Origin of the sequence: Zhouia amylolytica, from assembly GCF_900116365.1 — a bacterium.
Lineage (GTDB): Bacteria > Bacteroidota > Bacteroidia > Flavobacteriales > Flavobacteriaceae > Zhouia > Zhouia amylolytica.
This window is the reverse complement of sequence record NZ_FPAG01000001.1, coordinates 57672-115342: the sequence shown is the minus strand read 5'-3', so window position 1 is coordinate 115342 and position 57671 is coordinate 57672. Positions and strand designations below refer to the sequence as shown.

The 57671-nt window shown below is 36.8% G+C and carries 53 protein-coding genes and 1 tRNA gene (2 of these 54 cut by a window edge); 28 read left to right on the top strand and 26 right to left on the bottom strand.

Going from position 1 to position 57671, the window contains the following annotated elements; all coding sequences use genetic code 11:
• A protein-coding gene (locus BM361_RS00515; protein ID WP_038268875.1) for a hypothetical protein crosses the window boundary here: on the bottom strand, window positions 1-222 show its 5' portion. 189 nt of this gene lie to the left of the window's left edge; 222 of the gene's 411 nt are visible here — the first part of the coding sequence; its start codon is at window positions 220-222; the stop codon falls past the left edge of the window.
• A gap of 156 nt (window positions 223-378) precedes the next feature.
• Here BM361_RS00515 and BM361_RS00510 point away from each other — a divergent pair, with 156 nt between their 5' ends.
• Together BM361_RS00510 and BM361_RS00505 are read left to right on the top strand one after the other, a co-directional pair.
• Entirely contained in the window at window positions 379-1161 is a 783-nt protein-coding gene (locus tag BM361_RS00510; RefSeq protein ID WP_074976244.1) for a glycerophosphodiester phosphodiesterase, read from the top strand.
• A 28-nt stretch (window positions 1162-1189) separates the two neighbouring features.
• A complete protein-coding gene (locus tag BM361_RS00505) occupies window positions 1190-2395 on the top strand; it encodes a BaiN/RdsA family NAD(P)/FAD-dependent oxidoreductase (protein WP_074976242.1) in 1206 nt (401 codons plus the stop codon).
• Here the strand turns inward: BM361_RS00505 and BM361_RS00500 are convergent.
• Window positions 2392-2868 (bottom strand): TspO/MBR family protein, encoded by a 477-nt coding sequence (locus BM361_RS00500; RefSeq protein WP_038268880.1) that lies wholly within the window; start codon window positions 2866-2868, stop codon window positions 2392-2394. The genes BM361_RS00505 and BM361_RS00500 overlap by 4 nt on opposite strands.
• 131 nt (window positions 2869-2999) lie before the next feature.
• On the opposite strand from BM361_RS00500, the gene BM361_RS00495 reads away from it, so the two are divergent.
• The 6 genes from BM361_RS00495 (at window position 3000) to BM361_RS00470 (ending at window position 7814) form a co-directional block, all read left to right on the top strand.
• Window positions 3000-4094 (top strand): diphosphomevalonate decarboxylase, encoded by a 1095-nt coding sequence (locus BM361_RS00495; RefSeq protein ID WP_074976241.1) that lies wholly within the window; start codon window positions 3000-3002, stop codon window positions 4092-4094.
• 50 nt (window positions 4095-4144) lie between these two features.
• Window positions 4145-4492, top strand: coding sequence for a four helix bundle protein (locus BM361_RS00490; protein WP_074976239.1), 348 nt, complete (start codon window positions 4145-4147; stop codon window positions 4490-4492).
• A 36-nt stretch (window positions 4493-4528) separates the two neighbouring features.
• Window positions 4529-5467, top strand: coding sequence for a mevalonate kinase family protein (locus tag BM361_RS00485; protein WP_074976237.1), 939 nt, complete (start codon window positions 4529-4531; stop codon window positions 5465-5467).
• A gap of 13 nt (window positions 5468-5480) precedes the next feature.
• Window positions 5481-6386, top strand: a complete 906-nt coding sequence (locus BM361_RS00480; RefSeq protein ID WP_074976236.1) for a geranylgeranylglycerol-phosphate geranylgeranyltransferase — start codon at window positions 5481-5483, stop codon at window positions 6384-6386.
• A 92-nt stretch (window positions 6387-6478) separates the two neighbouring features.
• Window positions 6479-7345, top strand: a complete 867-nt coding sequence (locus BM361_RS00475; protein ID WP_038268886.1) for a pseudouridine synthase — start codon at window positions 6479-6481, stop codon at window positions 7343-7345.
• Between the two features lie 13 nt (window positions 7346-7358).
• The gene (locus BM361_RS00470; RefSeq protein ID WP_083425823.1) at window positions 7359-7814 is read left to right on the top strand and encodes a rhodanese-like domain-containing protein; all 456 of its coding nucleotides are present in this window, start codon (window positions 7359-7361) and stop codon (window positions 7812-7814) included.
• Between the two features lie 592 nt (window positions 7815-8406).
• Here the strand turns inward: BM361_RS00470 and BM361_RS00465 are convergent.
• A tRNA-Phe gene (locus BM361_RS00465) sits at window positions 8407-8482 on the bottom strand.
• Window positions 8483-8597: 115 nt separating this feature from the next.
• Between BM361_RS00465 and BM361_RS00460 the strand changes: the two genes are divergently transcribed.
• From BM361_RS00460 to BM361_RS00425, 8 genes are all read left to right on the top strand, one after another.
• Window positions 8598-9329, top strand: coding sequence for a type III pantothenate kinase (locus tag BM361_RS00460; RefSeq protein WP_074976234.1), 732 nt, complete (start codon window positions 8598-8600; stop codon window positions 9327-9329).
• Window positions 9326-10642 (top strand): BamG family beta-barrel-assembly machinery protein, encoded by a 1317-nt coding sequence (locus BM361_RS00455; RefSeq protein ID WP_038268889.1) that lies wholly within the window; start codon window positions 9326-9328, stop codon window positions 10640-10642. Before BM361_RS00460 ends, BM361_RS00455 begins: the two co-directional genes overlap by 4 nt.
• A gap of 19 nt (window positions 10643-10661) precedes the next feature.
• Window positions 10662-12032 carry a tetratricopeptide repeat protein gene (locus BM361_RS00450; RefSeq protein ID WP_038269168.1) on the top strand — a complete coding sequence of 457 codons (1371 nt, stop codon included), beginning with the start codon at window positions 10662-10664 and terminating at the stop codon, window positions 12030-12032.
• 1 nt (window position 12033) lies between these two features.
• Window positions 12034-12588: an LPS export ABC transporter periplasmic protein LptC gene (gene lptC / locus BM361_RS00445; protein ID WP_038268890.1), complete on the top strand. Its 555-nt coding sequence runs from the start codon at window positions 12034-12036 to the stop codon at window positions 12586-12588.
• 65 nt (window positions 12589-12653) lie between these two features.
• Entirely contained in the window at window positions 12654-14009 is a 1356-nt protein-coding gene (locus tag BM361_RS00440; protein WP_074976233.1) for a hypothetical protein, read from the top strand.
• 189 nt (window positions 14010-14198) lie between these two features.
• Window positions 14199-14393 (top strand): DUF6526 family protein, encoded by a 195-nt coding sequence (locus BM361_RS17065; protein ID WP_074976231.1) that lies wholly within the window; start codon window positions 14199-14201, stop codon window positions 14391-14393.
• Window positions 14393-15667: a hemolysin family protein gene (locus tag BM361_RS00430; protein ID WP_074976229.1), complete on the top strand. Its 1275-nt coding sequence runs from the start codon at window positions 14393-14395 to the stop codon at window positions 15665-15667. The genes BM361_RS17065 and BM361_RS00430 overlap by 1 nt, the downstream gene beginning before the upstream one ends.
• A gap of 87 nt (window positions 15668-15754) precedes the next feature.
• The gene (locus BM361_RS00425) at window positions 15755-17872 is read left to right on the top strand and encodes a peptidylprolyl isomerase (RefSeq protein WP_074976227.1); all 2118 of its coding nucleotides are present in this window, start codon (window positions 15755-15757) and stop codon (window positions 17870-17872) included.
• A gap of 72 nt (window positions 17873-17944) precedes the next feature.
• Here the strand turns inward: BM361_RS00425 and BM361_RS00420 are convergent, their stop codons facing one another.
• Window positions 17945-18844, bottom strand: a complete 900-nt coding sequence (locus tag BM361_RS00420; RefSeq protein WP_074976226.1) for a GYDIA family GHMP kinase — start codon at window positions 18842-18844, stop codon at window positions 17945-17947.
• Window positions 18844-20169, bottom strand: a complete 1326-nt coding sequence (locus BM361_RS00415; RefSeq protein ID WP_074976224.1) for a hydroxymethylglutaryl-CoA reductase, degradative — start codon at window positions 20167-20169, stop codon at window positions 18844-18846. The genes BM361_RS00420 and BM361_RS00415 overlap by 1 nt, the downstream gene beginning before the upstream one ends.
• 175 nt (window positions 20170-20344) lie before the next feature.
• Here BM361_RS00415 and BM361_RS00410 point away from each other — a divergent pair, with 175 nt between their 5' ends.
• The 3 genes from BM361_RS00410 to BM361_RS00400 are packed head-to-tail and all read left to right on the top strand — an operon-like array spanning window position 20345 to window position 26093.
• On the top strand, window positions 20345-22555 hold the full coding sequence (locus tag BM361_RS00410) for a S9 family peptidase (RefSeq protein ID WP_074976222.1): 2211 nt from the start codon (window positions 20345-20347) through the stop codon (window positions 22553-22555).
• 19 nt (window positions 22556-22574) lie between these two features.
• Entirely contained in the window at window positions 22575-23975 is a 1401-nt protein-coding gene (locus BM361_RS00405; protein WP_038268900.1) for a peptide MFS transporter, read from the top strand.
• A 15-nt stretch (window positions 23976-23990) separates the two neighbouring features.
• The gene (locus BM361_RS00400; protein ID WP_074976221.1) at window positions 23991-26093 is read left to right on the top strand and encodes a peptide MFS transporter; all 2103 of its coding nucleotides are present in this window, start codon (window positions 23991-23993) and stop codon (window positions 26091-26093) included.
• 8 nt (window positions 26094-26101) lie between these two features.
• On the opposite strand, the gene BM361_RS00395 is transcribed toward BM361_RS00400, so the two are convergent.
• Window positions 26102-28111, bottom strand: a complete 2010-nt coding sequence (locus BM361_RS00395) for a ComEC/Rec2 family competence protein (RefSeq protein ID WP_074976219.1) — start codon at window positions 28109-28111, stop codon at window positions 26102-26104.
• Window positions 28112-28188: 77 nt separating this feature from the next.
• Window positions 28189-28734: a C40 family peptidase gene (locus BM361_RS00390; RefSeq protein ID WP_074976218.1), complete on the bottom strand. Its 546-nt coding sequence runs from the start codon at window positions 28732-28734 to the stop codon at window positions 28189-28191.
• A 128-nt stretch (window positions 28735-28862) separates the two neighbouring features.
• Here BM361_RS00390 and BM361_RS00385 point away from each other — a divergent pair, with 128 nt between their 5' ends.
• Entirely contained in the window at window positions 28863-30131 is a 1269-nt protein-coding gene (locus tag BM361_RS00385) for an acetyl-CoA hydrolase/transferase family protein (RefSeq protein ID WP_074976216.1), read from the top strand.
• On the opposite strand, the gene BM361_RS00380 is transcribed toward BM361_RS00385, so the two are convergent.
• From BM361_RS00380 to BM361_RS00365, 4 genes are all read right to left on the bottom strand, one after another.
• Window positions 30123-31412, bottom strand: a complete 1290-nt coding sequence (locus BM361_RS00380; protein ID WP_074976215.1) for an APC family permease — start codon at window positions 31410-31412, stop codon at window positions 30123-30125. The genes BM361_RS00385 and BM361_RS00380 overlap by 9 nt on opposite strands.
• A 21-nt stretch (window positions 31413-31433) precedes the next feature.
• Entirely contained in the window at window positions 31434-31961 is a 528-nt protein-coding gene (locus BM361_RS00375; RefSeq protein WP_074976213.1) for a GNAT family N-acetyltransferase, read from the bottom strand.
• Window positions 31962-32153: 192 nt separating this feature from the next.
• Window positions 32154-32765, bottom strand: a complete 612-nt coding sequence (locus BM361_RS00370; protein ID WP_074976211.1) for a GNAT family N-acetyltransferase — start codon at window positions 32763-32765, stop codon at window positions 32154-32156.
• A gap of 112 nt (window positions 32766-32877) precedes the next feature.
• Window positions 32878-33255: a DoxX family protein gene (locus BM361_RS00365; protein ID WP_038269171.1), complete on the bottom strand. Its 378-nt coding sequence runs from the start codon at window positions 33253-33255 to the stop codon at window positions 32878-32880.
• Between the two features lie 163 nt (window positions 33256-33418).
• On the opposite strand from BM361_RS00365, the gene BM361_RS00360 reads away from it, so the two are divergent.
• The gene (locus tag BM361_RS00360) at window positions 33419-34420 is read left to right on the top strand and encodes a DUF6340 family protein (RefSeq protein WP_074976210.1); all 1002 of its coding nucleotides are present in this window, start codon (window positions 33419-33421) and stop codon (window positions 34418-34420) included.
• 56 nt (window positions 34421-34476) lie between these two features.
• Here BM361_RS00360 and BM361_RS00355 read toward each other — a convergent pair whose 3' ends face one another.
• Complete coding sequence (locus tag BM361_RS00355; RefSeq protein WP_074976208.1) at window positions 34477-35508, bottom strand: DUF5694 domain-containing protein; 1032 nt, start codon at window positions 35506-35508, stop codon at window positions 34477-34479.
• 131 nt (window positions 35509-35639) lie between these two features.
• Between BM361_RS00355 and BM361_RS00350 the strand changes: the two genes are divergently transcribed.
• Window positions 35640-36404, top strand: coding sequence for an oxygenase MpaB family protein (locus BM361_RS00350; RefSeq protein WP_074976206.1), 765 nt, complete (start codon window positions 35640-35642; stop codon window positions 36402-36404).
• Between the two features lie 72 nt (window positions 36405-36476).
• On the opposite strand, the gene BM361_RS00345 is transcribed toward BM361_RS00350, so the two are convergent.
• The 4 genes from BM361_RS00345 to BM361_RS00330 all read right to left on the bottom strand — a co-directional run bounded on the left by BM361_RS00345 (window position 36477) and on the right by BM361_RS00330 (window position 39345).
• On the bottom strand, window positions 36477-36902 hold the full coding sequence (locus BM361_RS00345; protein WP_051413626.1) for an RDD family protein: 426 nt from the start codon (window positions 36900-36902) through the stop codon (window positions 36477-36479).
• Between the two features lie 44 nt (window positions 36903-36946).
• Window positions 36947-38221 carry a TlpA disulfide reductase family protein gene (locus BM361_RS00340; protein ID WP_074976204.1) on the bottom strand — a complete coding sequence of 425 codons (1275 nt, stop codon included), beginning with the start codon at window positions 38219-38221 and terminating at the stop codon, window positions 36947-36949.
• A 73-nt stretch (window positions 38222-38294) separates the two neighbouring features.
• Window positions 38295-38792 (bottom strand): hypothetical protein, encoded by a 498-nt coding sequence (locus tag BM361_RS00335; RefSeq protein ID WP_038268913.1) that lies wholly within the window; start codon window positions 38790-38792, stop codon window positions 38295-38297.
• A gap of 25 nt (window positions 38793-38817) precedes the next feature.
• Window positions 38818-39345, bottom strand: coding sequence for a hypothetical protein (locus BM361_RS00330; protein ID WP_074976202.1), 528 nt, complete (start codon window positions 39343-39345; stop codon window positions 38818-38820).
• A 253-nt stretch (window positions 39346-39598) separates the two neighbouring features.
• On the opposite strand from BM361_RS00330, the gene BM361_RS00325 reads away from it, so the two are divergent.
• The 3 genes from BM361_RS00325 to BM361_RS00315 all read left to right on the top strand — a co-directional run bounded on the left by BM361_RS00325 (window position 39599) and on the right by BM361_RS00315 (window position 43550).
• Complete coding sequence (locus BM361_RS00325; RefSeq protein ID WP_074976200.1) at window positions 39599-41326, top strand: DUF885 domain-containing protein; 1728 nt, start codon at window positions 39599-39601, stop codon at window positions 41324-41326.
• A 147-nt stretch (window positions 41327-41473) separates the two neighbouring features.
• The gene (locus BM361_RS00320) at window positions 41474-42970 is read left to right on the top strand and encodes a serine hydrolase domain-containing protein (protein WP_074976198.1); all 1497 of its coding nucleotides are present in this window, start codon (window positions 41474-41476) and stop codon (window positions 42968-42970) included.
• Window positions 42971-43097: 127 nt separating this feature from the next.
• Window positions 43098-43550 carry a hypothetical protein gene (locus tag BM361_RS00315; protein WP_083425822.1) on the top strand — a complete coding sequence of 151 codons (453 nt, stop codon included), beginning with the start codon at window positions 43098-43100 and terminating at the stop codon, window positions 43548-43550.
• 122 nt (window positions 43551-43672) lie between these two features.
• Here BM361_RS00315 and lpxB read toward each other — a convergent pair whose 3' ends face one another.
• Genes lpxB through surE form a run of 3 tightly spaced genes read right to left on the bottom strand, consistent with a single transcriptional unit; the run spans window position 43673 to window position 45867 of the window.
• Window positions 43673-44788 (bottom strand): lipid-A-disaccharide synthase, encoded by a 1116-nt coding sequence (lpxB, locus tag BM361_RS00310; RefSeq protein ID WP_074976196.1) that lies wholly within the window; start codon window positions 44786-44788, stop codon window positions 43673-43675.
• Between the two features lie 19 nt (window positions 44789-44807).
• Window positions 44808-45098 (bottom strand): hypothetical protein, encoded by a 291-nt coding sequence (locus tag BM361_RS00305; protein ID WP_074976195.1) that lies wholly within the window; start codon window positions 45096-45098, stop codon window positions 44808-44810.
• Window positions 45091-45867: a 5'/3'-nucleotidase SurE gene (gene surE / locus BM361_RS00300; protein WP_038268927.1), complete on the bottom strand. Its 777-nt coding sequence runs from the start codon at window positions 45865-45867 to the stop codon at window positions 45091-45093. The genes BM361_RS00305 and surE overlap by 8 nt, the downstream gene beginning before the upstream one ends.
• Before the next feature lie 253 nt (window positions 45868-46120).
• On the opposite strand from surE, the gene BM361_RS00295 reads away from it, so the two are divergent.
• The 3 genes from BM361_RS00295 to BM361_RS00285 are packed head-to-tail and all read left to right on the top strand — an operon-like array spanning window position 46121 to window position 50216.
• The gene (locus BM361_RS00295) at window positions 46121-48271 is read left to right on the top strand and encodes a carboxy terminal-processing peptidase (RefSeq protein WP_074976672.1); all 2151 of its coding nucleotides are present in this window, start codon (window positions 46121-46123) and stop codon (window positions 48269-48271) included.
• Window positions 48272-48274: 3 nt separating this feature from the next.
• Window positions 48275-49381, top strand: a complete 1107-nt coding sequence (locus BM361_RS00290; RefSeq protein ID WP_074976193.1) for an ABC transporter permease — start codon at window positions 48275-48277, stop codon at window positions 49379-49381.
• 1 nt (window position 49382) lies between these two features.
• Window positions 49383-50216, top strand: coding sequence for a DNA/RNA non-specific endonuclease (locus tag BM361_RS00285; RefSeq protein WP_074976191.1), 834 nt, complete (start codon window positions 49383-49385; stop codon window positions 50214-50216).
• Between the two features lie 4 nt (window positions 50217-50220).
• Here the strand turns inward: BM361_RS00285 and rodA are convergent, their stop codons facing one another.
• The 7 genes from rodA to BM361_RS00250 form a co-directional block, all read right to left on the bottom strand.
• Window positions 50221-51504, bottom strand: coding sequence for a rod shape-determining protein RodA (rodA, locus tag BM361_RS00280; protein ID WP_038268935.1), 1284 nt, complete (start codon window positions 51502-51504; stop codon window positions 50221-50223).
• The gene (mrdA, locus tag BM361_RS00275) at window positions 51501-53363 is read right to left on the bottom strand and encodes a penicillin-binding protein 2 (protein ID WP_074976189.1); all 1863 of its coding nucleotides are present in this window, start codon (window positions 53361-53363) and stop codon (window positions 51501-51503) included. The genes rodA and mrdA overlap by 4 nt, the downstream gene beginning before the upstream one ends.
• Entirely contained in the window at window positions 53360-53869 is a 510-nt protein-coding gene (locus BM361_RS00270) for a rod shape-determining protein MreD (RefSeq protein WP_074976188.1), read from the bottom strand. The genes mrdA and BM361_RS00270 overlap by 4 nt, the downstream gene beginning before the upstream one ends.
• Window positions 53862-54692: a rod shape-determining protein MreC gene (mreC, locus tag BM361_RS00265; protein WP_074976186.1), complete on the bottom strand. Its 831-nt coding sequence runs from the start codon at window positions 54690-54692 to the stop codon at window positions 53862-53864. The genes BM361_RS00270 and mreC overlap by 8 nt, the downstream gene beginning before the upstream one ends.
• 9 nt (window positions 54693-54701) lie before the next feature.
• Window positions 54702-55730, bottom strand: a complete 1029-nt coding sequence (locus BM361_RS00260; protein ID WP_038268945.1) for a rod shape-determining protein — start codon at window positions 55728-55730, stop codon at window positions 54702-54704.
• A 55-nt stretch (window positions 55731-55785) separates the two neighbouring features.
• Entirely contained in the window at window positions 55786-57318 is a 1533-nt protein-coding gene (purH, locus tag BM361_RS00255) for a bifunctional phosphoribosylaminoimidazolecarboxamide formyltransferase/IMP cyclohydrolase (protein WP_038268947.1), read from the bottom strand.
• A gap of 81 nt (window positions 57319-57399) precedes the next feature.
• A protein-coding gene (locus BM361_RS00250) for a GAF domain-containing protein (RefSeq protein WP_074976185.1) crosses the window boundary here: on the bottom strand, window positions 57400-57671 show its 3' portion. 184 nt of this gene lie beyond the right edge of the window; only the last 272 of its 456 coding nucleotides appear in the window; its start codon lies beyond the right edge, outside the window; its stop codon occupies window positions 57400-57402.

The window sequence follows — 57671 nt, the reverse complement described above, 5'->3', positions numbered from 1 at the left end:
GTACTTGCCAGTAGCCCATTTACCATAAATGGTACTCATTGCAAAAGACATTATTAAATTTGAAAATACCAGGGTGCCCATGTTGGGCATAGCTTTCATAACATTGTTGGTGGCATGTGCCTCAAAGTAGCTCGAAAGGGCAATTCCCCACACGGCATAACCAAGGAAAAAGAAAACAATGGTGGCAATAATGGTGGCTAATAAATTCGATTTGGAAAACATAATTGATTTGTTTTTAAGGGGTTAATGTGATTTAAAAATACATTTTTTTTAGGATCAATTAACATTCTTATAACTTTTGAATTGATTTTAATCTTAATTTTGCAAGTTGAAAAATAATGGAGCTGATGATGACAGATGGGTTTTTGTTAAGTCAGAATGAAAAAAATAAGTATTGTTTGTTTAGCGATGGTTTCACTGTTTGTGTTAAGTTGTAAGGAGAGGAATCGTCCGATGACAATAGGGCATCGAGGCGCTGCAGGTTACGAAACTGAAAATTCTATTCCGTCTATCAAAAAAGCAATAGATCTGGGAGTGGATGCTATTGAAATTGATGTCTTTAAAATTAAAAGTGGAGAGGTAGTCGTTTTTCATGATGATAATTTGAAACGACTTGCCGGTATTGATGTTCATATTGAAGATTTAACCCTTGAAGACCTCAATAAAGTTCAGTTGAAAAACGGGAGTCAAATTCCTCAATTACATCAGGTCCTTGATATAATTGATAATAAAGTTCGATTGAATATAGAGCTTAAAGGAGCTAATACGGCTGAACCCGTTCATGCCATTATTCAAGATTACATAACATCCAAAAACTGGAGTACGGAAAGTTTTATTATTAGCAGCTTTAAATGGGATGAACTCAAAAAAATGAGAGCCCTGGATAAAAATGTCCCAATAGCTGTGTTGATCTCAGGAGACCCTCTTAACGCTTTAGATTTGGCGGATGAATTAAAAGCTGAAGCTATTAATCCACATTATAAAAAACTTACAGGTGTTAATGTTGAGGTAATTCAGGAAAGAGGCTTTAAGGTCTATCCGTGGACCGTTAATAATCCTGAAGACATTCAATTGATGAAAGATTTTAAGGTAGATGGAATCATTTCGGACTATCCCGACAGGGTGCATGCAAATGTTGAAAATCTTCAGCCCGCCCTATAATTACCTTTATTAACATATCTTTGCCTTCATGGATTACGACGTGCTAATTGTAGGAGGAGGAGCGGCCGGTTTCTTTGCAGCTATTCATATAGCTGAAACTAAACCAAAGCTAAAAATCGCAATTTTAGAAAAAGGGAAAGAGGTACTCACCAAGGTTAAAATTTCAGGAGGAGGTCGATGTAATGTGACCCATGCCGAGTTTGTTCCGAATGAACTGGCGAAGTATTATCCAAGAGGAGAAAAAGAATTGAAAGGTCCCTTTCATACTTTTTGCAGCGGAGATACTATAGCTTTTTTTGAAAAAAGAGGAGTTGCCCTCAAGATCGAAGAAGATGGACGAATGTTTCCAACCTCAGATAGTTCGCAAACGATTATAGACTGTTTTTTACACGAGGTTAATAGATTAGGCGTTTCTGTCCTTACCGGACATGCCGTAAAGCGAATTGAACGACAAGATAATTGGCTTGTAGAAACCAGTAAAGGTGAATTCTCCTGCAAAAAACTATTAATAGCTTCGGGTAGTAGTCCTAAAGTCTGGAGAATGATTAAAGATTTGGGGCATTCTCTCGTAACTCCAGTGCCTTCGCTGTTTACCTTTAACATTAATGATCAACGCATTAAAAGCCTCCCGGGACTTAGTACCATGGGGTCTGTAAAAATCTTAGGGACGCATTTGAATTCCGAAGGACCGGTATTGATTACGCATTGGGGATTAAGCGGGCCTGCTATATTGAAACTTTCAGCATGGGGTGCCAGAGACTTAAATGCTCTGGATTATAAATTTAAGATTCAAATTAACTGGCTCTATAATCAAGGCGTTGAAGAAGCTTTGGAAGAGCTGAAGCTGGTGAAAGCGAATAATGGTAAAAAGTTAGTAGTGAATATTAAACCCTTTGAAATACCAAAGCGACTATGGTTTTCCCTGCTCAATGCTTCAGGAATTACCGACCAAATGCGATGGGCTGAAGTAAGCAAGCAACAATTGACGACCCTGGCAAGCCAACTTACACAATCTGTATATGATGTTGATGGTAAAAGTACCTTTAAAGAAGAGTTTGTTACCGCCGGAGGCGTAGATTTAAAAGAGGTAGATTTTAAAACGTATCAGAGTAAGATTCAAAAGGACCTCTATTTTGCAGGAGAGGTGCTAAACATCGATGCCATTACAGGTGGATTTAATTTCCAAAATGCATGGACAGGAGCTTTTATAGCTGCAAAAGCGATTGCTGATTAATTCAATCGCCAAACTTCAAAGTTGAGCGCCGCTGCAAAGCATACCCATATGAAATATGGAATAAGTAAATAAGCCGCTTGTTTGTTGACAACCTTAAACCATTTGATCGTCAATGCAATAAGGATGAGTAAGGTGATGATGATTAGAAATGCCCATAGAGGCTGTCTGAATCCAAAAAATACAATACTCCACATCGCGTTAAAGATCAATTGAAAAGCAAAATGATACATGGCTGTTTTAACCCATTTATGGTAAAAGCCACGACTCCATACGATTCCTGCAGCTATTCCCATCAGGATATATAGAACTGTCCAAACAGGAGCAAATAGCCAATCCGGAGGTGTGAAGTTAGGTTTGTTTAAATCGGCATACCAGGTCTCTACACTTGATTGTGTAGCCAGGCTGGCAAACAAACCCGTTAACAGGCAAATAAAAACGCAAATTATAATTTTTTGAATCAGCCTTTTCTTCATAGGATTAACGTTAGTGTGTACTAAAATAGCAATTTATTTTTGATGAAAGTTAAATCGCAAAAAACAGTTAAAATATGATAATTGTTATGTAAAGGTTCTTTGAGTTATCTTTGCTTAAATTTTGAATATTAATGACTGAAAACGATTTTGTCTCGTCGCGATATATAGAAAACCAAATCGAGGGAACGGTAACCTGGAAATCTCCTAGCAACATAGCTTTAGTTAAATATTGGGGAAAGAAAGAAAATCAAATACCGGCCAACCCTTCCATTAGTTTTACACTCGATCATTGTGCTACTACCACAACAGTTGCTTATGTTAAACGAAATAAGGAACAACAGCAAGAACGATTTAGCTTTGATTTATTGTTTGAGGGAAGCCCGAAACCTGAATTCAAACCTAAAATTGTGAAGTTTTTTGAACGTGTTGAAAAATATATCCCTTTTGTGAAAGATTATCATTTTTCAATTGATACCTCTAATTCCTTTCCTCATAGTAGTGGTATTGCATCTTCAGCAAGTGGTATGAGTGCCTTGGCCTTGTGTTTGATGAGCGTGGAAAAAGCCTTGAATGAAAAGATAACCAATGACTATTTTAACCAAAAAGCTTCTTTTCTCGCCCGTTTGGGTTCGGGAAGTGCGTGTAGAAGTATAGAAGGAGAAATGGTAGTCTGGGGTCAAAATGAAGATGTTAAAGAAGCCTCTGATCTCTATGGGGTGAAGTTGCCTCAAGAAATACATCCGGTTTTTAAAAATTATCAGGATACCATATTGTTGGTAGATAAAGGGCAGAAGCAGGTAAGCAGTACCGTTGGGCATGATCTGATGCATGGACATCCGTTTGCAGAAATGCGATTTAAACAGGCAGAAACCAACTTGTCTAAATTGATTAAGATACTTCAAAATGGAGATCAGAAAGGGTTTATTGAGCTGGTAGAAAGCGAAGCCCTAACCTTGCATGCCATGATGATGACTAGTTTACCATATTTTATCCTGATGAAGCCTCATACCCTTCAGATCATAAATAAAATTTGGGAGTATAGATCTGCGACTGGGTCGAACCTTTGTTTTACCTTAGATGCAGGAGCCAATGTACATCTGCTGTATCCTGAAAATGAAAAAGATACGGTTTTGACATTTATTAAGAATGAGTTGGTTGCGTATTGTGAAAACGGACAGTATATTTGTGACCAAATTGGTTTAGGCGCTGAATTAATTAAAAATTAAAGATGAAAAGTTAAAAATGATTCAGGTCTTGTATATGGAGTCATTATCCGATGAAAGATAATATCGTAAAAAATAAGAGTTTTAATTTTGCTATAGAGATAGTTGGGCTTTATAAAGCTTTAATGGTTGAAGAGAAGGAATATGTGATGTCAAGGCAGCTGTTAAAATCAGGCACTTCAATCGGAGCCAATATCAGGGAAGCTGAATTTGCACAATCAAAACCTGACTTTATTAGTAAAATGAGTATAGCACTAAAAGAAGCAAATGAAGCTGATTATTGGATAGAGATATTATATCAAACAGATTTTATTGCTGAAGAAACTTTTCATAACTTTAAGTGTAAATCTAAAGAATTGATTAAATTGCTTGTAACTATAGTGAAAAATGCAAAGAATTAATTGTTCATTTTTCATTATTAACTTTTAATTGAGACGATGAAGGGACCTTTGTTTTATTCGAAAATACTCCTCTTTGGAGAATACGGAATCATAAAAGATTCTAAAGGATTGTCTATACCCTATAATTTTTATAATGGGGCGCTTAAATCTGCAGACAGTTTATCTGAAGAAGCACAGTTTTCCAACGCTTCGTTAAGAAAATTTGCTGATTACCTCGAAAAACTTCAGGAAAATGAAGACGCAAATGTTTCTTTTGATATTGAAAAACTTCAAAGAGATATCGATGGAGGAATGTATTTTGACAGTAGTATTCCACAAGGTTATGGAGTAGGTAGCAGCGGAGCCTTGGTGGCAGCAATTTATGACAAATATGCCTTCGATAAAATTACCGTCCTTGAGAATTTAACGCGAGAAAAACTTTTGATCCTGAAAGACATTTTCGGAAAAATGGAATCCTTTTTTCACGGCAAATCCTCAGGCTTAGATCCACTAAACAGTTATCTCAGTATACCAATTCTTATTAATTCTAAAGATGATATTGAACCTACCGGTATACCTTCACAGAATGCCGATGGTAAAGGAGCCGTGTTTTTACTGGATAGCGGAATGGTTGGAGAAACCGCTCCTATGGTTCAGATCTTCATGGAAAATATGAAGAATGAAGGATTTAGGAAAATAGTAAAAGAACAATTCGTTAAACATACGGATGCTTGTGTAGAAGATTTTTTGAAAGGAGATTTCAAATCCTTGTTTACCAACATTAAGCAGCTTTCTCATGTGGCTTTTGATCATTTCAAGCCAATGATTCCTGCCCAATTTCATAAGCTATGGAAACAGGGAATAGATACAAATGAATATTATCTTAAGCTATGTGGCTCAGGAGGAGGAGGCTATATATTAGGATTTACCGAAGATCTTGAAAAAGCAAAAAAAGCGTTGAAAGGTTATAAGTTAGAGGTGATTTACAACTTTTAAAGAATAGCTGTTTATGCTGAATCGAAAACAAAAAATGACCTTGCTCAAATTGTTGAGTTTGTTTTCGGTAGTAAGAGGTTACAATATATTAGTAATCGTACTTGCTCAATATTTAGCTTCTATTTATATATTCTCATCCCATTTACCACTTCGACAGGTTATTTTTGATGGAAATCTTTTTGCTATTGTAGCAGCATCAGCACTGGCGATTGCTTCAGGTTATTTAATAAATAACTTTTATGATGCAGAAAAAGACCTTATCAACCGTCCTAAGAAAACCATGCTCGATAGGTTGGTAAGTCAGCGGTTTAAGTTAACAACCTACTTTATACTTAATTTTCTTTCTGTAATTATAGCAAGCTATGTTTCCTTCAGGGCAGTGGTGTTCTTTTCGTTTTATATTTTCGGAATCTGGCTCTATTCGCATAAATTAAAAAAAATAACATTTGTTGGGAATCTGATTTCTGCATTATTGGCAATCACTCCCTTTTTTGCAGTCTTTATTTATTATAAAAACTTTGACCTGGTTATTTTCGTACACGCATTATTCCTGTTTTTGGTGATTCTTATTAGAGAGCTCGTTAAAGATTTGGAGAATATTAAAGGAGATCTGGTCTACGGATACCAAACCATACCCATTAAATATGGAGAAAAAGTTTCCAAAATGGTCATCACCTTTTTGACCTTGCTCACGTTAATACCTTCGTATCTGTTAATCTCCAAATTTGAAGTTGGCTATATGGATATATTCTTTTATGGGTGTATGGTGCTACTCATTATGTTTTTAATGCTGTTGTGGAGATCCACCTCTAAGAAGCAATATGTGCTTATTCACAACTTGTTAAAATTTATTATTGTGTCTGGAGTGTTTAGTATACTTCTGATTGATGTAGACCTGGTTCTCAATCGTATCTTCTAAAAGGTTTAAACTGAGGAGATTTATCTGAAGTTCGTTGCATAAAAATCGTTAATCTGAATTCCAAAACTTATCTTTGCCAAAAATTAGCGAATATGAGTAGGAAGGATAATTCAAATAAAGGTAAATCGCACGGAAGACAAGGTGGAGATAATAGGAAACCATCCGGAAGAGGTGGTACCAGGAAGCAAAGCTTTGCTCGCGGTAATGCTCCGATAAAAAAGGCACCTTTATTGAAAAATAAACAGGACGACGGTAAAATACGTCTTAATAAATATATAGCGAACTCAGGTGTTTGTTCCCGACGTGATGCGGATATTTATATAACCTCCGGTAATGTGTTGGTGAATGGACAAGTGGTGACAGAATTAGGTTATAAAGTGAACCTGACTGATGAAGTCAAATTTGACGGTAAGACGATTAATCCTGAGAAAAAAGAGTATGTACTTCTCAATAAACCTAAAGGGTTTATTACAACCACAAATGATGAACGTGGTAGAAGAACCGTAATGGATTTGGTTAGAAATTCTACTAAATCCAGAATCGTTCCCGTTGGTAGACTGGATAGAAATACTACTGGGTTACTATTATTTACTAATGATGGAGCCCTGGCAAAGAAATTAACCCATCCAAAGCATGGTATTAGAAAGATATACCATGTTAAATTGAACAGGAATTTGGTCTATGACGATCTTAAAGCCATAGCGAACGGATTAAAGCTCGAAGATGGTCTTATCGAGGTTGATGAGGTGAGCTATATTGAAAACGCTTCAAAGAGTGAGGTGGGAATTAAAATTCATAGTGGACGCAACAGGATTGTTCGTAGAATCTTTGAACATTTAGGCTATGAGGTGGTTAAATTAGACAGGGTTGTGTTTGCTGGCCTGACTAAAAAAGATTTGCCTAGAGGTACCTGGAGGAAATTAAATGAGCAGGAGATTAATAACCTGAAAATGTTATAATTTTTAGTTGGTGATGATGATCAAAACTAGAATTGTATTTTGGGTATTTGGTGTGCTTATGATTTCCTTTTTAACCGGGTGTTCCGAAAATCATAAGGCCAACTCAGAGCCATGGGCAGAACCGCAGTTAATCCAACCGTCTGAATTAGCGGGTATCATTGAAAAGGGGAATACCTCTGATGTATACTTGTATAGTATTGGTCCTGCAGGTCCAATAAAGGGTTCTGTGGAATTTGGACCCGCACAGCAGTCCGATAACTTAAAGCAGCTGGAGAAGCGCTTAAATGAGCTGCCAAAAGATGCAGATGTTGTTTTGTATTGTGGATGTTGCCCCTTTAAGGATTGCCCTAATATCAGACCGGCATTTACATTGCTTAATGAGATGGGCTTCACCAGGCATAAGTTGTTGAATCTTTCACAAAACCTAAAGGTCGACTGGATAGATAAAGGATATCCGTTGATGGATTAATGAAGTTTATTTTAATTATAAATAAATATTAAAAAAGCTCGGACATCTCTGTTCGGGCTTTTTTATTCCAATAGTATGCCCAAGGCCAGTTTTTGTTGGTGTTTTAATCTATAAATAGTCCTGAAAAGCTGTCTTTTTTATCCGATAGTATAAATAGGTATAATACCATGCAAAAGCTTTCTTTTTGATGATTATCGGGGTGATGAGTTTGGGAAATCTTGCCGATTTATGGCGATTTTAGGCGTAGTTCAAGTATGGCTGAAGCATAGCTAAAGTATGGATAGAGTATGAGTGCATTTAAAATTAATCATTTTAGTATAAAAATAACTCGTGGTCATAATACTTGAAATCATGATATCATTCTGCACTTGTCATTCCATACTTGTCACTGAATCCACACTACCTGTCATTCCGCACTTGTTGCGGAATCTATTTATTGAATGTTTAATCCATTATATCAATACGGATTAACCGCAAAATTTATATAAACACAACGTATAGACACGATCCAATAATAGGCAGTAGGTTAACAACATCCTCTTAAAACCAAAAAACCACAACCGTTTCAAAATGAAATAGTTGTGGCTTTTAGTGGTGGTGCCTCCAGGAATCGAACCAGGGACACAAGGATTTTCAGTCCTTTGCTCTACCAACTGAGCTAAGGCACCAGTTGCTTGCAGTATTACTGCGTTTGCGGGTGCAAATATAGGTGCAAAAATAATAACTGCAAAACGAATTATTAAAAAAATCGGTTTTGTACCTTTACATTTTTAACCGAAGCTTATGAATTTAATCGTAGATGTTGGAAATACGTTTATGAAACTCGCTGTTTTTCAGCGTCAAAAGTTAATGTTTGAAAGTAGGATAGAGGAAAAAAATTTTTTAAAAGAAATTACAAAAATTTTTAAAAAATATCCTGATATCTCACATGCTATTGTTTCGTCGGTGTCTAAATGTCCGGAAGAGGATATAAAAGCCTTGTCGGTTTTCTGTAAAGTGCATCTGCTTACTAATAATTCAATAGTCCCTTTTCAAAGTAAGTATACGACGCCAAAAACCCTTGGTATGGATAGGGTGGCATTAGTTACAGCCGCATTTTATAATCATACCAGCGATAATACCTTGATAATAGATGCAGGAACCTGTATTACCTACGATTTTATAAACGAAGATAGTGAGTATCTCGGGGGTGCTATTTCCCCAGGAATACAGATGCGTTTTAAAGCCTTAAATGAATTTACAGCCAGACTTCCTCTTATTGAAACATCTGAGTCTGTTTCCTTAATTGGTAATTCCACAGAATCGAGTATTGCCTCTGGAGTTTTAAATGGTGTGGCGATGGAAATTGATGGTATAATAGATGAATATCAAAAGAAATTTAAAGATTTAACAGTTATTTTAACAGGAGGAGATTCACATTTTTTGTCTAAAAGACTAAAAAATACCATATTTGCCAATCCGAAAATCCTTCTTGAAGGATTAAACTATATTTTAGAACTCAATAAAGACGAATGATAAAAAGAATTTTTGTTGCCTTTGCACTGATGATGGTAGGGGTTGGTTTTGCGCAAACAAATGGTAGTCCATCTCCGTATTCATACTTTGGTGTAGGGCAATCCAAGTATAATAATACAGCTGAAAGCAGGGCGATGGGTGGTTTAAGTGTTTATTCGGATAGTATACACGTCAATCTGGCTAATCCTGCTTCGTTTTCAAAATTGAGATTAACAACATATTCGGCAGGTCTTTCCTATAATTCTTTAGGATTAAAAACAGATGATGCCAATGAAAATGCTTCCACTGTTTCATTCGATTATCTGGCATTGGGAGTTCCGGTTTCTGATCGCTTTGGGTTTGGATTTGGTATTCAGCCGTATTCAACAGTAGGGTATAGATTGCAATCTATTGAAGAAGATGCAGATGGTCCCGCAGTCTTGAACCGATATTCTGGTGATGGAGGAGTTAATAAAGTCTTCTTTTCCATGGGGTATAGATTGTATAAAGGACTTAGTGTTGGACTTACCGGAAGTTACTTGTTCGGGAAAACAGAACATAAGTATTTAGGATTAAGAGATGATATTCGATACGGTACCAGGGAAATAAGTGCTTCAGAGTATAGTGGCTTTGATGTGAAGGCTGCATTAAATTATGAAGGGAAACTAGGTAAAAAGTTATACTGGCAATCATCATTTATGTATACCCCGGAATCTATTTTGGTATCGGAGAACTCAAGAGAAGTTGCTACCGTGCTAATTGGTAGTAACGGAGAGGAAACCCCAAGAGATACGCAGGATGTTGATTTGTCGGAACAAGGCTTAGATCGTATCAATTTATCGATACCACAGTCATTTACAGCCGGTTTAGGGGTGGGTGAAAGTAAAAAATGGTACCTTGGGGCTGAGTTTGAATTAAAAAAAACCAGTAAATTTGAAAATAAGTTTGAAAACTTTGGGCGTTCTTCTTACGAGAATGCAGAACGGTTTTCTGTCGGAGGGTTTTTTATACCTGACTACGATTCATTTACTAGTTACTGGAAAAGGATTGTATACCGTGCAGGATTGCATAATGGAAGGAGTGGTTTGAAAGTGAATGGAATGCCGACTCATGATTTTGGCATGACTTTTGGAGTTGGTATGCCGTTGGGTGGATATGTTCCTTCAACTAATGCGCTTCCACAGTTCACAGGAATGTTTTCAAACATTAATATAGGTGTGGAGATTGGAAAAAGAGGAAGCACCCTTTACAATAGAGTTCAGGAAAATTATTTTAACGTAAATATAGGATTGTCTTTCAACGATAGATGGTTCGTGAAAAGAAAGTATGATTAACCGCAAATTATTTAATGAGATGAAAAAGAGATTTATAGCAATGTTGGCACTGATAGGTGTCGTTGGTTTTGCTGGAGCTCAGGCTCAGAATGCCGAATGTATGCCAAACCTGTCTATCTTTGCCGAACATGGAAAAGTAAAGAATTATGAAGCTGCGTATCAACCTTGGAAAATGGTTTATGATAATTGTCCAAGCTTAAATTACGCGACCTTTTATTACGGGGAGAAAATTTTAAAATACAAAATAGAGAATTCGTCTGGTGATGAGAAAACAGGATATATAAACGATCTTCTGGCGCTCTATGATAACTCTATCAAATATTTCCCTAACAAGTATGATAAGGCTGATGTGATGATAGATAAGGCGCTTACAAGTAAAGAAGAGGGTCTTGCTACTGATGAGGAAGTTTATAATATGTTAGATAAAGCTTTTAAAGAAGATAGAGACAACTTTACGAACCCGAAAGCTCTGTACTTATACTTTTCATTACTAGTGGATCTTCAGGCTGAAGGAAAGAAAGATCTTCAGGATGTTTTCGATGCCTATGATGATGTAACCGGAAAGATAGATGAAGAAACACTTAAGCTTGGTAAGATATCTACTTCTTTAGCTGCTAAGGAAGATGCAGGTACCCTGACCAGCAAAGAACAAAAGAAATTAAATGCCGTAAGAATTAATGGTGGGTCTTATGAAAAAGTGTATTCAAGTATTAATGCTAAACTTGGTGGCTTGGCAGATTGCGATAAATTAGTGCCGTTGTATGAGAAAAACTTCGAAGCTAAAAAGGATGATGCTAAATGGCTTAAAAGTGCACTTTACAGATTAGATAATAAAGAATGTACCGATGGTGAAATTTATGTTCAGGTGGTAGAAGCTTTACATAACTTAGAGCCTTCAGCATCTTCAGCCTATGGTTTAGGTACTTTGAATGATAAAAAAGGAAACTCTTCTGAAGCTTTAAAATATTACAATGAATCCGTTTCTTTAGAGACTGATGCTGTTAAGAAGTCTAACTTGCTTTATAAAATCGCTTCGAAGTATTCAAAAGGAAAGCAATATGCAACATCTTATAAATATGCTCAAAAAGCGATTGATGCAAATCCATCTAATGGTAATGCTTATTTATTACAGGCTGTATGTATAGCAAACAGTGCAAATTCATGTGGTACTACATCATTTGAGAAGAGAGCTGTGTACTGGAAGGCTGCAGATAGAGCTTCAAGAGCAGCGCAAATGGACCCTTCTGTTAAAAGTAGAGCTTATGCTGCGGCTGAGGCTTATAAAGGAAGAGCTCCATCAAGAACTGATATTTTTAACTCTGGTATGGCCGGAAAAACAATATCCTTTAACTGTTGGTTAGGAGGAAGCGTGAAGGTTCCTAGCTTATAGAATGAAAAAGATTTTTAGATATAATTTATTTGGCATTGTCACAGTATTCGCTGTGACAATGTTTTTTTCATGTCAAGGTCAATATGAAGATGTGAAAAGTATCAACGCTCCTCAGAAAGTGCCTTCCGGGATAGCAGAGAATTTTAAACTTACCTATACCGATTCGGGAAAAGTAAAGGCGATCCTCACAAGCCCTTTAAATAAAGATTTCTCAAATCAAAAATTTCAATTTCAAGAATTTCCAAAGGGCCTCTATGTTGAGTTTTTTGATGATCAGAATAATAAAAGTACCGTTACAGCAGATTACGGTATTATGTATTCGCAAACCAGTCTGGTAGATCTTCAGGGTAATGTAGTGTTGGAAACACATGATGGTAAAAAATTGGAGGCACCCCAACTCTATTGGGACCAAACTAACGAATGGGTGTTTACCGAAAAGGAATACACTTTCACCAGTGAAGAACTCAATATGTCTGGAACCGGAATAGACTTTAATAAAGACTTCTCAGTGGTGAATTCACATGAAAATACAGGAAGTGCTGTTGTAAAGGAGTAGTTTTTGTAGTAAAAAAGAGAATGTTATGTAATAAAAGGCTATATTTATTAGAAAATAGCTAATAAATGAAGCCTTTTTTATTTTGTTTTGTCTTCGGATTGTTCTTGGCTACAGCCCAGGATCAGGATTGTACATTGAATCTTCAAAATTTTTATGATCATGCCAGGGTAAATGATTACGAGGCTGCTTATGAGCCTTGGAAAATCGTTTATGAGAAATGTCCCAGTCTTAATTTTGCAACCTTTTATTACGGTAAAAGGATTTTGGATTATAAGATCGATAATACAACAGGCGATAATCAGAAAAAGTATGTGAACGACCTTCTTGGGTTGTATGATAATTATATCAAGTATTTTCCTGATAAATACGATAAAGCAGATTATGCTTCGGATAAGGCCTTGTTGATGAATTCTTATGCGTTGGCATCAGATGAGGAGATGTATGCTATGCTCGATGATGCGTTTAAAACCGATAGAAAAAATTTTAAAAACTTTAAGGGATTGTATTTGTACTTTTCCCTAATGGTCGATTTGCATGATAAAGGAACTAAAGATCTTCAGGAGGTATTTGATAGTTACGATGAGGTGACTGCCAGGTTGGACGAAGAGGCAGTGAGTATGGCTGAAATAGCAGTTTCTCTGGCGGAGAAAGAGGATGCCGGAACATTGACTCCTAAAGAGGAGCAGAAGTTAAATGCCGTAAGAAAAAATGGTACTGAACTGGAAAAGATAATTGCAAGTGTAGATGGGAAGCTTGGAAATTTAGCAGACTGCGATAAGTTGGTGCCATTGTATGAAAAGAATTTTGAATCAAAGTCGGACGATGCCACGTGGTTGAAGCGTGCCCTGTACAGACTTGACAATAAGGATTGTTCGGATGGGCCGATTTATGTGCGTGTGGTGGAAGCTTTACATCAACTGGAACCTTCTGCCTCCAGTGCTTATGGATTAGGTACGCTGAATGATAAAAAGGGTAATACTGCAGAAGCACTTAAGTTCTACAATGAAGCAGTTGCCTTAGAAGTGGATCCTGTTAAGAAATCCAATTTACTAATTAAAATAGCTTCTAAATATTCCAAGTCTAACAGAGCTAAATCATATGACTACGCTCAAAAGGCAATCGATGCTAATCCGGCCAATGGGAATGCTTATTTATTGCAGGCATATCTTTATGGTAACAGCGCTAACGAATGTGGTAGTACGACCTTCGAAAAGAAAGCTGTCTATTGGAGGGCAGCTCTTAAAGCAGACCGCGCGGCTCAGGTAGATCCATCCATTAAAAGTAAAGCGCTTAATGCTGCATCGAGATATAGAGGGCTTGCTCCGTCGCGTACTGAAATTTTTAATGCAGATATGGCTGGTAAGTCAATTCAGCTGAGATGTTGGATTGGAGGGGTTATAAAAGTGCCGAATCTGGATTAAATATATGGTATTGTTAGTTAAAACAAGTAGGGTTTTAATGATGTGAAGCGTTTAAGGATGTTAAAATTACTTTGGTTAGATTCTTAATGCCTGTCTTTAAAAATGTATGATGAATTTTGCAAAAGGAACTGTAGTAAGGAATGATCAACTTGTGTAATAAAATGTATCTTTGTTGAAAATAGATGACAGATGAAGTTTTTTAGAATTTTTGAGGTGGTATACCTTGTTATAGGAGTAATCTCAGTTTTCGAAGTGGTTTCAAATTGGAGTACTGACCGCAATAGGTCTTATCTTTTCTTATTGTTTGCGGTTGTGTCTTTTTTCATGTTCTTCTTTAGAAGACGCTATCGTAAGAAATTCCAAAATCGACAAAAAAATAAGTGATGGGCTCCACGGTTGTGATCATTATTGTGTCATTGCTGTTTTCAGCTTTTTTTTCAGGAATGGAGATTGCCTACGTGAACTCTAATAAAATTCATATTGAAATAGAAAAGCTGCAAGGAGGTTTTCTTTCTAAAATACTGACAAAACTTACCAAAAGGCCGTCAAAGTTTATTACCACCATGCTCGTGGGTAATAATATAGCTTTGGTTGTTTATGCTTTTTATATGGGTAGCCTGCTGGTCTATTGGCTATATCCGGAATATGTCGGTTCCGATGCGGTCCCTGCCAGGATTATTGTTGTGCAAGCGCTATTGGCTACTTTGATTTTATTGATTACCGCAGAGTTTCTTCCAAAAGCCCTTTTTCAGATATATTCGAATACATTGCTTAAAGTGCTGGCTGTTCCGGCCTACTTGTTCTATAAATTGTTCTCGGTGATCGCTGAAATTGTTATTTGGATTTCTGAATTTATTTTGAGGGTATTCTTTAAAGTAGAAGGTAATACAGAAAGTATTGCATTTAGTAAGGTAGAATTAGGGGATTATATTACCGAACAAATGGAGCAGGTCGATGAGGATGAGGATGTTGATTCCGAAATACAAATTTTTCAGAATGCCTTGGAGTTTTCTGATCATAAGGCTCGCGATATAATGATTCCCAGAACTGAAATATGTGCAGCGGAATTACATGAGCTTCCGAAGAATCTGGTGAATAAATTTGTAGAGACTGGCTACTCGAAAATACTGGTGTATAAAGATACAATCGATGATATCATTGGTTATGTCCATTCCTTTGAATTGTTCAAGAAACCACGAACGATAAAGAGTGTGATGCTGCCGGTAGAATTTGTTCCAGAAACTATGCCGATAAGTGATATTTTAGGCGTGCTTACCAAACGAAGGAAAAGCATCGCTGTGGTATTGGATGAGTATGGAGGAACTTCGGGCATTCTAACGGTAGAAGATATCGTAGAGGAGCTGTTTGGTGAAATTGAAGATGAGCATGATACCATAGAATTGTTTGAAGAAAAAATCAATGATAAGGAGTATAATTTTTCTGCCCGATTGGAGGTGAGTTATGTAAATGAAACCTATAAATTAGAGCTTCCCGAAAGTGAAAATTATGATACAATAGGAGGGCTGATTGTAAACCAAATCGGAGAGATTCCTGAAAAGGGAGAAAAAATTAAAATTGACAACTTTCAATTTAAAGTCTTGCAAGCAACGAATACAAAAATAGAGCTACTGCATCTTAAAGTGCTTGAAGACGATTAAAATGCCATAATTATTAGCTAAGCAGGTTTTTATTATTGCAAAAAAGTGCTATTTTCGCCATCTAATATTTAATAATTTAGATGACAGATGGCTATTCTTGAAAAAATTAGAAGTCGATCTTTGATCTTAATCCTGGTAATAGGATTGGCGCTTTTCGCGTTTGTAGTATCAGATCTTTTTAACAATAATGCATTTTCTTCAACAAAATCAAATGTTGGTGAAATCAATGGAAACCCTGTATCAAGAGAAGGGTTTGCACAACAAGTTGATAACTTGTCCAGACAATATCAGGGACGAGCTTCAACCTTACAAATTGTTAATCAGGTTTGGAATCAAGAGGTAAGGATGACTTTGTTGGAAGAACAATTTGAAGAGTTAGGGATTAATATTGAAAAAGATCAGATAATCAATGTTGTTAAATCAAACCCTCAACTTGCTTCAAATCCTGCGTTCTTAAATGAAGCTGGTGTATTTGATGCGGGAAAATTTGTTGAATATATAGCAGATTTAAAGGCAAATAATCCAATGGCATATCAGCAATGGGAAATGCAGGAAAATGCTTTGATTAATGCCTCAAAAGAGCAATCCTATTTTAACCTGATTAAAGCAGGAGTTGTTGCTACTATTAAAGATGGTGAGCTTTCATATAAACTTGAAAATGATAAAGTAGATTTTAAATATGTTCAGGTTCCTTATTCATCAATAGCGGATAGTACCATTACGGTAACCGATGGTGAAATCTCTGCCTATATTAAAGACCACAAAAAGGAATTTGAAGGAGATGCTTCCAGAAATATCCGTTATGTGTTTTTTGAAGAAAAAGCTTCAGAAGCTGATGTAGCTGAAATTAGAAATGAAGTAGAAGCTCTTTTAAACAAAAGTGTAGTTTATAATAATGCAACTCAATCGAATGATACCATTCCAGGGTTTGCAGAATTACCAAAAGATCAAGTGGCGGAGTTTGTTGCAAAACATTCTGATGTTCCTTTTGATACTACCTATGTTGCAAAAGCTCAACTACCTACTCAATTTAGCGATACCTTATTCAACCTGGGTGTTGGAGAAGTATATGGGCCATATAAAGATGGGGAGACTTTTAAGCTTACCCGTATGATGGATAAAAGAGAAGGTGGTAATGTAAAAGCTAGCCATATATTAATAGGGTACGAAGGTACAGGAGTAAACCTTAAGGAAAACAGAACTAAGGAGGAGGCTGAAGCACTAGCTAAAGAGGTGCTTGCAAAAGTAAAGGCAGATGAGGATTTTGCTGCACTTGCAAGAGAATACTCTGAAGATCCTGGGTCAGCTTTTAGTGGAGGAACCTACGATAATATATTCCCAGGTCAAATGGTTAAGCCTTTTAATGACTTTATTTTTGATAATGAAATTGGAAGTGTTGACCTTGTAGAAACAGATTTTGGTTATCACATCATTAAAGTAGAAGATAAATATAACGTTGTTCAGTTAGCCACCATATCAAGAAAGGTAATTCCTTCTGAAGAAACTTCAAACGAACTTTATACAAAGGCTACGAAATTCGAAATGGATGCAGCTGCAGATCCTGAAAACTTTGGTGCAGTAGCGAAAGAGTCTGATTATACAGTTCGCCCTGTAAATAGTTTAATGGCTTTGCAGGAAATGGTTCCTGGTTTAGGAGAGCAAAGAAGACTTATTCAGTGGGCTTTCAATCCGGAAACTAAGGTTGGAGATGTTTCGAGATTTGACGTTACTGGCGGTTATGCTATCGTTCAGTTAACTAGAAAAATTAAAGAAGGGTTAATGTCTGTAGATAATGCAAGAGCACTTGTAGCTCCGATTATCAGAAAACAAAAGAAAGCTGCTCAGATTATAGAAGCAAATAATGGGAAGTCATTAGATGAACTTGCAAGCGCCAATAATGTGACAGTGAAGACAGCAACTGATTTGAATATGAAAACCCCTAGTATCGCTGGTGCAGGACGTGAGCCTAAGGTGGTAGGTACAGCCTTCGCAATAGAAGAAGGTGCTTCATCAGGACTTATTGAAGGTGAAAATGGAGTTTATATGGTTCAGGTTACTAAAAAGAACCCTGCTGTAGAGCTTGATAACTATGCGCCTTACGCAACCACACAAAGAACAACAAATAGAGGTAGAGCTACCGGAGCAGCGTTTAACGCGCTTCGTGAAAATGCCGATATTGAAGATAATAGAGCTGATTTTTATTAAAAATTATCTTGATTTTAAGTATTAAAAAAGCCTCCCGTTGGAGGCTTTTTTATTTTATGGTCGATTCTTAATTTATAACCTGATCATTTCTTTAAAAGTAAGAATGGTATCAAATCCTTTCTGACTAAAATATTGAGGCGTTTGGTCATCTCCTACAGCCATAATAAAATCACCGCCCCAGGCTCCAAGACTTTTAATACTTCCCTCAAAGTCATTAAAGAGGCGCTTTTTTATGGGTTCCATAGCGATGGCCTTTGAGGTGATATCTTCATGGGTGTCAATAAGAGATTTAAACGCGGCTACATCTGTGCATTCCAGAATGCCCTTGGTAATCGTATTTATATCACTTATATATGAGTTGACAGATTTATTTAATGCCCTGTATTTTTTAATGCCTTCCCTGCTGTTTTGCTTTTGGTTTAAGTGTATGAAATAGATTTGATCTCTGAATGGAGGGGTAAACTTGGTTTCTGTTATGGTCGGCTTACCATCTGTTAATTGATATAATATGGCAGTATTATGCTGTGCGCAGGCAATGTCGTACCCACTACCTCCAAGGGTTTTGTTAGAGAGATCAAATGCATTAATTCCTGCCCATTGAGCAATATTGTTAATTAAGGTGGAGGAAGATCCAAGTCCCCAGTCTCGCGGGAAATCCATAACTGATATTGCTTTTACTCCTTGTACGCTTTTTAAGAAGTCAGGATTGAGTGCCTTGGCTGTTTTTAAAATATGTAATAAAGTGGCCTCCACTTCATTTTTCGGACTTCCGCTTAGGGATAGGTCCAGGTTGCATGAAAACCAGGGATTTCCTTGGTGGTCAAGACTTGACCACTCAATTATTTGGTTATTGTTTTCTTCAATGCTCAGGGTTTGTCCGTAGATAGTGGGTAACGCTAAGCTCAGTGCTCCGTCAAGTACCAGGTATTCTCCCGTGATGAGTAATTTCCCATTGCTTTGAAAATGATGCATTATAATGTATTAGCTCTAAGGTTGTTAAATTCTTTGATAACCTCACTGTGGGTTACCGTTTTGTTATGGAATAACTCAGCCACAATGCTTTTCTCTTCATCGGTAGCGCCCAATTGGTTTAGAATATTCATTAAATGCATTTTCATATGACCTTTTTGAATGCCTGTTGTGATCAATGAACGAATGGCAGCAAAATTTTGTGCAAGCCCTGCAACAGCTACTATCTGCATAAGCTCTTTAGCAGAAGGTTTGCCCAGCATCTCCAGTGCAAGCTTTACCAATGGATGTAAATTTGTTAAACCGCCAATAGTTCCCAGCGCTAATGGAACTTCAATCCAAAATTTAAATATACCATTATCAATGGTAGCGTGTGTTAGACTGGAATAGGTGCCATTTTTGGCCGCATAAGCATGAACACCTGCTTCAATTGCTCTAAAGTCATTCCCGGTGGCTAAAACAACCGCATCAATACCATTCATCACTCCCTTATTGTGGGTAACTGCTCTGTGTGGCTCTGCTTTAGCAATGTCTATGGCTCTTACAAACTTCTCTGCAAACGCTTGTGGAGAAATATTCTGATCCTCATTGAGCTCATCCACTTTACAAGAAACTTCTGCCTTTACCAGGCAGTTGGGAACGTAATTAGATAAAATGCTCATTACTATCTGAATGTCTCGTTCTTCCTCTGTGAACTCTTCATAAGTATTAGCACCCGCTTTAAATGTTTTTGCAAATTGCTCAAGACAACTATTGATAAAGTTAGCTCCCATCGCGTCTAATGTATCGAAGGTAGCGTGTATCTGATAATAGTTGTCCAGATCAGCAGTTTTATCTTTTAGTATAATATCCAAAATTCCACCACCTCTTTTACGCATGTTTTTCGTGATGCTGTCGGTAGCTTCTATGAGTAAAGGTTTTATTTGATTAAAATAACGAACAAGTTTTTCCTTATCACCATGATACATAAAATGAACCTGCCCGATTTTTTCGGTAGCAATAACCTCCGCCTTAAATCCGCCACGTTTTAACCAGTATTTTGCAGCCTTACTGGCGGCAGCTACAACAGAACTTTCTTCAAGACACATTGGGATGGAATATAAGTGTCCGTTAATCACAAAGTTTGGTGCAATACCAAAAGGTAAATAGTAATTGGTTATAGTGTTCTCTATAAATTCATCATGTAGCTTCTGAAGAGCTGCATTGGTATTCCAATATTGTTTTATAATAGATACGGCATCTTTTCTGTCTTGAAAATAATGATTGGCCAACCAGTCTATTTTTTCTTCTTTGGTCAGTTTTGAAAATCCGTCAACAGGTTTTTTCATGGTTCGATTTGTTTCAAAAAGCAAAGATAATAATAAAGAAACCCTTTTTTTGTAAGAATTATATCTTGTTTTTCCTTTTAGCTAGATGGTTTTGAGTAACGTTTAACTAAAAAAGTTTATATTTCTGTGAAATAATTAGTAAACTTGACGGATTTTTAAAAAATCCTTAACATCGATGAAGAGAACATTTATTTTTTCTTTCCTTTTATTAGGGTTGGCTTCTGCGCTGACTGCTCAAAATCAGAAAATTACATTAGAAGAAATATGGGGAGGTGCTTTCAGGACTGAAGGTATGGACGCCTTACATTCAATGAACAATGGGCAACAATACTCAGTGTTGAATTTTGACAGGAATTCACGTACAACCTCAATAGACAAGTACGATTACAAGACTTTAGAGAAGGTTGAAACTATTCTTAGTTCTGGAGAACTGGATGGCATACAGTACTTTCAATCATATGAATTCAGTGAAGATGAATCAAAGCTAATTTTGGCTACCGAAGTGGAATCAGTATACCGTAGATCAACTTTAGGGGTATTTTATGTTTATGATATTGAATCTAAAAAGCTTACTAAAATTTCTGATCATAAAATTCAGGAACCTACCTTTTCACCGGATGCTTCAAAAGTTGCCTATGTACTTGATAATAATATATATATCAAGAACCTTGAAGATAATGGTTTGGCTCAGGTAACAAGTGATGGAGAGAAAAATAAGATTATTAACGGGGTTACTGACTGGGTGTATGAAGAAGAGTTCAGTTTTGTTCGTGCATTTGATTGGAATAAGTCAGGGACGCATTTAGCTTATATCCGTTTCGATGAGTCAGAGGTGCCGGAGTTTTCTATGGATGTTTATGGGCAATCACTATACCCGACACAACAAGTGTTTAAATATCCTAAAGCGGGGGAAAAGAATTCTGAAGTTAGCCTTCATGTCTATGAATTAGCCTCCAAAGAAACATCAAATGTTGATTTAGGAAACGCATATTACATTCCAAGAATTCAATGGACTAGCGATAAAAATAAACTGAGCGCTCAGGTGATGAACCGTCATCAAAATGATCTTAAGTTATATTTTTATGATGTAAAGAATAAAGAATCAAAGGTAATTCTGGAGGAAACTGATGAAGCATACATTGATATTACCGATAACCTGACTTTTTTAAATGATAATAGTTTTATCTGGACGAGTGAAAAAGATGGTTATAATCATATCTATTTATATTCAAAGGAGGGGGAATTAGTAAACCAGATAACTCAAGGCGATTGGGAAGTCACCAATTACTATGGATTCGATCAGAAAACTTCAAGGATATTTTATCAATCAGTAGAAAATGGTTCAATTAACAGAGATATATACTCTATTGGTTTAAATGGGAAAGGAAAGGTTCGTTTGTCCTCTGGGAATGGAACTAATGATGCAGTTTTTAGTACAGACTTTACGTATTATATCAATACCTTCTCTAATGCCCGCACGCCTTATAAATATACCCTGAATCGTGCTAAAAATGGTAAAGAGATAAAAGAGATCGTTACCAATGAAGAGCTGAGGTCAGCATTAACAAATTACGAATTGTCAGAAAAAGAATTCTCAACCATCCGTGTGAATGGCAACGATCTTAATATGTGGACTATAAGGCCAAAAGATTTTGACGCCAGTAAGCAATATCCTGTTTTAATGTATCAATATTCCGGACCTGGATCTCAACAAGTGGCAAACAGATGGAACAGCAGCAATGATTATTGGTATCAAATGTTGGCGCAAAAAGGATATATAGTGGTATGTATCGATGGAAGAGGAACTGGATTTAAAGGAGCAGATTTTAAGAAGGTTACTTATCAGGAATTAGGGAAATATGAAGTAGAAGATCAGATAGCTGCTGCAAAACAACTGGCTTCTTTGCCTTATGTTGATGAAGAAAGAATAGGTATCTGGGGATGGAGTTTCGGAGGATTTATGAGTTCGAACTGTATCCTTAAAGGAAATGATGTTTTCAGCATGGCAATAGCCGTTGCACCGGTTACAAGCTGGCGCTTTTATGATACTGTTTATACAGAGCGTTACATGAGAACCCCGCAAGAAAATGCAAGTGGTTATGATGATAATTCTCCAATCAATTATGCTTCGAATTTAAAAGGCGATTATTTGCTAATTCATGGTACGGCAGATGATAACGTCCATGTACAAAATACTATGCGAATGGCAGAAGCCCTGATTCAGGCAAATAAACAATTTGACTGGGCTATATATCCAGATAAAAATCATGGAATTTACGGAGGTAAAACAAGACTTCAACTATATACTAAAATGACCAATTTTATTGATCAGCACTTAGGTGATAAAATTGAAGAATCCCTGGAGTTAAAAGAAATAAAAAATTAATTAAATTAATTGGATAGATATGTCGGACGTAGTTAAACAAGCACACCAGAAAGAGTTATTTGGGCACCCGGTTGGGTTGTATATTCTATTTTTTACCGAAATGTGGGAGCGTTTTTCCTATTATGGAATGCGGGCCATCTTGGTATTATATCTTGTAGCAGAAACAACCAAGGATAATCCAGGCCTGGGATGGACTAATGCAGAGGCTTTACAATTATATGGGTGGTATACCATGTTAGTGTATGTTGCTTCGATTCCCGGAGGTATAATTGCAGATAGAATTTTAGGCCAGAAGAAATCAGTTATAGTTGGAGCCATTTTGTTGGTGATTGGGCATACGGTTTTGGCTATTGAACAAATGTGGGCTTTTTATACGGGTCTGGGCTTTATTATATCAGGTGTGGGTATGTTGAAACCAAATATATCAACGATGGTAGGTGGCCTCTATAAAAAAGGAGATATCAGAAGAGATAAAGGTTTTACTATTTTCTACATCGGAATTAACGTTGGAGCATTTCTTTCCAGTTTAATAGTTGGTTATGTTGGAGAAGTTTACGGATGGCATTATGGATTCGGTCTGGCCGGTATATGTATGTTCTTCGGGCTTGTTCAGTTTTTATTAGGACAAAAGTATTTGAAAGGAGTTGGAGATTATCTTGGTAAGTCAGAGAAGGAAGAAGATAAAGAAGCATTAAAGAGGCCTTTAACGAAGATTGAAAAAGACAGGGTAATTGTACTTGTACTTTCGTTTTTAATGGTAATAGTGTTTTTTGGAGCTTTTGAGCAGGCAGGAGGATTGATGAATATATATGCTGCAGAAAAAACAAATAGAATGTTAATGGGATGGGAAGTACCAGCCTCATGGTTTCAGTCACTTAATGCATTTTTTATAATCACTTTAGGAACCTTGGTTGCGGGATACTGGGCTAAAAGAAAACTCAAAGGAAAAGAGGCTTCTTCATTATTTAAGATGATCATGGGACTTATTATTATGGGTACCGGGTTCTTGTTTATGACTGCTGCATCAGCACAGTTTGAAAGCTCTGGATCTTCAGCAATGTATTGGTTAGTTTTAGCATATTTATTTCATACAATTGGTGAGCTTAGTTTATCGCCGGTATCACTTTCTTTTGTTACTAAACTTGCACCCGCGAAGTATGCCTCATTAATGATGGGATTGTATTTTGCAACAACAGGTTTAGGTAATAAAGTAGCAGGGTTATTAGGTGAGTCAGCTTCAACTTTTGGCGAGTTTACTGTTTTTACAGGTATTGCAATTTTTTGTATTGCTTTTGGACTCCTCGTTGGTGTATTTTTCAAAAAACTTAAAAACCTTACTCATGGGGCGGAAGATGATGAGAGAGAAATTAGTGAGGTTGACGGTATTGGAAGTCTTGAATTAGAGGATAAAAGAGTTTAATATAATTGCATGTAAATGAGCTCAAGTACGGATATTGAAAATCTGTTTAAAGACAAAGTCTTAGGACATCCTGCAGGATTAATTGTCTTATTCTTCACCGAAATGTGGGAACGTTTTTCCTTTTATGGAATGCGTGTCTTACTGGTGAATTTTTTAACCATGGCGATGATTGGGTACAACCCTGGCTGGGAATGGTCTGCAGAAAATGCTGGAGCGCTGTTCGGTACCTATGCAATGCTACTTTACATAACCCCAATTGTAGGTGGAATCATAGCCGATCGATTTATTGGCTATCGTTGGGCTGTTGTTGTAGGTGCTTTAATTATGACTTTAGGGCATGCTTCAATGGCCTTGGAAACTGAATTTTCGCTGTATTTAGGATTAGCCCTGTTGGTTATAGGAACCGGTTTTTTTAAACCGAATATTACCTCCATCATATCAGGAATGTATAAAGACAATCCCGAAAAGAAGGATGGAGCATATACAATCTTTTATATGGGGGTTAATGCAGGAGCCTTTTTTGGAATGATGCTATGTGGATATTTGGCAGAAAGAATTGGTTGGTCATGGGGGTTTGGTCTAGCAGGAATATTTATGCTCTTAGGAACCCTGCAGTTTTGGTTGGCAAAACCATTATTCGGTAAAATTGGGGGCGTACCTGAGAAGGAAGAATTAAAGCCAGAAAATACTTCCATGTCTGCAGAAGATGCTGAAGCTGAGAAAAGAAACCCGTTTACTAAATTAGATAAAATCTTAATTACCATATGTTCAATTGTTGGATTGGGCTATGCAATTAATGACCCTATGTCGAAGATTGCTAATATCGACATGTTTGCCTGGGCCAGAATAGGTGATTTAGAAGGACAGTACACAGTCGTTTTAGTTGGACTATTCTTGTTTTTAATTCTTGTAATAGGAAGAATTGCACGTTATACGCGTGTCATAAGAGATCGTATGATAGCGTTTATTGTTTTCGCTTTCTTTACGGTGTTTTTCTGGATGAGCTTTGAGCAAGGTGCTTCTTCTTTAATTTTATTTGCCAGAGATAGTGTAGATAGAGTGTTGAGCGGTAATGCTGCTATTGCCTTTAATGTTGTTAACGCGCTCCTAACCATTATCCCTTTGGCTATTATATCCTGGGTTTTATATCTTCTTTGGAAAAAGACTTTTAAAAAGATTCCGGGGTCAAATATTGTACTCGTTATTTGTTTTACCCTAATGTGGGGTATCGTTGGATGGATGCTTAACAGAGACTTAAGTACCACCGCTTACGATGTGACATACAAAGCGGTTCAAACACCCCTCTTAGACGAATCCGGTAATCAAAAGAAAGATGACCAGGGGAATCAAATGTATGCATACGACCCGGTAACTGAAAATATGCAAGTCGATAACAATGCAGTGATTGTAGAGCGAATTACACGAATTGCCGAACCTTTAGACTTTGCTGTTGGTGAAGAATTGTTTATTATTCATAAGGATAATGAAAAGATTTCATTCGGTTATCTGGATGAAGAGCGATTAGTGGCTGCACGACAAAATGGTGAAAATCAAAACCAGGATGCTGGGGTCGTTAAGGCAACGGTGTCTGAAGTGAAAAGTAATGAAGTTGAAATAACTGTTTCATGGTTCAGTATATTGAACTCATTTTTCATCATTGCATTTGCTTCTTTCTTTTCCAAATGGTGGGAAAGCAAATACAACCCTAGTGCCGCTACGAAATATGCCCTTGGACTTATCATAATGGCAGTAGGCTTTGGATTGCTTGCTTTTGGATCTTATGGAATCCAGGAAGGCGTAAAGGTGAGTATGGTTTGGTTGATTTTTGCTTATTTATTTCATACCCTTGGAGAATTGTGCTTATCTCCGGTTGGACTTTCTTATGTTAGTAAGCTTGTACCAGCTCGTATGATAGCCCTTATGTTCGGAATGTGGTATCTTGCCATAGCAATAGGCCAAAAACTTGCAGCGACCTTGGGAGGACAAATAGACAATATAACCAAAGAATATAGCTTGTCTACATTCTTTTTAATATTTACCATTGTACCGGCTTTAGCAGGCTTAATTGTTTGGTTATTGAATCCGGTAATGAAGAAATTAATGCATGGTGTAAAGTAAACACTATCTTATTCAATAATATAAGCTCCCTGTTCACCTGTATAGTGAAAAGGGAGCTTTTCTTTTTTACAAGTAGCCTTCCACCGTTTTACAAAGCTTTTATAATTACTTCCATCAGCAATAATTTTAACGGGATGTATACTGTCTATTAATCTTTTTAAATGAATTTTAGGTGATTGGGTTAAAAGGATGATAGCCTTAGATGTATCAAGGTTGTACGCTCCACTGCTATCGATTACAACGATCAACTCGCGTTTAAAGCGATATTCCTTTTTTAGTGGGAGGGTTAAAACACTATCGATGTATTCGGCGGTACTGTAATTGGTAATTATATTTTTTACGGAGTTGATATCGTTGGTATATGTAATCAGGTACTCTTGTTGTTCTGCTATAAGTGTTTGCCGGCTTTTATGAAAAATGATGAAACGTTTTGTGTCTGATTTATTTACAGAGATGACTAAGATGATTGTAAACAGAAGTAATGCCGAACCAAAGGAAGCAGCTTTCCTTTTGAGGTGGAAATTCTTCATCATGAAGACCAGGCAGATAATCATTAGATAACTGAATAAGAGGGTGTATTTGTTAAATGAGACATCTCTGAAAATAAACATTTCTTTCTGAGAAATCCACTGAACAAAATCATTCATCTGAACAATCAAATAATTATAAAAGGTGATTAAGAACCCGGGAAGGATGTTTATGGTTGATAGTATCATAATTAAAAGGCTTACACCTATAATTATACCCAAAAATGGAATGATAACCAGGTTGGATAGAAAGAACAAACCGGGAAACTGATGAAAATAATAAAGACCTAGAGGAGCAACGCCAATTTGGGCAGCAAGCGAAACTGTAAATAATGACCATAGATATTTGGTGATCTTCCATTTTGGACTATAAAGTTTAGATATCATGGGTTGTAACCAGATGATAAATAAAACGGCGACATAACTCAATTGAAAACCTACATCATATAAAAATGATGGGTGAAATAATAATAAAAAGAATATGGAAATTGCAATAACGTTGTAGGTGTTAGTAGGCCTTTTTAGGTTCAGTGCATAGGCGACAAAACTGAACATCGTAACTGCCCGTATTACAGAAGGAGTTAAGCCTGCAACAACGGCATAGATCCACAGTATAACAAGTGAAATAACTAGTTTTATTGGTGCTCCATTTTTATAACGAAGCAGTGGCGATAACATTAAATGAATCATAAGGAGTAAGATTCCTATATGTAAGCCTGAAATGGCCAAAATGTGAATCGAACCCGCATCTACATAATTTTGGTACATTTCATTAGAGATGAGTCTCTTGTCGCCAAGTAATAGTGCATTGATGATGGCAAGGACCTCAGGATTAAATTGCTCTCTGTTGAGCGAAGCTTGAATTTTTGACCTGATATGAGATGCCAGGCCAATGATAGTATTAGGCTCTTGGTTTACTATGAGAAATTTTCCTTCTTTCAAGTATAGTTGGTGATAGATGAACTTTTTATCGAGGTACTTTCGATAGTCGAATTGATGAGGGTTTAAAGAGGTATGAACCAGTTCGGGAGCAATGTCAGTAACTATTAAGTCATCTGGAAGAATTGTACCTTTTATGTTATTTTTTTCAATGTTGAGGATGAGACTTCCTGAGCTTTTTGCTTTGTTAACGCTGATTACTTCGCCCTGAAACCGTAAATGATAATCGCTTGATTTTAATGTGGAATTAATTTTAATGGTGAATATATTCTTACGGTTGTAACTTGCGATGTTTTCAAAGAAATTGGGTGCGTTTTTGGGATTATGAATGTAAACAGAAATATAACCTATAGCGCAAATGATCAAGTAGGATGTGGAAGTGAAGAGTAAAGATGTTTTCCTTCCTTTAATTAAACAGTATAAGAGCAGACCGAATAATAAAATGGAAATTACCAGGATGTATAGGATGTTAACATGCAGTTGAAATCCAAATATGAGCCCCGTAATTAAGGAAAGAGTTAGTTTTATAGCCACATAATTAAGTGATTTCATTGTACGAAATTACTTAATTATTATTACATTATAAGATTACAATTTTAAATATTGACTGTTAAAGAGGTATCGTAGTTTTAGAGCAATCGTTTTGCTTTGATAAAGGCGTATTTCCAGTAGCCTTCATCTAAGGAAGAAACCAAAACCCCTCTTGAAGTGGTGGAGTGAATAAATAAAATTTCAGATTTAGTGTCAACGACTAATCCAACGTGATTAATTCGTTTACTTTTCTTCCCTGTGGCAAAAAATAACAGATCGCCCTCACGGACCTTTTTCAGGTTTATATCGACACCCTGTTTGGCTATTTCATAAGAGGAACGATTTACTGAAACTCCATGGGTAGTATAACTTTTATAGATCAACCCGGAACAGTCCATTCCTGATTTTGACATTCCTCCATATCGGTATCGCGTTCCCTGATAGGATAACGCAGTTTTAATAATATTTTCAGTTTGAGTAGTTAGTCGCTCTTTACTGCCTTCAATTCTATCATCGTTTTCTACAGTAGGCCTTGGTTTTACCGAAACTGTTCTCGTTTCTTTTTGCCTTGACGCTTTTTTAGAGGATCCACATGAAGTTATTATGAATAGTGGAAGAATTAGAAAAGGCAAGAATCGTTTCATGAAGCAGGTTTTGATGCCAAATTAATAAAATTAAATGAATCTTTATGGTGAACTTTTAAGTTGATATGATAAAAAACAGTTTTTTTAATTTAAATGATTTATAGATTTATCCTTAAAATATAGGGGTTATGTATAAATCAGTTTCAGCCGAAGTGGCTGTAGAGATAATTAAATCGAATCAGCGAGTTTATATTCAGGCAGCTGCAGCCGCTCCGCAATTATTGATTAGAGCTTTAACAAACAGACATGAAGACCTTTTTAATGTTGAAATTTGCCATTTACATACGGAAGGGGAGGCACCATACGCAAATCCAAAACTTAAAAAACACTTTCATGTAAACTCCTTTTTTATCGGAAAAAATGTGAGACATACCCTTACCGCAGGAAATGGCTCATATACCCCGGTTTTTCTAAGTGAGCTACCAATATTATTTAAACGTAATATTATTAACTTGGATGTAGCCTTAATTCATGTCTCGGTGCCTGATAGACACGGGTATTGCTCGCTGGGAGTTTCGGTGGAGGCAACACTTGCGGCCATAGATAATGCCGATGTGGTAATTGCTCAGGTAAACAAACAAATGCCGCGAACTCATGGTGATGGAATTATACATATATCTGAAATTAACTTATTTGTAGAGTGTGATGAGCCCATACCTGAACATAAACTTTCCAAACCTTCCTCTGTAGAAGAAAAAATAGGGGAGTATGTTGCAGAGCTTATAGATAACAGGAGTACTTTGCAAATGGGAATTGGAGTAATCCCTGATGCGGTATTGTCAAAGTTGACAGGCCATAAAGATCTTGGACTGCATACCGAAATGTTTTCAGATGGGGTTATAGACCTCATCTTAAAAGATGTGATCAATGGCAATTATAAAAATATTCTTCCCGGAAGATCTTTAGCTACGTTTTTAATGGGAACGAAGCGTTTGTATGACTATGTCGATGATAACCCGTTTATTGAAATGCGAACCTCTGACTATGTAAATGATGTTGCAACCATAAGGCAAAACCGCAGGATGGTAGCAATTAACTCGGCTATTGAAGTGGATTTAACCGGTCAGGTTTGTGCAGATTCGATAGGAACCAAAATGTATTCAGGTGTAGGGGGGCAAATGGATTTTATTAGAGGAGCTTCTTTAAGCCAGGGAGGAAAAGCCATTATAGCACTTCCTTCAATGACCAAAACAGGAATAAGTCGAATAGTTCCTAATCTTAAACTTGGAGCAGGTGTTGTAACAACCAGGGCCCATGTGCACTATGTGGTTACCGAAAATGGCGTCGCTAACCTCTATGGGAAAAATATTAACCAAAGAGCGAAGGCACTCATTGATATTGCGCATCCCTCACATCAGGAAACCATTGAAAAAGTCTTTTTTGAACAGTTAAGCTGAAGATGAGTCTTTTTTATAGTTCTTAAAGAGCCATTCCATTATAAAGCATGAGAGAATTATGCCTAGAGCAACTATAATTCCTGTTTTGTTGGTGCTGAATTGCTGAGCGATTAATGTAATTAAGGCCGCTAGACAACCCAAAGAACCTGCTAGAGGGATGAATTTAGAAGCTCCAATTTGACTTCTCTTCTTGTAACAAACTAAGTTAACGATGGCGAAAATAAGAAGAAACCCGATGCTGCCAGCGGTCGAGATACTTTTAAGAGGGAGAATATTGGTGACGATTAGGGTTGCAACCGAAGTAATGATAAGTCCAATCGGTTGATTCCAGAAACTCCCGGTCAATTCATGAGGAAGTTCATCGTCCTCTGCAATTTCATAACTTACTCTACTTCCCCCATAAATAGAAGCATTGATGGCCGAAAAGGTAGATATTAAGGCAGCAATAGTAATAATAGAAAAACCTATTTTTCCAAGTAGAGGTTTAGCCGCCTCAGCTAATACATAATCTTCTGCTTTGGCAATGTCAGTAAAAGGCAAAGAACCAACTGTTACAATAGCTATAATTATATATAAAGCAATTACAAAAATCACCGAACCTAAATAGGCCTTCGGAATATTACGTTTTGGATTTTCAATGTCAGGTGCAGCGTTCGCAATAAGTTCAAAACCTTCATAGGCCACAAATATAACCATGCCGCCTGCTAATAAATGAATTGGAGTTTCCCAATTGGAGAGTGCTAATTGTTCCAGATTTGAGTTTCCAAATAGTCCGTAGGTTCCAATAATTATAAACGATACTAAGATGAAGAGCTTAATTATAACAGCGTACGACTCTATGGCTCCAACAACTTTAATACTGTAATAATTAATTGCAGTAGCTAGTAGAATGATGAAACTCGCAAAAATATGGAAGTTTAAAGAGGCATTCGGAGAAATGGGAAATAAATTAGGGGCATAAGATCCAAATGCAGAAGCATACAGAGCAAGCATGATAATATAGCTTAACCAAAGTAGATTATTGATAGCTCCACTAAAAATTGTTTTTCCAAACCCCTGATTGATAAATTTAACCGTACCTCCCCGGTCTGGATAGGCAATGGAAAGTTTAATATAACTATAGGAAGTTAAAAGAGCAATAAGACCAGCTATTAAGAAGGCCAGAGGAGTGCCACCTTTTGCTAATGAAACGGCTAATCCTAAAACTGCAAAAATACCACCTCCTACCATGCCTCCAATGCCAATGGAGATTGCTTCTCTAAGTCCAATTTTTTTATCCATACCCTAGGTTTTTAAGAATAGTCAGCTGTTTCTTTTTAATACAAATAATAACAACTCTTCTTCATCATCAGGAATCCTTGTTGTTCCTTCATTTTTTAGCCCTAGTTTTTCTAATAACCTTTGAGAAGGAATATTATCCTTGGTAGTGATGGCTTTAACCTCTGAAATTCCAAAGCATGTAAAGGCTAATTCAAGGAGTTTACTTGAAGCCTCGAACCCATAACCTTTGTTCTCATAGGCCGGTAAAAAAGCAAATCCGATATCAACCCCTTCAAGGCCTTCCCGGTCATATAGTCCACAAGTACCCACCTTGCAATTATCAGATTTACGAATAAGAGTGTAGTTAGAAAAACCCAGACGGTTTAACTGAGGAATCATCCGTTCTTTTATATAATTTGCTGCGTCATTAACGGTTTTAATATTTCGATCACCAATGTATTTTAGGAATTTAGGGGTATTCATTAATTCATATATAAATGCTGCATCCTCCTCTTTTGTCGGGATGATAAAAAGTCGTTCTGTTTCGTATGATTTTTTGACTTTAGGCATCTTTAAGGTGTTATTTTTGGGGTATATGAGATTTCTTTTTTAACCTAAGAATCATGGAGATTATTAATAGGGTAAAAGTTAAGAATCTTAACCAAAACCCGAGATTTGAATCATTTCTGTCATAGGTAAAAAGATTAAGGATAAAGAATATAATACTCGTGGTCAGTATGAGTTGCGCAATGCCTTTTCTCATCACATACGTTTATTAAGGTTATATTTTTCTAGTTTATACAACAATGACTTCTTTACGCTGGGCCATTCTTCCTGCGTAATTGAGAAGACCACCGTATCTCTGAAAGTTCCATCTGGATTAATCTTGTGATTTCGTAAAATCCCATCCTGTTTGGCACCAAGACTTGCAATGGCATTGCGCGACTGTAGGTTAAACCAGTTCGTTCTAAATTCTACAGCAATACATTGTAAGGCTTCAAATGCATAACTTAATAATAATAGTTTGCATTCTGTGTTTATCCCGGTACGTTGTCTTGATTTAGCATACCAGGTATATCCTATTTCAAGACGTCTGTGTTCTGGAGTGGCATTACAATAGCGAGTTGAGCCAATTATTTTTCCTTGGGCTTTATCGATGATGACAAATGGATATGAAGTACCCTGCTCCTTAGTTTTTAAAGCAAATTCAATATAATTGTCAATATTGGCGGTTGATGGAACGGAGGTATACCATAACTCCCAAAGCTTTCCATCTTCAGCTGCAGCTAAAAGTTCATTTTTATGTGTTCCATCAAGAGGTGCAAGGGTTGCTTTGTTACCTTCCAGGGTAATATTGTCAAGCCAGTTTATCATGGTGTGTGTTGGTTTGTTATATTGGTGAAATACCTATCGAAGATAATAAAGACGACGCTTACTTAAAAGACTGGCTGCGTTTAAATTTCTTCTATTAAGGAGTCTGTGATTTTCATTGAATCATAGGACTGTATTTATGTCTGTTCTCATAGATAACCCATAGGTTGATAGCAAATAGTACCATAGCAATCGGTAAACCTGATGGAGCAATAATGATGTGTGTCAAAAGAATTCCAACCATAACCGGGAATATCATTGCAGCCCCTAGAGCTCTGTATTTAGGAATGATAAATAAGATGCCTCCAATAATCTCAACAATGGCGAGTAAAGGCATTATCCATCCGGATTCCACAAAAGCAGTCATTAGATTAACTAATTCTTCCGGAAGATTGTCCGGAGGGGGCATGTAATTGAAGAACTTATTAAGGCCTCCATTTATAAACATAAGTCCGAACAATAGGCTGATAACAAATAATATTTTTGATTTCATAGCAAAAGTTTTAAAGTTTAATAATGTTCTTAATTCATTGGTTTGTTCAAGATTATTGAAGTATGTTTCTGACAGTAAGTTAGTTATTTTTAAGGAAATAACCTCATTGCTGAAGTTGTGGCACATTTGTTGTATTTTCCTGACTGAACCAAATTTTAAAATTATGAAAAAACTTTACTTTTTATATCTAATGCTATGTGCCTTGGGATTAGAAGCATGTAGCTCGGGGTATGTTTACCTTAATTATCCTCAGGAACCTGAGGTTATTTTACCGAAAGGGGTTGAGAATATTGTAGTAGTAAACCGTTCCTTAACCAGGGAGGATGATCAACAAAATAAAACCTTGGAGTCTGTGGCTACCGGAGAGATAGCAGGTTCAGATAAATTAGCTTCTGATGAAGCTGTAAAAGGTGTGATGTCGGGGGTACAACATCATAGTAATTTAACTGTTTTAATTCCCGATACCCTTAGATTGTATGGTACGGGTACAAGAAGAACTCCGGATGTACTAAAATGGGAAAAGGTAGATGCTATTTGTAAAGCAAGTGATGCCGATGTGCTCTTAGTTCTTGAAACCTTCGATTCCAATTCTGATATTCTTTTGAATACAGTTGCAGATCAGGTTTCATCCGTTATCAATACAGGAAAAGTTAAAGGTCGTTTACCGCAGCAAACCCGGGTTGATGTCCGAAGTTATTGGCGTTTATATGATCCTTATTCGAAAACCATTATAGATCAGTTTCAGCAAACGCATTACATGAATTTTAATTTGGTAAATGGAGTGCCGCCATTAAATGCATTGCCCGAAACAGCTTATGCTGCCGGGTTTGATTATATCAGTAGATTTTTACCGAGCTATTACAGAGTTCGACGTGATATGTATAAAAAAGGAAAAGGTCGGGATAAAAGAAAGTTTGATGCCGGATGGCGTAGAAGTGAAGTAGCTAATTGGGATGGTGCCATAGAAATTTGGACAGGAATAGCTGCTAATCCTAATAGTAAATCTGCCGGACGTGCCGCACTCAATGTAGCTGTTGCTTATGAAGTATTAGGGAAAACAGATTTGGCATTAGAATGGGCACAGCGTGCATATGAAGACTATGGGGATAAGCAGGGCCGTGATTATGCTAAAATATTACTCAGAAGAAAACGATTCGAATTGTAGGGTTTTAACAGAAAGCCGGAGTGAATCACTCCGGCTTTTTTCGTTGAATCAACGATTTAATTATAGGATAACAAGTCTACATGGGGAAGCTGTTTAAGGTACTTTTCCAGAAATGTCTTGTGAGAAGCACCTATAATTACCATGATGCGCTTACCGGGATTTAAAGCACATACTTTGGCAATGTTAGCCGTAATTTGCAGGTTTCGCATTTCCCATAAATAAAATCGAGCTTTATCAGACCCGGACTCAAAATTTGTTTTAAACCAAACCGCCCATTGGGCTTGAAAATCTTGAGAGCCATATTCTTTATCGTTTAAAAAGCTATAATAAGCAGACAGGTTTTTATCAGCGATTCCTTTGATCAAAATTTCTTGTTGTTTTTTATATATCGGATGTTCGGAAATACCATTTAATTGGTCCTTGTTTTTCTGATAATCGGATATAAAGTCCGGGTAATGCTTTAAAAGCAAGGCTTCATCCTGAAAATTGTCTATATAATCTATCTTTTCTAAATGTCGATATTTTGCCACTGGGATAGCTACGGAATAAATCTCATTAGATTCTTTAGATAGATCTAAGACTTTATCAATGAGATCGTGGGATAACCGAGATTGCTTTAGGACACTTCGGTCTTTCAGATAATTGTATTGAAGAATTGCTGAAGTTATATCAGCAGCAGCGATATAATATTCAATCAAGGCTAGACGATCCTGATCAGTTAATATTTCCGTTTTGCGTAATTCAGAAATTTTCTTTTCAGCAGTTACAAAATTAATTTCCAATATTTTTTGTGCGCTATCAGCCAGAATTAATCGATGTCCTCCGAAATTATTTATTACCCCGGCAAAAGCATTATCCTTGCGTGAACGAATGTCATATAGCATCTCAGCAGGCATATTTTCAATACATACTACATCGAAATTATACGTGTTTAATTTTGTTATTACAGGAGAGACCATTGCAGCGTCAAATCCATCTATATGATGCAGGTGCGGAGTACCAACAATAAGAATTTGGGTGTTACGATCTTGAGCGTTATTAATAAAGAAGGTGAAAAACAGAAGGGTAAAAACTGAAAATAGGCGCATAGTTGTTAGTGATTTGTTAGATGTTTCCTAGGAGACGAGTATTCATGGAAATCGTTACGGAATTTTTAGCTTTTTTATGAGAATCTTATAAGCCATCTAATTTGTAACTTAGTAAGAAGTTATTTAAGGAAATGTCATTATTTGTAGAAAATGAATCGGTGGTAAAGAAAATATGGGGTAAGAGTGATACCATATTACTTATTTTTGCAGGAGCTGCTGCTGAATTTGCTCTGAACAAGGCGGTAGATTGGCTCTATTACACGGGCAAACTCCCTGCTGACCCTATAGGAAGGTTATTCTCTACCGTAGCATATGCCCGAAAAATTGTTTTTTCATCAAAAGAAGATGCGCATAAGGCTTTAGACACCATTCGTCAAATTCACAGAACTGTTGAAGACAACAGGGGAGCAGTTATACCCGACTGGGCTTATCGTGATGTGCTATTTATGTTGATATATTATTCTAAAGCATCATATGAATTGCTGGAACGTAAGCTGACAGATGATGAAAAAGAAGATGTATACAGTGTTTTTTATAAGGTGGGAACTCGAATGGGTTTGAAAGAACTGCCACCTACATACAATGATTGGCTTCCGGTCCGGAAAGAACATTTAAAGAATAATTTACAATGGAGTTTATATACTCATAATTTATTTGAGCAATATAATAAACACCTGGGATCATTTCGATATTGGTTACTACGCGAAGCACAGAAGCTAATTGTCCCTAAACCCGTAAAACAATTATTGCAGTTTAGTTCGTTTTCGTGGCTAACCCCTGCAATTCCAGTTTATAAGATATGCAGATTATTAAAAATGGATAGACTGATAAAAAATATATTACTCCCCAATAGCTATAAGGTGCAGATAGCAGAACTGGATAAGTTTACTTCATAAACGTTTATCTTTCTTGAATGTTTTTTGATGGGAACAATAAAGGGAATCTGAATTTAAATGTTTAGAATATAGTTATTCATCTACGAGCACCACTGAACCTGATAAGTGATCGTGAATTGCCAGATTTTGTGGACTTAAGGAAATGGATAAAAGCGAGATCCAACCTAAAAGATACTTTACTAAGCACCTTAAAAGAGCTTTGTGTATTGGGATATTCATTTTATGATTTATTTCACTTTTCACGCTAAGACCTAGCGTTTTATGTCCGAGAGTGCCGCCGAAAAAACTAGTCATTAACGGTTCATATAAGGCAAATAATAATAAAAATATTGAGCTGCGTATTATAGTTGGGACAGCGTCAAAAAGTTGTAGGACATCAGATACAATGTAAAGTGCTAAAACGACCACGAGGGAATCTATTATAATAGCTTTTACCCTGTCAAAAAGACCTGCATAGGTCAGGTGGGATGCAGGTCCGTTGGAATTTGCTGTTTTCATATTCTGGATGTTGTGAATACTTTTCTTTTGAAATGATATCAAAGTTAGATAACATCTTTATTACCCAATCTGTTTTCCAGCACCTCTTTAACCTCTTCGGCCGTGGGATCTTTGGCTAGAATGGTGCCTTGCTCATCGATTAGGAAAATACCTCCACCACCACCATCAACACCATATTTTTGCCAAATCGCATTTTCACGGTCTAATTCAACCAGGTTAAGCCATGGCCATTTTTCTTTTTCCAGAAACTTAATCAATCGATTTGTGTTTTTGAATTCACCAGCTACCCCTAATATGGTAAAGCCCTTATCCTTGTATTCTTCATAAAGCGGTAGCATGGTTCTGGTTTTAGAAATACAAGGCCCGCACCAGGTAGCCCACAAATCCAATAAGGCAATCTTACCGTTTATTTGATTGGAAAGGGTGATCATATTTCCCTTCAGATCCGGAGCTGAAAAGTCTTTAAATGGTTTTCCTATTTTAATATTTTTAATCGCATTAATCATGTTCAAAACAATTTCATTATAAGGATGATCGGGGTTAGCCTGAGCTAATAATTCATAGTTTTTTTCAGCCATTTCAATGTCTATGGTTTCTTTTTGAAACCTGAGGTCATCAAGTAAAAAATGGTAAGAAACCAGATTTGGATTTGCCTCAATATACGATTGCTGGAAAGCTTTGACTTTTTCATGAATGGCAGCTCTTTGGTCACTTAACTCCTGCCCTTTGGCAGATTTATCCAATCCCTTCTCTCTTAAATCATCCATAGCTTGATAAAGAACGATAAGTTCATCCTGGTTTTCCTCTTCTTTGAGTTGGTCCATGATGACTTTCATTTCCTTGCTATGGTATTCACCTGATTTCCAAAGGGCATTGAGACTGTCTTGTATAGGGAGTAGCTCATCAAAAAACTTTGCCTCCATATTTTTCTTATACGACTGATAGGCTGAATTAAATAATCCTCCTTCAACGGTGTTGTTTTTAAACTCTTCTTCCTTGTTGATAGTAAGTTTGATAGCGTCATTTTCTAAAAATAATGGCATAAAACTTCCTCCTCCATTTTGCTTTGCCTTCCCTAGCATAAGTGTTACTGCCTCGGGGTATTCGAGCTTAGCTTCATAATTAAACCTACCGTTTATTACAGGAATTTCCAGAATGGAATCGAAACGTAAATCTTGATTAGGTTTAACTAATAAAATGGATTTGATGTCCGGATCGAGCACTGTTCCATCAATTTCAAGCATTTTTGCCTTTTCCGGTGTACAATTGAATAAACTAATCGTTAGGGTAAGAAGTATAAGTTTAAAAGGTAATTTCATAATAGTGAATGCGTTTTTTGATTGATTTTAAATGAAAAGGTGATTTTTATTTCAGAATTTAAGTAAGGCTTTATTAACTCAGCGGATGTTCACTCATGTCGAATTGTTTCTTTAGTTCCTGAGAAAGACGTAAGTGTTTTTCTATGCGCTCTTTACCAGGTCTTAGCACTATGAAATAGAGAATTAATAATCCTGAAATGGAAATATAAAGCAGGTTGCCGGTTTTTAAAGAAGCTACAAGCCCAAGCATGGCGGGTCCTTCAATTAATGCATATTGCAGAATGGCAGCTGCTTGAAAACCACTTAGTTTCTCCCTCAGACTTTCTTTGTCATTAGTGGTTGAGATCTGTTTGTTAAAAAGGTATTGTCCCATGAAAATTCCACTGATAGCCAAGAGAGGCACCAGATAAAAAAAAGGGTCGCTTTCATTGTTGAACTTAAATTGCCAGGATTCCTTTTGCAAAAAAATATAAATTCCGAAACCTATTAATCCAGTCAAAAGCGCTAAATAAATAATGCCTATTGTTTTTAAAAATTCTTTGGGTGTTATGGTGTCCGTTTGGTTTTTCACAATGTCAAGTTTTGGTGGTTTTTAATTACGATTCAGATTGCTTTGGCCTCTTATTTAGTTCTTTTTTTGTAGTTAAATAAATAATACTACCCAATAGCGGAACGAAAATTACGATAATGGTATTGGTCAGTTTATCTGATTCGTTTACAGGAGATTTTAAAATCATTTTTAAACAGACCCATAATAATATCAGGTGTATAATAATCAAGAAAGGCATTAAAAATTGAATCAACATATAGAAGGTTGCATGGTTAAAGTAGGAGTTATTAGTTTTTGAGAAACGGCTAATAGGGATGCTAGGGTTCTCCTCAAGTATTTTTTCAACTAAATCGTTTACTTCTTTAGTCGAAGTTAATTCAACTAAGTAGGTTTTATCCTTTTCTGTAATGACTTTTAATGATTTCTTATTTTCAATTTCAAGAGATCCAATATTTATTTGAGGTAAGATCTCATTAATGAATTCGTTCTCAGAAGCTTTTTGGGTTCTGCTGTTACATGAAATAAAAACATAACAAAATAGAAGTACAGATAAAGAAATGAATTTTTTAAGCATTACAACTAGACGTTTGGTTTAAATTTGATGAACAATATAAGAATTATAGTGGTAAACAAAGAAGGTGTACTACTACAAATATGTCGAATTTTTACCGCGGGTCTTTATCCGGTGAGCGAACTTTTGGGGATTAGGAAGAAGATTTCCTGTTAGGAATTATGGATTATAAATGGGATAATTATTAATTATGGTCGTGAATGATTGAATCCTATTCATAAATTTAACATCTTAGCATCTCAATAAAGCGCATCTTATGAACCGATTATCATTTTTCTTATTTATAACTATTGGACTCCAAACATTTCATATTGGGTATGCCCAAAAGGCGAATGATCAGTTAGATTCAATTATTAAGCAATATCAGGAGCATAAGGCTTACTCTTATCAAGAGTACCCGCTTGGCAGGTATGATGAAGCGTTATTTCGGAATGAAGCCGATTTTGCCAACGCTTTATTGAAGGATATAGATAAGCTGGATACTGCCTCACTTTCTGATGAAAATAGAATAAATGTAAAACTTCTGAAATTTGTACTTGAAGATAAAGTGAATAGGTATAAATATAAAATGCATTTGAACCCTATTCAGGCCGATCAGGGATTTCATTTAAATCTTAATTATCAGGTGAGACCAATAACAAGCTATAAAAACGCGGTTTCATATTTGAATAGGTTAAAAGCAATTCCTTATTTCACCAAGAGTCAAATAAAAATGATTGAAAAAGGACTTGAAGAAGGAATCGACCAGCCGAAAGTTATTTTCAATGGCTACAATGCGTCTTATGATACACATATTGTAGAGGATCCTGAAAATAGTTATTTCTATAGTCCATTTATGAATTTGCCTAATACTTTAAGCGATCATCAAAAGGATTCATTACAACAGGCTGCGCTAAAGGTGGTAAAGGATAGTGTAGTGCCGAGTTTTAAAAGAATAAAAGAGTTTTTTGAAAATGAATACATCCCTAATGCCAGGAAAGCCATAGGCGTTTCGGCAAGACCCAATGGGAAAGACTTTTATCAGAATAGAATAAATTACTATACCACCTCTACCCAATATACGGCCGAATCCATTCACGAATTAGGATTAAAGGAGGTTGCACGTATACGTAAAGAAATGAAAGAGATTATAGCAGAGTTGGGCTTTGATGGTAGTTTCGATGATTTTTTACATTTTTTAAGAACGGATAAGCAGTTTTATGCAAACAGTGGAGAGGACTTGTTGACTTTTGCTCGTGATATATGTAAACGTATCGATGCTCAACTTCCTGCTTATTTCAACAGGCTACCCCGTCAACCTTATGGAGTTATCCCCGTTCCGGATGCAATGGCTCCAAAATATACGGCCGGACGCTATTCAGGAAATAGTATAAACGGAACCCAGCCGGGATACTTTTTGGTTAATACCTATAAACTGGAAAGCAGGCCGTTATATGCTTTACCAGCCTTAGCAGCACATGAGTCTGTGCCAGGACATCATTTACAGATTGCCTTGAATAGTGAACTTAAAGAATCGGTTCCTGGCTTCAGAAGAAATTTGTATTTATCTGTTTATGGAGAAGGGTGGGCCTTGTATACTGAACAACTTGCAGATGAAATGGGGATTTATAGAACACCTTACGAAAAGTTCGGACAGTTAACTTATGAAATGTGGCGCGCCTGCAGGTTAGTGGTAGATACTGGAATTCATGCCCTGGGATGGAGTCGACAGCAGGTAATAGACTTTATGTCGCAAAATACGGCATTGTCTTTACATGAGATCAATACCGAGACCGATCGATACATTGGTTGGCCCGGACAAGCACTTAGTTATAAGATTGGAGAGTTGAAAATTAAAGAACTCAGGGCAAAAGCCGAAAAGGAATTAGGTGCTGATTTTGATATAAGAGAATTTCACCATGTAATTCTTAAAGAAGGGACGGTTACCATCCCGATACTTGAAGATCAAGTAAACACATATATTGCCAAAAAAAGAAGCAAATAGTTTAGTTTTTATTAGTGGCTCTGGCAGATATTCATGTGCGTAACATAAGTAATTTGAATGTTGCCATTTTTTAAATGGCAATTTCTTATAAGGGTATGTAACCAAATACCTTAAAAGGTCGTCTTACCAAAAAAACTTAAGTTACTTATGATACAATGTCTTAGAAGCTTTATCCTGTTCCTGGTCATGATCTTATGGTTGTTTTCTTGTCAAAAGTTACCCGATAAACAAGTTGTCAATACGAATGTGTTTTCCATGAATCATCCGAATTTTCATAGCGATCTTCAGTATAAAATTCAAAAGATATATTCAGACTATCAAATTCAGGGGGATGTTGTATTTGCAATTGTTGATAGTAGTGGCCTGGCATATTCATATATTGTTAATAAGGATGTGCTGGAAAAAAGGCCAACGAAATATAACGATGAATCTCCCTTGTATATAGCATCACATACAAAATCTTTTACAGGAACCCTTTTAAAGATTTTGGAAGAGCAAGGTGAAATCGATTTAAATGCTTCTGTAAAAAAGTATTTGCCGGAACTACATTTAAATGACAAGATAGATTTAGATCGTATAACCGTTAAGCAATTGCTTAACCATACACATGGTCTTTTTAATACCCAGTTAGCTTGGAAAACTGCATTTTTAGGGTATAGTGGAAACAATATTGAATTGATAGAAGATTTCAATAATGATTTTCAATATGATTCATCTCATCAATTTCGCTATAGTAATGTCGGACCTATTTTGGCTGCAATGATTGTTGAGAAGGTTTCTGGAAAATCATGGAAACAATGTATGCAGGATGAAATATTCAACCCCTTGCAAATGAGGGGTACAACAACGGAGGTGTCTGATTTTGATAAAAATGAAATTATGCCATCGTATACCATAGATGGAAGTAATTCAATAGTAAATTCAGGTTTTTTTAAAGACGATATTACCATGCATGCTTCCGGGGGTGTACTGTCTAGTGTCAGCGATTTATCAAAATGGATATGTGCAAATATAAATCAGGAGAAAAATTTGTTAACCCAGGAAAGTTGGAATGAATTGCATACTTCAACTACCAGACAAGATCGCACTTATTTCACCTATCATCGAAACGGGTACAGTTTGGGGTGGGATGTAGCAACTTATCAAAATGATACGATATTAACACGGTTTGGCGGATTGGCGGGCATTTCATTTCATGCATCCTTTATTCCGAAAAAGAAGGTTGGAATAATCGCTTTTTCAAATGATAGTCGTGCTTACCTGTTGCCACATTTACTCGCTAATTATGCATATAATTACCTCTTTAGACCTACTCATGCGGATTCCATTTTTAAAAAAGAGTCGGCATTGTTTCAGGAGAGTTTTGAAAAAGAAAATGAAATTAGGTATCCATTGCAAGACAATGTCCTTGTCGTAGCTGATTCGATAAACCCTATTTTAGGGAGGTATGTAAATGATAAGGGATGGCCGGATATAACCTTAATGACTAAAGATGACCATTACATTTTTAAATGGGGAATACAAGAGGGTGTCGTTTTTATGAATGGCGAAGCTTATCAGGCAGATCTTGGAGTTATGCAAAGAGATTTTCTAATAGAGAATGATAGTTTGTTTACGGGTTCATTGAATTACATCAAAGAGTAATTTCAGGTTTTTCAAACGGGAGGCAGTTGGCAGCAGGAGACTGATAGGTGAAGGAGAAGCGGACCCATGGAGTTTCTTCTTTAGTTCCAGGATTAATTATTACATTGCCATCCCAAACCATAAAAAATTGAAAATTACCTTAAGAGAATATGTGAAGAAAAGAAATGGTGTGCCAATGGGGCATCCAAAATCTTTACGTAATATGTTGTACAGATCCTTCGGTGCAAAAAATTTTGGTGTTTTTTGGCATTACTGGAATCCTATTTTTGGGTATTATCTGGGAAAACTGGTTTTTAAACCTTTACGAAGGTATATGCCTGCAAGACTTTCTCTTGTGTTTACTTTTGTTTTTTGTGGTTTTATACACGACCTGGTAGTGCTGTCAATTAGAGGAAGGATGTCGTATTTCTTTATGATTTGGTTTTTATTTATGGCAGTCGGGGTGCTGATAAGCCGTTGGTTGAAACACGATCTTTCCAGGTTGCCATGGTTGTTTCGAGCCACATACAATCTAAGCTACATAGGACTCACATTTTATACCGCCTCGTACGTAGATTATGCTATAAGTGTACTATGGTAGTCTGCTCCTTTTGCATCTAAAAGCTGAATAAGCTCAGCGAGGGGCTCACTTAATAATGTTTAGCAGCCATTTGTATACCTTGTCTTAAAGAGCCGAAAACAAATAGTTTTAAGAAGGTTCTGTTAATCGCTTAGCTTATTGAATATAAGTTTAGCAGTATTCATACTGGCACCTTTACCGCCTAATTGTTTTTCAAGTTCATAATAGTCTAAGAAGACTTGCTTACGATGTTCCGGGTCTAATATCCTGTCAAGTTCATGTTTTAAACGTTTGGTGTTAAAATCATTTTGAATGAGCTCAGTAACGACCGGCTTATCCATGATAAGGTTTACTAAAGAAATATACTTAAGCGTAATTATACGCTTGGCGATCTGATACGAAAACCAATTGCCTTTATAACAAACGACCTCAGGTACTTTAAATAGTGCTGTTTCAAGAGTAGCAGTGCCACTTGTTACCAGTGCGGCTTCTGCCAGGCTTAATAAATCATAAGTCTTGTTAGTGACAAAATGTACATTGGCTGAACCGATAAATTGTTGATAAAACTCATACTCCTGACTTGGTGCTCCGGCAATGACAAATTGATAAGATTCATATTCGTCGACAACACTCAACATAACCGATAACATCTTGGTAATCTCCTGCTTGCGACTGCCTGGTAAGATAGCAATAATCGGTCGGTCATCTAGCTTATTTTCTTTTCTGAACTCCTCAGGATATACTTGTTCCCTGTTAGCAATGGCATCTATGAGTGGATGGCCCACAAAGTGCACGGGAAACTGATGCTTCTGCTCGTAAAAATCTTTTTCAAAAGGAAGAATTACGTACATTTCATCAATATCTCGCTTAATAGCTTTGATTCGATTCTCCTTCCAGGCCCATATTTGCGGAGAAATATAGTAGTGAGTTTTAAAACCCTCTTCTTTTGCCCATTTGGCAATCCGCATATTGAATCCAGGGTAATCAACGAAAATTAATACATCCGGTTGGTATTTGGTAATGTCTTCTTTACAAAATTTAATATTGTTGAGAATTGTTTTTAGGTTCATTAATACTTCCATGAATCCCATAAAAGCCAGGTCTCGGTAATGTTTTACAAGAGTCCCGCCAACATCTTGCATAAGATCACCTCCCCAAAATCTGAATTCGGCTTCCGGATCAGTTTTTTTTAGGGACTTCATAAGGTTGGAGGCGTGTAAATCACCCGAAGCTTCACCAGCTATTATATAGTACTTCATACCGTTTTATTACAAAGGGCTAATTTCCGAAAATTTTATAAAATAAGATAATTAGTGCGGTAAGTAAGGTGGCGACAAGAACCCCTCTTGCTCTCAAATCTCGCTTAATTTTCAAAAATCCAAAAAAGGCTAATAAATTTAAAAGAGCACCAAGCGCAAGGATGCTTCCTAAATAACCCTGTTCCTGGGCAATTTCGTAGGTTTGACTTAAGCTTAGTTTTGAGAAGATTAACATATACATTAAAGAACCAACAGTATTGGCTATAATTCCTACCAGAAATCCTATAACCATTTCTTTTCTTTTAATCATTGAGGTTCCAGGTATTAAGGTCTTGAATCGTGTGATGTGCAGTTAGATCAAATTGAACAGGGACAACAGATATATAACCATGTGCCAGGGCCCATTCATCAGTATCTTCACCTTTATCAAGGTTCACAAATTTACCCGTAAGCCAATAATATTCTTTTCCAAGAGGGTTGGTGCGCTTATCAAACTCTTCCATCCAGGTAGCACGAGCTTGACGACAAATTTTAATGCCTCTTATTTCTTCTTTTGGAAGCCTTGGGAAATTAACATTGAGAACAGTGTCTTTGGGAATCCCATTTTTTAAAGCAGCGATAGTGATGGTTTTAACATATTCTTTTACCGGTTCAAAGTTCGCCTCAATGGCATAATCGCATAAAGAAAACCCTATTGAAGGAATATTTTCAATCCCAGCTTCCACTGCGGCACTCATAGTACCGGAATAAATGACATTAATAGAAGAATTCGATCCGTGATTGATGCCACTGACACACAGATCAGGTTTGCGCTCAAGTATTTCATTAACTGCCAATTTAACACAATCTGCCGGGGTCCCGCTACAGCTATATTCTTTTTGCGGACCATCATCTATCTTCACGGCGTTGGAGTATAAGGTGCTGTTAATTGTAATAGCATGACCCATAGCACTTTGCGGGCTATCGGGTGCTACTACAACTACATTGCCGATTTCATTCATTATGTGTATTAATGTCCTTAGTCCTGGAGCGGTAATTCCGTCGTCATTGGTCACCAAGATTAATGGCTTTTTTTGCATATCTTTATGAGTATTGAGGCACTAAAATAAGCAATTTGGACCGTACTTTTACGTTTAACAAAAAATTAGTAGCATTCGCTGTTGATGGCACGGTTTTTTCTGTATTTTAGTCGACCTTTAGTCGAATCTATTGATAAAAAAATGAGATTATTGTTAAATAAGTAAGTTTTTTATAGATTGAAAAAATATTATCCGAAGCCCAATGGTTAATAATGATGATGATGGTTTCGGTACATTTAAAAATAAAAATATGATGAAAAGAAATTTAGTATACTTGTTAGGAGGGCTATTAATATTAGTAGCTTCATGTAGTTTTACCAATAAATCATTCGAAGGTTCAGATAAAGATAAATTATTGGTAGATCTAATTGCATATGTATTGGAGAAAGGACATTTGAGCCCTAAAGATTTCAATGATGCGTTTTCTAAAGATGTTTACGATGATTATATAGAGGCCTTAGATCCATTGAAACGCTATTTTCTTGAATCAGATATTAAAGAATTCAGTAAGTACCGCGAAGCCATTGATGATCAAATAAAGGCATCCGATGTGGCCTTTTTTAATCTGACCTATGATCGATTGATGCAAAGAATGTCAGAGGCGAGGGAAATCTACAAGGAAGTACTAAAAAAGCCATTTGATTTTAATGTCGAAGAACGTATCGATTTGGATTATGAAAAGCATGCCTACGCTAAAAATAAAAAGGAACTTACGGAACGCTGGAGACAACAGTTGAAGTTCAGTGCATTAGAGCGTTATGCCGGAGCTCTGGAAAATGACAAAATAGTAAAAGAAGATGGAGAACTTCAGGATGTTGCTCCCAATGGTAAAGTAACCGATAAGGTAGCAACCGAAAAGGAAGCAAGAGAGAATACTTTAACAGCCATGGATGATTACTTTAATTTCATGGATGATTTGGAGCGTACAGATTGGTTTGTGATTTATTTAAATTCTATTGTCGAGGAGTTTGATCCTCATACCTCTTATATGGCGCCAGAAGCCAAAGAGCGTTTTGATACTGATATGTCAGGGAAATTCGAAGGTATTGGAGCGCGCTTACAGAAAAAGAACGACTATATTAAAATTGTTGAGATCATTTCTGGAGGACCGGCTTGGAGAGAGAACGAGCTGGAAGTGGGAGATGAGATAATAAAAGTGGCCCAGGAAAATGAAGAGCCTGTAGATGTTGTTGGAATGCGTTTGAATGATGCCGTTAAATTGATCAAAGGACCAAAAGGATCTAAGGTGTTTTTAACCCTTAAGCGTGTTGATGGTACAATCGAAGAGATTTCAATCACAAGAGATGTTGTAGAGCTGGAAGAGTCTTATGTTAAGTCTTCTACCGTTGATAAAGATGGTAATACTTATGGCGTTATTAACTTGCCGAAATTCTATGTAGACTTCACAGACTATACTAAAAGAAATGCGGCATCTGATGTTGCCAAGGAGATTGCCAGACTTAAGAAAGAGGGAATGCAAGGTCTTGTTCTTGATTTACGTAATAATGGTGGAGGTTCCTTAAAAACTGTAGTCGATATGGCAGGTTTGTTTATTGAAGAAGGGCCTATCGTTCAAATAAAATCAACAGGAAAACGTCAGGAAGTTTTAGAAGATACTGATGATGAAATTCAATGGAATGGACCATTGGTGATTTTGGTAAATGAACTTTCTGCCTCTGCTTCAGAGATTTTAGCTGCTGCAATGCAAGATTATAAACGTGCAATTGTAATTGGGAGCAAACAGACATATGGTAAGGGTACAGTTCAGAATATAATTGATTTAAACCAATTCTTAAGAGGAGATAATGATTTTGGAAATGTAGGCGCCATGAAGTTAACTACCCAAAAATTTTATAGAATTAATGGGGGGTCTACCCAGTTAGAAGGAGTTAAAAGTGATGTGGTGGTTCCAGATCGTTATAGTTATATCAATATTGGAGAAAAAGATCAGGAGAATCCACTTCCATGGGATAAAATTGATCCTGCTACTTACGAAACATGGGATGGTTATATAGACTATGAAGAGGCCATAAATAAAAGTAAAAAACGTATGGCTGAAAATCCACAATTAAAACTTATTGATTCAAATGCACGTTGGGTGAAAAGCCAGCAGGATATTAAGCAATATTCATTGAATTATGACGAATATGTGAATGAGATGAATAAAGATAAGGAGACGGTAAAACAATTCAGAGCGATTTCTGATTATAAAACCAACCTTACCTTCAGTTCATTACCATATGAGAAAACTTTAATGGCGAAGGATAGTGTTTTAGAACAAAAGAGAGACCGTTGGCACAGAGATCTTTCTAAAGATGTTTATATGGAGGAAGCTCTTAACGTGTTAGAAGATCTGCACTTAAGTAATATTAAAAGAGGTAAATTGGCCGATATTAAAGGGTAATTTATGAGCGTAAGTTCAAACTCATTAACTCATATTGCGCTCCAAAAGTTCAAAAGGAACTTTTGGGGCGTTTTAAGTTTCTGGATTATTATACTCTGTGGAGTGGTTGCATTATTAGCCTATGTGTTGGCTCCTGATAAATCGACAAATGCAAATCAAATGCATTTATCAATCCACTCTAAAAAACCTGGCTTTAAGGTAACCATGCTTACGATTCCCGGTAGTCAGAGTCAACAATCAGCGTTAGATAAAATGTTATTTGGTGTTAAAAATTCCGATACTGAAATACCTATACGCTCATTCCGTTTTGAGGAGGATGCGCTTATTTATACTCCTTACAGCGAAGAAGGGGAGAGTGGGATAGAAAAGAAGGTGGTATTGTCGAATTTCCCAAATAATAGCGATGCCGGAAATATCACAGATCAATATATTAAGGAAAAGAAGTTTTTATTAGGTACTGATAAGTATGGAAGGGATCTTCTCAGTAGATTGTTGGTAGGCGCAAGAATATCTTTTTCTATAGGATTTGTCGCTGTGATCATTTCATTGGTAATTGGGATGTTCATGGGGGCTGTCGCCGGTTATTTCGGTGGTAAAGTTGATGCCTTTATTATGTGGATTATCAATATTACATGGTCCATTCCTACACTGTTATTGGTAATTGCGATTACTTTAGCTTTAGGCAAAGGATTTTGGCAGGTTTTTATAGCCGTAGGTCTTACGATGTGGGTAGAGGTTGCCAGGGTTGTGAGAGGTCAAATAATGGGGGTGAAGGAAATGCAATATGTGACGGCGGCCAGAGCCTTAGGGTTTAAAAGTCATCGTATAATTTTTCATCATATTATTCCTAATATTATGGCTCCTATTATTGTAATTTCGGCAGCTAACTTTGCTGCAGCAATTCTAATTGAAAGCGGGTTGAGTTTTCTCGGAATCGGTGCGCAACCGCCTACGCCTAGCTGGGGCGCCATGATAAAAGATCATTATAACTACATTATTTTAGGAAAACCATATCTTGCAATTGTACCCGGTTTGGCAATTATGATTTTAGTAATGGCTTTCATGCTTGTAGGCAATGCATTAAGAGATGCCATGGATGTAAAGAATTAGTATGCGAAAAAAATATATGTACAGGGTGCTGCTTGCCTTAGTTATGATTGGTTTCTTCTTGTTTGAAAAATATTATGACGCTAATGCAAGTGCTGTATCTGAAAAAAACAGTAATAATGAATTTATAATAGACTCCGGAGATATCTCATCCCCTGAGAGCTTCAGGGACTTTTTGCCTTCCACAACAACGAATACAATCATTCATCATAATTTTTACAGCTTGTCCTATAATGAAGATCATGAGCAATCAGAATGGGTGGCATATGAGCTAAAGAAGGAGCATCTGACTAACGATGATCGAAAACGTCCTTATTTTGAAATGGATTCTGAGGTGGGTACCGGTTCCGCTCATTGGCAGAATTTTAAAAACTCAGGTTACGATCGTGGCCATTTATGTCCTGCCGGTGATCGACGATTTTCAATTGCTGCTTATGAGGAAACTTTTTTAACCAGCAATATAAGTCCGCAAAATCATCAGTTTAACAGTGGTGTCTGGAACCGTCTCGAACAACAAGTGCGTTATTGGGCAGAAAAGCACGGCAATCTCCTGGTGATTACCGGTGCGGTACTTACGGATGGCTTAGCTACTATCGGTAGTGAAAAGGTTTCGGTTCCTGAACAATTTTACAAGATTGTTTTTAAGCAATCTGATGTTGGCTATGAGGTAATTACTTTTCTTATACCACATGAGGCATCAGAGGCACCGTTAGATACTTTTATAGTTCCCGTTGATACCTTGGAGTCATTGACAGGAATTGACTTTTTTTACAGGCTTAAAGATGAGGTCGAATTCAAATTAGAAAGTGAATTAAAAAAACAACCTTGGTTTGATTAATCAATTACATCCAGTCATCTCTGCGGTTGGCATCCAGTCTGATAAAAATAAAAAGTAGAATAGTAAAGCCCCAAAGCCCGGAACCACCATAACTAAAAAACGGTAAAGGAATACCAATGGTTGGAAGCAATCCGATCACCATACCAATATTAATGGCAAAGTGAAATAAGAGGATTGATGCCACACTATAGCCATAGATGCGGCTGAATTGAGATCGTTGCCGCTCCGCCAGAAATAATATCCTGAGAATTAATAATGAGAATAGAATAATAACTCCTGCGCTGCCCAGAAAGCCCCATTCTTCCCCTACAGTACTAAAAATATAATCAGTATGCTGTTCTGGCACAAAATTACCCTTGGTTCTTGTGCCTTCAAGAAACCCCTTTCCTGTTAATCCTCCGGATCCAATGGCCGACTCAGATTGGTATGTATTATAGCCAATCGTTTTTCTTATTTCATTTAATTTGCTTGGGTCATGTTCTAATCGTAGCCAGAGGTTAAATCGATCGCGGTGACGTTGCTCAAAAACATTTTCAAATACATAGCGCACCGACAGACAAAATAAAATGGCGGTAGTGGTCATTACCAGCATTTTGAATACAGGTATTCTGATTTTCTTTCTTTTGCGGTATAATACGAAAATAGTTGCCAGAATAAGCAATCCGGCGATTACCCATATGGCGCCAAATAATAAGGTGCTTACAAATAAAATCACAGCTGTTAGTCCTACCAGTAGATAGTAACTAGGTAAACCTTCACGGTAAAGGACAAAAAAGAAACTGGTATATACCAGGGCACTACCCGGGTCTGGTTGAGGTATAATGAACAGTGGTGGAAGGATAATGATTAAAAAGGCACGCAATTGATCTTTGAAGTCATTGATGTTCGTTTGAATATCGCTAAGAAACTTTGCCAAGGCTAATGCTGTCGCCGCTTTGGCAAACTCTGATGGTTGCAAACCAAAACTACCAAAGTTATACCACGATGTAGCTCCGTTAATGTTTTTACCAAAAACGAATAATCCCAGTAATGAGGCCAGTGAGATAAGATATATGACGCTCGAGAATCTGGCATAAAACTTTGTTTCTATGGCCAGAACAAAAATGATTAATAATACACTGAGCCCTATAAAAATAAGCTGCCTGCCATAGGGTTGATCGAAATTGAATATAGTTGGATTTTCATCAGTCATGGTTGTGGAGTAGATGTTCAACCACCCAATAAAAACCAAGGCAAAATATAATAGTATAGATAGCCAGTCTATTTGTTGAATTACTCTGTTTCTCATTGATTAATTTCAAATGGTTCACCACTTAGAGGTTTTGCATACTCATCAGCTAAGCTTCCTTCTAACATTCTTTTTTCTAAATCGGTACGCGTTATCTTACCGCGTAAGTATTTTTCAACCATTAACGAAGCGATAGGTGCAGCATAGCGCGATCCCCAATATCCATTTTCAACAAATACAGCCAGGGCTATTTTCGGATTTTCTACAGGAGCAAAGGCAATGAAAATAGAGTGGTCAGTCAATTGCTGCCGTTTACCGTCAATCTTTGTGAAGTTTTCTGCAGTTCCGGTTTTACCTGCTATGTTTATACTGTCAACCTGTACAAAACGGGCAGTACCACGCTTGTATACATCCCACATGCCTAAAACCACGTCATCGAAATGACGTTTAGAGATGGTGGTTTGGTTGGGGGTTGTAAACTTCTCGTCGATCGGGGTTCCCTCAATGTTTTTGATGATATGAGGAGTATAGTAATATCCTCTGTTGGCAATAGCTGCAGTCATATTAGCTAACTGAATTGGGGTTGTTAATATTTCCCCTTGTCCAATACCATTTGAAATGGTTGTTTCAGCCCGCCATTGAAAATCAGGATATGCTCTGTTATAAGTTAAACTGTCAGGAACTCGTCCGGCACGACCTGTTGACAGATCATTACCTAAATAATTACCTAAGCCAAAGCTCTTAGCATGATTCGTCCAGGCCTGAAGCCCCTCCTCAGGAGTTGGGTACTTCTCAATAATCTTTTTATAAGCATCCGCAAAATAAGCATTACAAGATCGATAGGTGGCCGATTGCAATTCGTTTAGAGTGCCGCTTACGCAATGACAGGCCATAAACCTGTTACGTCCGTATCGATATCCGTGGTAACATCTGATGGTAGTGTGTTCGTCAATTACACCCTCTTCCAGTCCGATCAGACCATTAAGAATTTTAAATGGAGATCCCGGAGGGTATTCGGCTAAGATACTTCTGTCGTATAAAGGGTTGGCAATGGAATCTAAATATAGCCTGCTGTAATTTTTAGAACGTTCCCTTCCTACAAGTAAAGCCGGATCATAAGATGGTGCCGAAATCATTGCTAAGATTTCTCCTGTTTTTGGTTCAATAGCAACAATGCCCCCTCTTTTATTTATCATAAGTTGCTCACCATAGGCTTGAAGGGTTTTGTCAATGGTGATAGTTATATCTTTACCCTGAACGGGCAGCGTGTCATATAAACCATCTTTGTATGGCCCCAGGTCCCTGTTAAATCGGTCCTTTTGAATGAATTTAACACCTTTTCTTCCTCTGAGGGTCTCTTCGTAAACCTTTTCAACACCATTTCTGCCTATGAGTTCACCTGCCTGATAGTATGGATTGCTTTTTAATTCATATTCATTCACCTCACTAATGTACCCCAAAACATTCGCCCCGGAAGATGTTTGATAATGTCTTAATGAACGTTTTTGTATATAAAAACCTTCATATTTTCTCATTTTCTCTTGTAGGGTGGCATATTCGCTTTTTGACAGCTGGGGGACAAAAACGGAAGGTAGTCGTGGTGAATATACACGAGCTTTATTGTATTTTTTAATAAAATCCTCCTTGGTAATATTTAATAAATTACAAAACTCTAAGGTGTCTAAAGGCTTTACATCCTTAGGTATAACCATAATGTCATAAGCTGGTTGATTGGAAACAAGAAGGTCGCCATTTCTATCATAGATATAACCCCGCTCCGGATAATCGTAAACCGCTTTGATGGCGGTGTCTTCAAGTGGATTTTTATTGGAACTATCGATAAGTTGCAGGTATGACAATCTGCCTATATATACTATAGCAATAATAATGATAATAGCTGCTAAAAGTAATTTTCTCATCGTTTCTTTCTGCTAAATAAAACCATAAACAAAATGCACAGGCATGATGTAAAGATGGAGGTAAATAATGTCTTCTTGAGAATAAAAGGTATATCTGTAAAGCTAAAAATCTCCAGGCAAAAAAGGATTAAATGATGTGTTAAAATTAAAAGTATTATATATAAAGATCTTTGGCCTAACGAAGTAGCTGCAATCTTTAAAGTTTGGTACTCGTATGCATTTCTGAATACCCATCTTAACACTACCGGGCGGATATAGGCGATAGTAACACTGGCTACGGCATGTACTCCACCACTGTCTGAAAATAAATCTATAGAAACGCCAATTAGAAAGGATAGAAAGATAAACAGCATTCTGGATTCCTTTTTAACAGGAAACAGAAGGATAAAAAGGGTATAAACATAAGGATTGATATAACCAAATAAATTAATGTGGTTAAAAACCAAAACCTGGGCTAGCACCAATATAAAAAAGCGTACAATGATCTTAATTAAGTCGTTATTCATTTATGGTTTCGCTTTCTAATTGTTTAATCTCTTTTTTATGTTCATTATTTATAACATACACATGTCCCAGACTCGTCATGTCATTAAACAAATCGATTTCTATAATGAAATAGTTTCCGGAAACATCAGGGTTAACTTCACTAACCGAACCGATAAGGATTCCTTTAGGAAATATGGCAGACATGCCTCCTGTTATCACGGTGTCTCCTACTTTCACCGGGGCTACTCTGGATATATCAACCAACTGTACGGTTTTTTGATTTTTTCCGTCCCATTCCAGGGTGCCAAAGTGATTGGAGTTTTTTAACTGTGCGTTAATCTCTGAGATGGTGTTTAATACCGACTGAACCGTGGAATAGTTGCCTGAGGTGTTTTCGATAATGCCGACAATCCCCTTGGATGATATGACACCCATATCTTGGCGTATGCTATCATGCTCACCTTTGTTAATAGTGAGGTAATTTTTTCTTAAATCAAAACTGTTTTTAATAACCTCTGCAGGAATTACTTTATACTGTCTATTGGAAGTAGTATCGCTCATTAGGGTGTCATCGGTATGGGAAATAAGCTTATTATTGATGAGTAAAGACCTAAGGCGCTGGTTTTCTTCTACCAATTGTCGATTGTACTTCTTAAGCTCAAAGAAGTCACCAATACCATTCATAGATTCATAAATTCCACCAGATAACCAGTTGGCGGAATTTATGAATTTACTTTTATGATAGGAATGCGATTGAAACGTGAATCCTAATGATATTGATAGGAGCAACAGATATAGGAAGAACGTTTTGTTCCTTATAAAAAAATTAATAATCTGCTGCATTCTCTATCTCTATTTTATCAGTATAGGCTTGTATTTATCTAAGTTCTTAAGTGCGATTCCGGTACCACGTACAACAGCTCTCAGAGGATCTTCAGCTATATATACGGGCAAATCTGTCTTTTGGGATATCCTTTTGTCTAATCCTCTTAACATAGATCCACCACCAGCAAGGTAAATACCTGTGTTATAGATATCTGCAGCTAGTTCGGGAGGGGTTTGAGATAAGGTTTCCATAACAGCATCCTCAATTCTTAATATCGATTTATCTAAAGCTTTTGCGATTTCTCGATATGAAACCTGAACTTGTTTCGGTTTACCGGTAAGAAGGTCACGTCCTTGTACACTTAGATCATCTGGTGGGACCTCGAGATCTTCTGTTGCTGCTCCAATGGCAATTTTAATATTTTCCGCAGTAGTTTCACCTACATATAGGTTGTGTTGTGTTCGCATATAGTAGATGATGTCATTGTTGAATACATCACCTGCAATCTTAACCGATTTATCACAAACAATTCCGCCTAAAGCGATGACAGCAATCTCTGTTGTTCCTCCTCCTATATCGACTATCATGTTTCCTTTTGGTTGCATGATGTCAAGACCAATACCGATGGCTGCAGCCATGGGTTCGTGAATTAGATAAACTTCTTTGCCATTAACACGCTCGGCAGATTCTTTAACCGCACGCATTTCAACTTCAGTAATTCCTGATGGGATACATATGACCATTTTTAATGCAGGCTGGAACATTCGTTTTTTTAATGCAGGAATGCTTTTAATGAACATATTGATCATTTTTTCTGAAGCATCAAAATCTGCAATTACCCCATCCTTAAGAGGACGAATTGTTTTTATGTTCTCATGTGTTTTTCCCTGCATCATATTGGCTTGTTTACCAACTGCGATGATTTTGCCGGAAATCCTATCTCTTGCAACTATGGAAGGGCTGTCTACAACCACCTTGTCATTATGAATGATCAATGTGTTTGCAGTTCCTAAGTCAATGGCAATTTCTTCGGTTAAGAAATCAAAAAATCCCATGTATTGTGTTCAGGTTAAGTTGTTTGTTAAATGCTATTTTATCAAATGTAACAAATTAATGCTTAAAATGACGTGTTCCTGTAAATACCATAGCAAGATTATTTTCATTACAATAATCAATGCTTAATTGGTCTTTAATAGAACCGCCAGGTTGAATTACCGTAGTAATTCCAGCCTTATCTGCTATTTCAACACAATCTGGGAATGGAAAAAAAGCGTCGCTCGCCATAGCAGCTCCTTTTAAGTCAAATTCAAATGAACTTGCTTTTTCGATAGCTTGTCTTAGCGCATCAACTCTACTTGTTTGTCCAGTACCACTAGCACAAAGTTGTTTGTTCTTAGCAAGTACAATAGTGTTAGATTTAGTGTGTTTACAGATTTTAGAGGCAAACAATAAGTCTTCTAACTCATTTTCTGAAGGTTTATTGTTGGTCACTTGCGTTAAATCCTCTTTTTGATCTGTTTTTAGGTCTTTATCCTGCACCAAAACTCCATTTAAGCATGTTCTTAAATTAGTTGTTGGTAATTCAGTTTCTTTTTGAACAAGAATGATTCTGTTCTTTTTGCCTTTTAAAATCGCTACGGCATCATCAGTATATGAAGGAGCAATGACAACTTCACAAAATAATTTGTGAATTTCATCAGCAGTTTCTTTATCTATTTCAGTGTTGGCAATTAATATACCGCCAAAGGCAGAAACCGGATCGCCGGCTAAGGCATCTACATATGCTTCTTTAATCGTGTTTCTTGTCGCAACACCACAAGCGTTATTATGCTTTAATATAGCAAAGGTTGGTGCGTCGTTTTTAAACTCATTCATTAAGTTTACAGCCGCGTCAACATCGAGTAGGTTGTTGTATGATAATTCTTTTCCATGGAGCTTATCAAAAATAGCTTCCATGTCTCCGTAAAAATATCCTTTTTGATGTGGGTTTTCACCGTAACGTAAAACCTGTGCTTTATTTTCGCTCACTTTTAAGGCAGGAATATCCTGATCTTGATTAAAATAGTTGAAAATAGCAGAGTCGTAATGAGAAGAAACGTTGAATGCTTTAGTAGCAAAACGTTTTCTTTGCTCAATTGAAGTTTTTCCTTCTCCTTCTGTAATTACTTCCAGGAACTCAGCATAGTCTTCTACGGAAGCAACACAGGTAACATCTTTAAAGTTTTTTGCTGCTGCACGAATAAGTGAGATACCTCCAATGTCTATTTTCTCAATGATGTCCTGTTCAGAGGCTCCACTGGCTACAGTTTTTTCAAATGGATATAGATCGACAATAACAATGTCAATTTGCGGAATCTCAAATTTCTGTAATTCAGTCACATCACTTTCATTGTCCTGACGGTTTAGAATTCCACCAAAAACTTTAGGGTGCAAAGTTTTAACACGACCACCTAAAATAGAAGGGTAACTCGTAACGTCTTCAACAGGAACAACATCTATTCCTAAATCTTTAATAAACTTTTCTGTACCACCAGTTGAGTAGATGGTAACTCCAAGCTCGTTAAGTTTTTGTACAATAGGTTCTAAGCCCTCTTTACTGAATACCGAAATTAAAGCAGATTTTGCCGATTTTATACCATTCATTGTTGCGTTGTTTTGTATGGGTGCAAAAGTAGTTTTTTTGCTGCAAAACAGCGCAATGCATATTAGAAAAAAACAGGAAAATTAAAGTATTCCAGCGACGCTTTGGTTAACAAACTGTAAAAACTCTTCATCTTGTGCGGAAAAGGGATCGGCTGTGTGGGAGTCAATGTCTATTTGCCCGATGTTTTCATTGTTGACAAAAAGTGGAATTACGATTTCAGCTTTCACATGAATACTACATGCAATATAGTTGTTTTGCGCTTTTACATCGGGTACCACAAAATTCTGGTTGGATACAGCTACCTGCCCGCAAATACCTTTTCCGAATGGAATAATGGTATGATCCGTTGGAT

Bases quoted from the DNA above. Each gene is read 5' to 3' on its own strand.
- BM361_RS00510 (WP_074976244.1), top strand. From the start codon at position 379: ATGAAAAAAATAAGTATTGTTTGTTTAGCGATGGTTTCACTGTTTGTG.
- BM361_RS00505 (WP_074976242.1), top strand. From the start codon at position 1,190: ATGGATTACGACGTGCTAATTGTAGGAGGAGGAGCGGCCGGTTTCTTT.
- BM361_RS00500 (WP_038268880.1), bottom strand. From the start codon at position 2,868: ATGAAGAAAAGGCTGATTCAAAAAATTATAATTTGCGTTTTTATTTGC.
- BM361_RS00495 (WP_074976241.1), top strand. From the start codon at position 3,000: ATGACTGAAAACGATTTTGTCTCGTCGCGATATATAGAAAACCAAATC.
- BM361_RS00490 (WP_074976239.1), top strand. From the start codon at position 4,145: ATGAAAGATAATATCGTAAAAAATAAGAGTTTTAATTTTGCTATAGAG.
- BM361_RS00485 (WP_074976237.1), top strand. From the start codon at position 4,529: ATGAAGGGACCTTTGTTTTATTCGAAAATACTCCTCTTTGGAGAATAC.
- BM361_RS00480 (WP_074976236.1), top strand. From the start codon at position 5,481: ATGCTGAATCGAAAACAAAAAATGACCTTGCTCAAATTGTTGAGTTTG.
- BM361_RS00475 (WP_038268886.1), top strand. From the start codon at position 6,479: ATGAGTAGGAAGGATAATTCAAATAAAGGTAAATCGCACGGAAGACAA.
- BM361_RS00470 (WP_083425823.1), top strand. From the start codon at position 7,359: ATGATGATCAAAACTAGAATTGTATTTTGGGTATTTGGTGTGCTTATG.
- BM361_RS00460 (WP_074976234.1), top strand. From the start codon at position 8,598: ATGAATTTAATCGTAGATGTTGGAAATACGTTTATGAAACTCGCTGTT.
- BM361_RS00455 (WP_038268889.1), top strand. From the start codon at position 9,326: ATGATAAAAAGAATTTTTGTTGCCTTTGCACTGATGATGGTAGGGGTT.
- BM361_RS00450 (WP_038269168.1), top strand. From the start codon at position 10,662: ATGAAAAAGAGATTTATAGCAATGTTGGCACTGATAGGTGTCGTTGGT.
- lptC (WP_038268890.1), top strand. From the start codon at position 12,034: ATGAAAAAGATTTTTAGATATAATTTATTTGGCATTGTCACAGTATTC.
- BM361_RS00440 (WP_074976233.1), top strand. From the start codon at position 12,654: ATGAAGCCTTTTTTATTTTGTTTTGTCTTCGGATTGTTCTTGGCTACA.
- BM361_RS17065 (WP_074976231.1), top strand. From the start codon at position 14,199: ATGAAGTTTTTTAGAATTTTTGAGGTGGTATACCTTGTTATAGGAGTA.
- BM361_RS00430 (WP_074976229.1), top strand. From the start codon at position 14,393: ATGGGCTCCACGGTTGTGATCATTATTGTGTCATTGCTGTTTTCAGCT.
- BM361_RS00425 (WP_074976227.1), top strand. From the start codon at position 15,755: ATGGCTATTCTTGAAAAAATTAGAAGTCGATCTTTGATCTTAATCCTG.
- BM361_RS00420 (WP_074976226.1), bottom strand. From the start codon at position 18,844: ATGCATCATTTTCAAAGCAATGGGAAATTACTCATCACGGGAGAATAC.
- BM361_RS00415 (WP_074976224.1), bottom strand. From the start codon at position 20,169: ATGAAAAAACCTGTTGACGGATTTTCAAAACTGACCAAAGAAGAAAAA.
- BM361_RS00410 (WP_074976222.1), top strand. From the start codon at position 20,345: ATGAAGAGAACATTTATTTTTTCTTTCCTTTTATTAGGGTTGGCTTCT.
- BM361_RS00405 (WP_038268900.1), top strand. From the start codon at position 22,575: ATGTCGGACGTAGTTAAACAAGCACACCAGAAAGAGTTATTTGGGCAC.
- BM361_RS00400 (WP_074976221.1), top strand. From the start codon at position 23,991: ATGAGCTCAAGTACGGATATTGAAAATCTGTTTAAAGACAAAGTCTTA.
- BM361_RS00395 (WP_074976219.1), bottom strand. From the start codon at position 28,111: ATGAAATCACTTAATTATGTGGCTATAAAACTAACTCTTTCCTTAATT.
- BM361_RS00390 (WP_074976218.1), bottom strand. From the start codon at position 28,734: ATGAAACGATTCTTGCCTTTTCTAATTCTTCCACTATTCATAATAACT.
- BM361_RS00385 (WP_074976216.1), top strand. From the start codon at position 28,863: ATGTATAAATCAGTTTCAGCCGAAGTGGCTGTAGAGATAATTAAATCG.
- BM361_RS00380 (WP_074976215.1), bottom strand. From the start codon at position 31,412: ATGGATAAAAAAATTGGACTTAGAGAAGCAATCTCCATTGGCATTGGA.
- BM361_RS00375 (WP_074976213.1), bottom strand. From the start codon at position 31,961: ATGCCTAAAGTCAAAAAATCATACGAAACAGAACGACTTTTTATCATC.
- BM361_RS00370 (WP_074976211.1), bottom strand. From the start codon at position 32,765: ATGATAAACTGGCTTGACAATATTACCCTGGAAGGTAACAAAGCAACC.
- BM361_RS00365 (WP_038269171.1), bottom strand. From the start codon at position 33,255: ATGAAATCAAAAATATTATTTGTTATCAGCCTATTGTTCGGACTTATG.
- BM361_RS00360 (WP_074976210.1), top strand. From the start codon at position 33,419: ATGAAAAAACTTTACTTTTTATATCTAATGCTATGTGCCTTGGGATTA.
- BM361_RS00355 (WP_074976208.1), bottom strand. From the start codon at position 35,508: ATGCGCCTATTTTCAGTTTTTACCCTTCTGTTTTTCACCTTCTTTATT.
- BM361_RS00350 (WP_074976206.1), top strand. From the start codon at position 35,640: ATGTCATTATTTGTAGAAAATGAATCGGTGGTAAAGAAAATATGGGGT.
- BM361_RS00345 (WP_051413626.1), bottom strand. From the start codon at position 36,902: ATGAAAACAGCAAATTCCAACGGACCTGCATCCCACCTGACCTATGCA.
- BM361_RS00340 (WP_074976204.1), bottom strand. From the start codon at position 38,221: ATGAAATTACCTTTTAAACTTATACTTCTTACCCTAACGATTAGTTTA.
- BM361_RS00330 (WP_074976202.1), bottom strand. From the start codon at position 39,345: ATGCTTAAAAAATTCATTTCTTTATCTGTACTTCTATTTTGTTATGTT.
- BM361_RS00325 (WP_074976200.1), top strand. From the start codon at position 39,599: ATGAACCGATTATCATTTTTCTTATTTATAACTATTGGACTCCAAACA.
- BM361_RS00320 (WP_074976198.1), top strand. From the start codon at position 41,474: ATGATACAATGTCTTAGAAGCTTTATCCTGTTCCTGGTCATGATCTTA.
- lpxB (WP_074976196.1), bottom strand. From the start codon at position 44,788: ATGAAGTACTATATAATAGCTGGTGAAGCTTCGGGTGATTTACACGCC.
- BM361_RS00305 (WP_074976195.1), bottom strand. From the start codon at position 45,098: ATGATTAAAAGAAAAGAAATGGTTATAGGATTTCTGGTAGGAATTATA.
- surE (WP_038268927.1), bottom strand. From the start codon at position 45,867: ATGCAAAAAAAGCCATTAATCTTGGTGACCAATGACGACGGAATTACC.
- BM361_RS00295 (WP_074976672.1), top strand. From the start codon at position 46,121: ATGAAAAGAAATTTAGTATACTTGTTAGGAGGGCTATTAATATTAGTA.
- BM361_RS00290 (WP_074976193.1), top strand. From the start codon at position 48,275: ATGAGCGTAAGTTCAAACTCATTAACTCATATTGCGCTCCAAAAGTTC.
- BM361_RS00285 (WP_074976191.1), top strand. From the start codon at position 49,383: ATGCGAAAAAAATATATGTACAGGGTGCTGCTTGCCTTAGTTATGATT.
- rodA (WP_038268935.1), bottom strand. From the start codon at position 51,504: ATGAGAAACAGAGTAATTCAACAAATAGACTGGCTATCTATACTATTA.
- mrdA (WP_074976189.1), bottom strand. From the start codon at position 53,363: ATGAGAAAATTACTTTTAGCAGCTATTATCATTATTATTGCTATAGTA.
- BM361_RS00270 (WP_074976188.1), bottom strand. From the start codon at position 53,869: ATGAATAACGACTTAATTAAGATCATTGTACGCTTTTTTATATTGGTG.
- mreC (WP_074976186.1), bottom strand. From the start codon at position 54,692: ATGCAGCAGATTATTAATTTTTTTATAAGGAACAAAACGTTCTTCCTA.
- BM361_RS00260 (WP_038268945.1), bottom strand. From the start codon at position 55,730: ATGGGATTTTTTGATTTCTTAACCGAAGAAATTGCCATTGACTTAGGA.
- purH (WP_038268947.1), bottom strand. From the start codon at position 57,318: ATGAATGGTATAAAATCGGCAAAATCTGCTTTAATTTCGGTATTCAGT.